Raw genomic sequence first — 57,671 nt, 5'->3', positions numbered from 1 at the left:
GAGGTTGTTGACGTAGTCGTGGAGCATGCGTTCAGCCGAAACGGCGGGGCCCAGGTTCGCGAGGGTGTGCTTGATCATGGATACCCAGTGCGTGGGCACGGTTTCGCGGCTGGACTCGGACGGTCCTGCAGCTCCGGCGCCTTGGGCCACCGTGGTGCCGTAGAAGCGCGGGGCAACCTGGTTTTCGAGCAACTCGTACAGTGCGGACGCTTCGATGTCATCGCGTTCGTCGGCTGAGGCGCCGTTGTTGGCCGTGGGGATTGCCCAGCCGTTTTCGCCGTCGAACATTTCATCCCACCAGCCGTCCAGGACGGAGAGGTTGAGCGAGCCGTTGATGGCCGCTTTCATGCCGGAGGTGCCGCAGGCTTCCAGCGGACGGAGCGGGTTGTTGAGCCACACGTCGCAGCCCGGGAACAGGGTTCGTGCCATGGCGATGTCGTAGTTGGGCAGGAACACAATCCTGTGCCGGACTTCGGGATCGTCGGTGAAGCGGACCAGGTCCTGGATCATTTTCTTGCCGGCGTCGTCTGCGGGATGCGATTTGCCGGCGATGACCAGTTGGATGGGGTGCTTGGGATCCAGCAGCAGTGCCTTCAGGCGTGCGGGGTCGCGCAGCATGAGGGTGAGCCGCTTGTAGGTGGGTACGCGGCGTGCAAAGCCAATGGTGAGCACGTCCGGGTCCAGCACGGAGTCTGTCCAGCCGAGTTCGGCGTCGGCCGCGCCGCGCTTCTTCCAGGAAGCCCGGAGCCGGCGTCGGACGTCCTCGATGAGCTGGGCGCGCAGCTCCCGGCGCAATGCCCAGACGTCTTCGTCGCTGACGTTGTAGGCAAGGTCCCAGCGGCCCAACGCTTCGGCTTCCGCGCCGAACTGGGTGCGGGCCAGGGTGGAGATGCGGGGATCCACCCAGGTGGGGACGTGGACGCCGTTGGTGACGGACGTGATGGGGATTTCAGAGTGGTCAAATCCTGGCCACAGCCCGGCGAACATTTCGCGGGACACTACGCCGTGAAGTTTGGCCACGCCGTTGGCACGTTGCGCCAGGCGCAAACCCATCACCGCCATGTTGAAGACGGAGGGGTTGCCGCCGTCGAAGTTTTCCCGGCCCAGTTCCAGGATCCGGTCGGTGGGCACGGCGGGTGCCAGTCCGGCTTCGAAGAAATGCTTGATCTGGACGGTCTCGAAGCGGTCGATGCCTGCGGGGACGGGCGTGTGCGTCGTGAAGACGGTTGACGCGCGTCCGGCTGCGAGGGCCTCGTCCCAGCTGAGGGGCACGGCGGGATCGGACATCGCTTCCTGGATTCGTTCAATGCCCAGGAATCCTGCGTGGCCTTCATTGGTGTGGAAAACTTCCGGCGCGGGTGTGCCGGTGAGCTCCTGGTAGACGCGGAGGGCCTTGACGCCGCCCATGCCCAGAAGGAGTTCCTGCTGGAGCCGGTGGTCGCCTCCGCCGCCGTACAGGCGGTCCGTAATGCCGCGGGCGGCTTCGTCGTTGGAAGGAACGTTGGAGTCCAGCAGCAGCAGCGGAACGCGTCCGACGTCGGCACGCCAGACGTGCGCGTGGAGCTCGCGGCCGTTGGGCAGCGGGAGGGAGATGTGGACGGGCTTGCCGGGCATGCCGTCCTTGCCGGGGTGTCGAAGAAGCGTGAGCGGCAGGCCGTCGGGGTCAAGCACCGGGTAGGTTTCCTGCTGCCAGGCGTCGCGGGACAGGGACTGCTTGAAGTAGCCGGCCTGGTAGAGGAGCCCGACGCCGATCAGCGGGACGCCGAGGTCGGACGCGGCTTTGAGGTGGTCGCCGGCGAGGATGCCGAGGCCGCCGGAGTACTGGGGCAGAACCTCGGTGATGCCGAATTCGGGGGAGAAGTAGGCGATGCAGGCGGGAGCGTCTTCGCCGAGGCCTTGGTACCAGCGCGGTTCGCTGAGGTAGCGATCCAAATCCGAGGCGGCTTCCTGGACGCGGTTCACCAGTTCGCCGTCGTTTGCGAGGTCCTGCAGTTGTTCGCGGCTGATGGACCCCAGAAGGGCAATGGGGTCGTGCTGCGAGGCCTCCCAGAGAGCCGGGTTCAGGCTCGCGAAAAGTTCCCGTGTGGGCCGGTGCCAGGACCAGCGCAGATTGGTCGCCAATCGGGCCAAGGGCCGGATGGGCTCGGGGAGGACGGTACGGACTGTAAACCTTCGAATAGCCTTCACGAGCGCCACACTAACGGACTCACATGGCAGCCGGAACTGGATTGGGTTTCTTTTAGGTAAAAGTCATCTTGCGTCGAGGAGATAGGTCGTTTGCTTAGCATTCTGTGATTTTTGTCGCTAACGTCGTGGTTGTGACGAAAACTGCGCGAACCATCACCGCCCTGAAATCCAAGACGACTACGGACATCACCGAGGGACTCCGCTTCGGCAGGTTCCCCATCACGGCCGTGCAGCCGGTGGTTGAGGGTGGCCGTTTCCCGGCGAAGGCCTTGCCAGGGGAGGATCTGGCGGTCGGCGCCACGGTCTTCCGGGAAGGCCATGACCAGCTTGGCGTGTCCGCTGTGCTGCTCGATCCCAGGGGCAAAGAGCGTCAGCGTGTACGCCTGGCCCCGGCCCAAGGGGAGCAGTGGAAAGGCCTGGACCGCTGGGAGGGCATGATCACGCCTACCGGCACCGGCGCGTGGTCCTTCGTCATCGAGGCCTGGCATGATCGCTACGGCACCTGGCACCACAACGCGGAGGTCAAGGTAGGGGCCGGCATCGACGTCGAGTTGATGCTCGCCGAGGGCGCGGCCCTCCTGGCAGAAGCCGCCGACGACGCCGGGCGCAGCGCTGTGGAGAAGCGCACTTTGCGTGCCGCCTCAGTGGTGCTGGCCGATACCTCCAAGACTGCAGAGGAACGCCTTGGTGCCGGTTTCAGCCCGGAGGTCCTCGCCGCCGTCGGACGCGTTCCGATCCGCGAACTGGTGACCGTATCCGAACGTTTCCCGTTGCAGGTTGAGCGCGACCTCGCGGGCCGTGGCTCTTGGTATGAGTTCTTCCCCCGCTCGGAGGGTGCTGTGCTGGATCACTCCACCGGAGTGTGGACGTCCGGCAATTTCCGCACGGCGGCGAAAAGGCTCGACGCCGTGGCGGAGATGGGCTTCGACATCATCTACCTGCCACCCATCCACCCGATCGGTTTCCAGCACCGCAAGGGGCGCAACAACACGCTGACGCCGGGGCCGCAGGATCCGGGTTCGCCCTGGGCCATTGGTTCCAAGGACGGCGGCCATGACGCCATCCACCCGGAGCTGGGTACTTTTGAGGACTTCGACGCCTTCGTGGCACGCGCCAACGAGCTGGGTCTCGAAGTTGCCTTGGACCTTGCCCTGCAGGCAGCTCCGGACCACCCTTGGGTGACGACCAACCCGGAATGGTTCACCACGAGGGTGGACGGTTCCATCGCCTATGCCGAGAACCCGCCGAAGAAGTACCAGGATATTTATCCCCTGAACTTCGACAATGACCCGGCAGGCTTGTCCAAGGAGATCCTGCGGATCGTCCAGCTGTGGATCAGCCACGGGGTCAAGGTTTTCCGCGTGGACAATCCACACACCAAGCCCGTGTGGTTCTGGGAATGGCTGATCGGCAAGATCAACAAGAAGAACCCCGAGGTGGTCTTCCTGGCGGAAGCCTTCACACGCCCGCCAATGATGCATGCCTTGGGCCGCGCAGGGTTCCAGCAGTCCTACACCTACTTCACGTGGCGGAACACCAAGACCGAGCTGGAGCAGTACTTCCACGAGGTCAGCCACGAAATCGCAGCATTCTTCCGGCCGAACTTCTTTGTGAACACCCCGGATATCCTCACCGAGTACCTGCAGTATGGCGGTCCTGCGGCCTTCCGCATCCGGGCCGCACTGGCTGCAACGGCCAGCCCTCTCTGGGGTGTCTATGCAGGGTACGAGCTCTACGAGCACGTGGCCCGTCCGGGCGCCGAGGAGTACATCGACAACGAAAAGTACGAGTACAAGGCCAGGGACTGGGAAGGTGCAGCCGAATCGGGACGCACCCTGGCGCCCTACATCACCAGGCTGAACACCATCCGCAAGAAGCACGTGGCGCTGGGCGACCTGCAGAACCTGACGCTCCACAGCAGCACCGATGACGCCACGATCGTGTACTCCAAGCACAAAACGTTGCCGGATGGCACCAAGGACACCTTGATCATGGTGATCAACGTGGATCCGCACAGCACCCGTGAAAGCACGGTCTCCCTGAACCTCGCAGCCCTGCAACTGGATCCAAGTGACCTCAACGAGGACGGCCGGTTCCGGGTGGATGACCTGATCAGCGGCCAGAGCTGGGAGTGGGGCGAGCACAACTACGTCCGTTTGGATGCCCATGTTGAACCGGCGCACATCCTGAGCATCCGGAGGCAGCCTTAGTGAGTTTTTCTCCGCAGAACCCGAGCCAGTACTTCACTCCGAAGAACACCTTCGAGCTGAACGCTCCCGGTCTCCAGCATGATCCACACTGGTACCGGAAGGCAGTCTTCTACGAGGTACTGGTGCGGGCCTTTGCGGATGCCAACGGGGATGGTTCCGGCGATTTCCATGGACTGATCGAGAAGCTGGACTACCTCCAGTGGCTGGGCGTTGACTGCCTCTGGCTGCCCCCGTTCTTCCATTCCCCGTTGCGCGATGGCGGTTACGACATCGCGGACTACACGTCCGTGCTGGATGAGTTTGGCACCATCAGCGACTTCAAGCGCTTGGTAGCCGAGGCACATGCCCGCGGCGTGCGGGTCATTATCGACCTTCCGCTGAACCACACCTCGGACCAGCACCCGTGGTTCCAGGAGTCACGCAAGGACCCTACTGGTCCCTACGGAGATTTCTACGTGTGGAGCGATACGGACGAGAAATACCAGGATGCCCGCATCATTTTCGTTGACACGGAAGAATCCAACTGGACGTTCGATCCCATCCGACGCCAATTCTTCTGGCACCGCTTTTTCAGCCACCAGCCTGACCTGAACTTTGAGAACCCCAAGGTCATCGAAGCCCTCTATGACGTGATCCGGTTCTGGCTGGATCAGGGAATCGATGGCTTCCGGGCGGACGCCATTCCCTACCTGTTTGAGGAAGATGGCACCAACTGCGAGAATCTGCCGGCAACCCACACGTTCCTGCAGGACCTTCGCCGGATGGTGGATGCGAACTATCCCGGCAGGGTGATCATTGCCGAGGCCAACCAGCCCCCGCATGAAGTGGTGGAGTATTTCGGCACGGAGGAAGCGCCCGAATGCCATATGGCGTTCCATTTCCCCATCATGCCGCGGCTCTACTATGCCTTGCGGGACCAGAAGGCCGCTCCCATCATTGAGACCCTGCGGGAGACCCCGGAAATCCCCAAGGGTGCCCAATGGGGAACTTTCCTGCGCAACCATGACGAACTCACGCTGGAGATGGTGCCGGCCGAGGAGCGTGCCGCAATGCTGGGCTGGTATGCCCCGGATCCCCGGATGAGGGCGAACATCGGCATCCGGCGGAGGCTGGCACCGCTGCTGGATAACTCCCGTTCCGAGATCGAGCTCATCAATGCCCTGCTTCTTTCCCTGCCTGGCAGCCCCTTCCTGTACTACGGGGACGAGATCGGCATGGGAGACAACATCTGGCTCGACGACCGCGATGCCGTCCGCACGCCGATGCAGTGGAACCCGGACCGTAACGCAGGCTTCTCCGGGGCAGACCCGGGCAAGCTCTACCTGCCGGTCATCCAGTCGCTGGTTTACAACTACAGCATGGCCAACGTTGAGGCCGAGGCCGCGCACTCCGGTTCATTGCTGCGCTGGACCCGCCAGATCCTCAGTGTCCGGAAGAACCATCCGGTGTTTGGCCTGGGCGGTTTCCGGCACATCGAAGCCGACCACGAGGTGGTGCTGGCGTATGTGCGGGAATTGCCGGCGGGCAATCCCGAGGGCGAGGACGCCGAAACCATTCTGTGCGTCTTCAATCTCTCCCAGCACCCTGTGGCGGCAACGTTGGACATCCCTGAATTCGCGGGCCGTGGCCTGCGCGATATTTTCGGCGGCCAGCCCTTTCCGGCCGTCGGCGACAACGGTCACCTGACCGTGATGCTGGGCAGCCACAGCTTCTACTGGCTGCGGGTGCGCTCGGCTTTTTCCAATCCCTCGTCGCCTTTTACCCAGGCGATTCCCGTGGTGACCTCCAAAGGATGAGATGAGCAAGGACAACTTGAACCCCTCCATTGAAGGACTTCTCCGGACCTGGCTGCCAGGCAAGCGCTGGTTCCCGGTCAAGAGCCCCGACTTTGCGCTGGAGCAGGTGGGCGGCTTCAGCCTGCCCGGTGCCACTGGCGAGGCCGCCTTTGAGGTGGTGCTGCTGGCGGTGACCTACCGGACGGCCGACGGCGGTCCCCGGACTGATGTGGTGCAGGTTCCGTTGAGCTACCGGAGCCAGCCGTTGGTGGACGCTCCCACGGCGTTGCTGGGCGAGTTCACGGACCACTCCGGGCTCCGCCTGGTGTACGACGCCGCCTACGATTCAGACTTCGTCACTGCCTGGCTGGAGCTTATGCGGAGCGAAGGAACTGTTCCTGCCCAGGAAGCGGCGGGCGGAGCCCAGGGGCACCTCACCCGTGGCCGCGTGGCACTTCCGAAGACTCCCACTTCCGTAAAAGTCCTGTCCGGGGAGCAGTCCAACACTTCGGTCATTATCGACGACGGCCACTCTGCCGCCATCCTGAAGATCTTCCGGGTGCTGGCGGCCGGGAAGAACCCCGAAGTTGAACTTGGCGCAGCTCTGACCGCCGCGGGGACCAGCGAGGTTCCGGCCACGCTCGGCTGGATCACCGGTTCATGGAAGGGGCAAGGATCCGTGCCTGCCACGGGCGAACTCACGGTGGCCCATGAATTCCTGCTCGGTGGATTGGACGCTTGGCGCTTGGCGGTGGAAGCAGCCGCGGCCGGTAAGGATTTCACCGCCGAGGCACGGGGGCTCGGGGCCGCTACTGCGACTGTTCACGCCAGGCTGGCTGAAACGTTCGGTACCCATGACGGGCAGGAGCAGGGACCGGACATCATCGCCACTGTAGCCCGGCGTGTCCGTCAGTCGTGGGCAGAGGCCGCATCCGCCGTCGGGCCCTATGACGAGAACCTTGGCGCACTGCTGGCGGCGCTGGATCCCGCAGATGTGGGGCAGTTGCAGCGTGTCCACGGCGACCTCCACCTGGGGCAGATCCTGTTGGTTCCCGCTAGTGGATCCGGACACGGCGACGGCAGGCAGGCGGGGCGGTGGGCCATTCTGGACTTCGAAGGCGAGCCGCTGCGCACCATTGACGAGCGCAACAATCCGGACCTTCCCCTCCGTGACGTCACTGGCATGCTGCGTTCGTTCGACTACGCCGCCGGTGCCGCCACGCGCGAGAATGTCCACGCCGAAGTTCCCGAAACCTGGGTGGATGACTGCGCTGCCGCGTTCCTTGAGGGGTACAGCGACGTCACCCCCGGAACCATTGACCGCCGCTCGCCGCTCTTTGTGGCATTGTGGCTGGACAAGGCCTTATACGAGGTTGTTTACGAGTTACGGAACCGGCCCGACTGGCTGTCGATTCCGGTGAATGCATCGCGACGAATCCTCGACAACACAAGCCGCGGCAAGCATGCGGCAGCTATAGCGGAAGGTATTGACATGACTGGCTCAGCACGCACCGAACGGCCCCGAGTTCCCCTGCACGTGGACTCCGAGACCTTGGAACGCGTGGCCGCCGGCGCCTACCACGCGCCGCATTCGGTGCTCGGCGCGCACTTGGACGATCATGGCCACGTCACCATCCGCACGGTGAAACACCTCGCCAAATCCGTCGCGGTGGTGACCGAAGCCGGCCGCACGGAAATGGCCCATGAGGCCCATGGCGTTTGGACCGCAGTCCTGGAACCGGTGCAGGCCGGCCACGTGCCGGACTACCGTTTGGAAGTGGTGTACGACGTCGAACCCGTCACCATCGATGACCCCTACCACTACCTGCCTACCGTAGGTGAGGTGGACCTGCACCTGATCGGTGAAGGCCGGCACGAGCGGCTTTGGGATGTCCTCGGGGCGCACGTCCAGCATTACCGCTCTGCACTGAGCGAAGTGGATGGAGTTTCCTTTGCCGTGTGGGCTCCCAACGCCCAGGCCGTCCGCGTGAAGGGCGACTTCAATGGCTGGGATGGCCGTTCGCACGGTATGCGTTCCTTGGGTTCTTCCGGCGTCTGGGAACTGTTCATCCCCGGGGTTGTAGCAGGGGCGTGCTACAAATACGAGATTCTCACAAAATCCGGGCAGTGGATTGAAAAGGCTGACCCGTTGGCCTTTGGCACGGAGGTTCCGCCACTGACTGCCTCGCGTGTTGTGGACGCCAGTTACCGGTTCAAGGACGCGGACTGGATGAATGCACGCGCCGCTAAGGACCCTCACAACTCGCCCATGAGCGTCTACGAAGTCCACCTGGGCTCCTGGCGGCTGGGACTTGGCTACAAGGAACTGGCCAAGGAGCTCGTGGACTATGTGAAGTGGCTTGGGTTCTCCCACGTTGAGTTCATGCCGGTGGCAGAGCACCCCTTCGGTGGGTCGTGGGGCTACCAAGTAACGTCCTACTTTGCACCCACCTCGCGGTTCGGTCACCCGGACGAATTCCGGTACTTGGTGGATTCACTTCACCAGGCCGGAATCGGCGTCCTCCTGGACTGGGTCCCTGCACACTTCCCCAAGGACGCCTGGGCCCTGGCGCAGTTCGACGGCCAGCCGTTGTACGAGCACTCGGACCCGGCTTTGGGTGAACACCCGGACTGGGGAACCCTGATCTTCGACTTCGGGCGCAGCGAGGTCCGCAACTTCCTGGTGGCCAACGCGCTGTATTGGCTGGAAGAATTCCACATTGATGGCCTGCGGGTGGACGCAGTGGCTTCCATGATTTACCTGGACTACTCCCGCGAAGAAGGACAGTGGAGGCCCAACAAGTTTGGCGGCCGCGAAAACCTCGAGGCGATCTCCTTCATGCAGGAAGTCAACGCCACGGTCTACAAGTCCCACCCTGGAGCCATCATTATTGCCGAGGAATCAACGGCATTCCCCGGCGTTACCGCTCCCACCAACCACGGTGGCCTCGGCTTCGGACTGAAATGGAACATGGGGTGGATGCACGACTCCCTGAAGTACATTTCCGAAGACCCCATCAACCGGAAGTGGCACCACGGGACCATCACGTTCTCCATGGTCTACGCCTTCACGGAGAACTTCCTGCTGCCCATCAGCCATGATGAAGTAGTTCACGGCAAGGGCTCCATGCTCCGGAAGATGCCCGGAGACCGGTGGCAGCAATTGGCCAACCTCCGCGCCTTTTTCGCATACCAGTGGGCCCACCCCGGCAAGCAGCTCATCTTCATGGGCACCGAGTTCGGACAGGAAGCAGAATGGTCCGAGCAGTATGGACTGGATTGGTTCCTCGCGGACATTCCTGCGCACCGCGGCCTGCAGCTTCTGGTCAAGGACCTCAACGAGCTCTACACGTCCACGCCGGCCCTGTACCAGCGGGACAACGAAGCCGGTGGCTTCCAGTGGATCAACGGTGCTGACGCCGATCACAACGTCCTGACTTTCATCCGATGGGGTCACGACGGCAAGCCGCTGGTTTGTGCAGTGAACTTCTCGGGCGGTCCGCACAAGGACTACATCCTGGGAGTTCCCTCCGCGGGGGAGTGGACAGAAGTCCTGAACACCGACTCTGAAACGTATGGCGGTTCGGGAGTGGTCAACGCCGGAGCGCTGAAGGCCTCGACGCCCGGGACGGATGGACAGCCCGCAGCGTTGACGGTGACTCTTCCCCCACTGGGGGCTTCCTGGTTCACGCCGGCAGGCTAGTGCGCTAAATCCGATCCGCTTGGATACCAGGTGGGTCTCAGAGGGTCCGGAGCTTCGGCTTCCGGGCCCTCTTGGCCGTTCTTCCCCGTGTTTCCGGCGATTTTTCCCGGTAGAGGCAGCGTGTCGTTGAGGGGTTTTGCCATCCCGGGGAAGTAGGGGTATAGTTAGTACCCGCGCTGCTCCCCAGTGGAGGACGGTGAAACTGACAAAAAACCGCAAGGAAAATCAAGTCAAGATCGCCGATTTGACCCGGAGGCAGGCAGCGTGTAAGTTTGAAAAGTTGCTCCGGAGCGATCCAGCGAAGGCTGGTGGTACTGCTCCGGAATAGTGACCTGTTGTTTGAGAACTCAATAGTGTGCCAAGTTTGTTGATACCGATTGTTTTATTGATTGGTTGAAATTATGGCTGGATCGTTGCGCACCCCCGTGTGTGGTGGTCTGGTTTTCAGCTGGTTTCGAATTTTGTGCAGCCGTGTTCGCCGTTATTTCCGGTGGGTGTGGTTGTGTCTGTTTGATTTGTTTTACTTCAACGGAGAGTTTGATCCTGGCTCAGGATGAACGCTGGCGGCGTGCTTAACACATGCAAGTCGAACGATGATCCCAGCTTGCTGGGGGATTAGTGGCGAACGGGTGAGTAACACGTGAGTAACCTGCCCTTGACTCTGGGATAAGCCTGGGAAACTGGGTCTAATACCGGATATGACTGTCTGACGCATGTCAGGTGGTGGAAAGCTTTTGTGGTTTTGGATGGACTCGCGGCCTATCAGCTTGTTGGTGGGGTAATGGCCTACCAAGGCGACGACGGGTAGCCGGCCTGAGAGGGTGACCGGCCACACTGGGACTGAGACACGGCCCAGACTCCTACGGGAGGCAGCAGTGGGGAATATTGCACAATGGGCGCAAGCCTGATGCAGCGACGCCGCGTGAGGGATGACGGCCTTCGGGTTGTAAACCTCTTTCAGTAGGGAAGAAGCGAAAGTGACGGTACCTGCAGAAGAAGCGCCGGCTAACTACGTGCCAGCAGCCGCGGTAATACGTAGGGCGCAAGCGTTATCCGGAATTATTGGGCGTAAAGAGCTCGTAGGCGGTTTGTCGCGTCTGCTGTGAAAGACCGGGGCTCAACTCCGGTTCTGCAGTGGGTACGGGCAGACTAGAGTGCAGTAGGGGAGACTGGAATTCCTGGTGTAGCGGTGAAATGCGCAGATATCAGGAGGAACACCGATGGCGAAGGCAGGTCTCTGGGCTGTAACTGACGCTGAGGAGCGAAAGCATGGGGAGCGAACAGGATTAGATACCCTGGTAGTCCATGCCGTAAACGTTGGGCACTAGGTGTGGGGGACATTCCACGTTTTCCGCGCCGTAGCTAACGCATTAAGTGCCCCGCCTGGGGAGTACGGCCGCAAGGCTAAAACTCAAAGGAATTGACGGGGGCCCGCACAAGCGGCGGAGCATGCGGATTAATTCGATGCAACGCGAAGAACCTTACCAAGGCTTGACATGAACCGGTAATACCTGGAAACAGGTGCCCCGCTTGCGGTCGGTTTACAGGTGGTGCATGGTTGTCGTCAGCTCGTGTCGTGAGATGTTGGGTTAAGTCCCGCAACGAGCGCAACCCTCGTTCTATGTTGCCAGCGCGTTATGGCGGGGACTCATAGGAGACTGCCGGGGTCAACTCGGAGGAAGGTGGGGACGACGTCAAATCATCATGCCCCTTATGTCTTGGGCTTCACGCATGCTACAATGGCCGGTACAAAGGGTTGCGATACTGTGAGGTGGAGCTAATCCCAAAAAGCCGGTCTCAGTTCGGATTGGGGTCTGCAACTCGACCCCATGAAGTCGGAGTCGCTAGTAATCGCAGATCAGCAACGCTGCGGTGAATACGTTCCCGGGCCTTGTACACACCGCCCGTCAAGTCACGAAAGTTGGTAACACCCGAAGCCGGTGGCCTAACCCTTGTGGGGGGAGCCGTCGAAGGTGGGACCGGCGATTGGGACTAAGTCGTAACAAGGTAGCCGTACCGGAAGGTGCGGCTGGATCACCTCCTTTCTAAGGAGCTGCTAATAATTGCCGGTGTCCGTGCATGCGGATGGTTGGTGGTTGTCAGTGTTGCCCATTGCGCAGGCGTCTGTTCTGCGGTGGGTGCTCATGGGTGGAATATCAACGAATCAAAGTTTTTTGGCATGGCCTTTGTGGTTGTGTCCTGGTGCTAGTACGGCGGCCTGTGCTCTCCTTTTTTGGGGGGTGTGGTGTTGTTGGGAACGTGTCCGGGGCGTGGCTGGTGGGGGTTGTGTTTGGCGCACTGTTGGGTCCTGAGGCAACAGGACCTTTTTGCAGCAATGCAGGGGGGCACTTCTGGTGTTTCTTTTGTTCCTGCTTCCGGTACTTCGTCCGCTGTTGATGGCTTGCGCTTCCCTTTGTGGGGTGTGGGTTGTGGTGGGTGTGGTCTGGTTGACGGGGTTGTTGTTTGAGAACTACATAGTGGACGCGAGCATCTAGAACACACACACGCTTTGGTGTGGGTGTGTTCTTACAGCAATTTCTTATGAATGAACCTGGCCCTTGTGGTCATGGTTCTCTCGAGTAAGTTTTTGATCTTGTGTGGTCAAGTTTTTAAGGGCACACGGTGGATGCCTTGGCATTAGGAGCCGAAGAAGGACGTAGGAATCTGCGATAAGCCTGGGGGAGTTGATAACCGAGCGTTGATCCCAGGATGTCCGAATGGGGAAACCCCGCACAACGCTGCAAGGTGATTGTGTGACCCGCATCTGAACACATAGGGTGCGTGGGGGGAACGCGGGGAAGTGAAACATCTCAGTACCCGCAGGAAGAGAAAACAATAGTGATTCCGTTAGTAGTGGCGAGCGAACGCGGATCAGGCTAAACCGTTTCCATGTGTGATAGCCGGCGGGCGTTGCATGGGCGGGGTTGTGGGACTTTCCGTTCTGGTTCTGCCGGACCAGTGAGGTGATGTGCGTGCATAGGTGAACGGTCTTGAAAGGCCGGCCAGAGAGGGTGTGAGCCCCGTAACCGTAATGTTGTGTGCAGCCTGGAGAGTATCCCAAGTAGCACGGGGCCCGAGAAATCCCGTGCGAATCTGTCAGGACCACCTGATAAGCCTAAATACTTCCTAATGACCGATAGCGGACCAGTACCGTGAGGGAAAGGTGAAAAGTACCCCGGGAGGGGAGTGAAACAGTACCTGAAACCGTGTGCTTACAATCCGTCGGAGCCAGTCTGATTCTGGTGACGGCGTGCCTTTTGAAGAATGAGCCTGCGAGTTAGTGTTACGTCGCGAGGTTAACCCGTGTGGGGTAGCCGTAGCGAAAGCGAGTCTGAATAGGGCGAGTGTAGTGGCGTGATCTAGACCCGAAGCGGAGTGATCTACCCATGGCCAGGTTGAAGCGACGGTAAGACGTCGTGGAGGACCGAACCCACTTCAGTTGAAAATGGAGGGGATGAGCTGTGGGTAGGGGTGAAAGGCCAATCAAACTCCGTGATAGCTGGTTCTCCCCGAAATGCATTTAGGTGCAGCGTTGCGTGTTTCTTGCCGGAGGTAGAGCTACTGGATGGCCGATGGGCCCTACAAGGTTACTGACGTCAGCCAAACTCCGAATGCCGGTAAGTGAGAGCGCAGCAGTGAGACTGTGGGGGATAAGCTTCATAGTCGAGAGGGAAACAGCCCAGACCACCAACTAAGGCCCCTAAGCGTGTGCTAAGTGGGAAAGGATGTGGAGTTGCGAAGACAACCAGGAGGTTGGCTTAGAAGCAGCCATCCTTGAAAGAGTGCGTAATAGCTCACTGGTCAAGTGATTCCGCGCCGACAATGTAGCGGGGCTCAAGTACACCGCCGAAGTTGTGGATTTCACACATTGCCCTAGCCTTCGTGGTTCAGGGGTGTGGAGTGGTAGGGGAGCGTCGTGTGGGCAGTGAAGTCGCGGTGTAAACCAGCGGTGGAGCCTACACGAGTGAGAATGCAGGCATGAGTAGCGAAAGACGGGTGAGAAACCCGTCCGCCGAATGATCAAGGGTTCCAGGGTCAAGCTAATCTGCCCTGGGTAAGTCGGGACCTAAGGCGAGGCCGACAGGCGTAGTCGATGGACAACGGGTTGATATTCCCGTACCGGCGAAAAACCGCCCATGCCAAGCGGGGGATACTAACCGCCCGGAGCCTGCCCGCTCACCCTTGTGGTGTTGTGGGTTTTGGCCGAGCGCGGGACCTGATCCCGGGAGGTAAGCGTATTAACAGGTGTGACGCAGGAAGGTAGCCGGGCCGGGCGATGGTTGCCCCGGTCTAAGGATGTAGGGTCAGGGATAGGCAAATCCGTTCCTGTGTGCTTCGAGCACGTGCCTGAGATCTGATGGGACTCCCGTTTGGGGGGATCCGGTGATCCTATGCTGCCTAGAAAAGCATCGACGCGAGGTTTTAGCCGCCCGTACCCCAAACCGACACAGGTGATCAGGTAGAGAATACCAAGGCGATCGAGAGAATTATGGTTAAGGAACTCGGCAAAATGCCCCCGTAACTTCGGGAGAAGGGGGGCCTGCCCCGTGATGGAGACTTGCTCTCCGTGAGCGGGTGTGGGCCGCAGAGACCAGGGGGAAGCGACTGTTTACTAAAAACACAGGTCCGTGCGAAGTCGCAAGACGATGTATACGGACTGACTCCTGCCCGGTGCTGGAAGGTTAAGAGGACCGGTTAGCCCCTTGCGGGCGAAGCTGAGAATTTAAGCCCCAGTAAACGGCGGTGGTAACTATAACCATCCTAAGGTAGCGAAATTCCTTGTCGGGTAAGTTCCGACCTGCACGAATGGAGTAACGACTTCCCCGCTGTCTCAACCATAAACTCGGCGAAATTGCAGTACGAGTAAAGATGCTCGTTACGCGCAGCAGGACGGAAAGACCCCGAGACCTTTACTATAGTTTGGTATTGGTGTTCGGAGTGGCTTGTGTAGGATAGGTGGGAGACGTTGAAACCCGGACGCCAGTTCGGGTGGAGTCATCGTTGAAATACCACTCTGGTCACTTTGGACATCTAACTTCGGCCCGTGATCCGGGTCAGGGACAGTGCCTGATGGGTAGTTTAACTGGGGCGGTTGCCTCCTAAAAAGTAACGGAGGCGCCCAAAGGTTCCCTCAGCCTGGTTGGCAATCAGGTGTCGAGTGTAAGTGCACAAGGGAGCTTGACTGTGAGAGAGACATCTCAAGCAGGGACGAAAGTCGGGACTAGTGATCCGGCGGTACATTGTGGAATGGCCGTCGCTCAACGGATAAAAGGTACCTCGGGGATAACAGGCTGATCTTGCCCAAGAGTCCATATCGACGGCATGGTTTGGCACCTCGATGTCGGCTCGTCGCATCCTGGGGCTGGAGTAGGTCCCAAGGGTTGGGCTGTTCGCCCATTAAAGCGGTACGCGAGCTGGGTTTAGAACGTCGTGAGACAGTTCGGTCCCTATCCGCTGCGCGCGCAGGAAATTTGAGAAGGGCTGTCCTTAGTACGAGAGGACCGGGACGGACGAACCTCTGGTGTGTCAGTTGTACTGCCAAGTGCATCGCTGATTAGCTACGTTCGGATGGGATAACCGCTGAAAGCATCTAAGCGGGAAGCTCGCTTCAAGATGAGATTTCCATACACATTATGTGTGAGAGGCCCCCAGCCAGACCACTGGGTTGATAGGCCGGATGTGGAAGCGAGGACTAAAGACTCGTGAAGCTGACCGGTACTAATAGGCCAACAACTTACACCACACAACACACTGCACGCGTCCACTATGTGGTTCCCGAACAACAACCCGCCACGGGTTGCCGGAACCAAACAACTACATAACAACCAAGCACCACAGTTGTAACCACAGTCTTCCCACCCAGGAAAACCACACCCCCAACAGGGTTTGATGGACCGGGACGGGTAACAGAGTTACGGCGGTCATAGCGTGGGGGAAACGCCCGGTCCCATTCCGAACCCGGAAGCTAAGACCCACAGCGCCGATGGTACTGCACCCGGGAGGGTGTGGGAGAGTAGGACACCGCCGGACATAAATTAGACGAGGAGCCCCGACCACAGGTCGGGGCTTCTCGCATTTAAGCTGCCTCTTGATCCAAGCTGCGCTTCATCCGCCGGTAGAGTTGGTGGTCATGGAAAACCTCTTCAGCCACCCGGCCTCTGAACCCGAATCGTCCCGGCAGGATGGCGATGCCCTGGAGCCCCTCATCGTCACCGTTGTGGTGCCGACCACCGTTTCGCATGCTTTCCAAGGCTTCACTGATCACCCGCACCTGTGGTGGCCGCTGGAACGGGAGAGCGTCTTCGGTGCCGGTTCCCATGTTGAGTTCGAGGAGAACCTCATACTTGAGACGGCCGAGGATGGCCGCACAGCGGTGTGGGGGACTATCGACGATTGGCAGCCCCCGCTGTCCTTCCATGCCAGCTGGTACCCGGCCGGAACGCCGCTGTGGTCCACCGAGATCAGGGTGGTTTTCGGCGCAGTGGGTGAGGGTACTGAAGTTCGCCTGATCCACGATGGTTGGGAGGGTGCCGAGGATCCTGCGGCGTCCAGGGCTTCTTATGCCGAGGGCTGGCCCAAGGTGTTGGACTGCTATGTGAGGTTCATGGGCGGAGCCGTTGCCTAGGATCCGCAGGCTCCAGGCTAGTGACTGGCGTTTGTTGCGGGAGGTCCGATTGGAGATGCTCAAGGACACGCCCATGGCTTATGTTGAGAGCCTCGAGGCAGCCCGCCGGCAGACCGATACCCAGTGGCAGGAGCGCGCAGCTGCCATGTCCGGAGACAGCAGCTTTACCTTGGTAGCCGATTCAGGCCAGGACGGCAGCAAACTTTGCGCGTTGATGCGTGTAGTGCTCAAGCATCCACAGGACCCGGAGAAGCCGCTGCAGGCCATGCTGATCAGCGTTTACGTCGCTCCTGGGCATCGGGGCTTGGGCTTGGCTGACGAACTCCTCAAAGAGGCCTGCGAAGCCGCAGCCGAAGAGCTCTCGGCCGGGAGCATGGAGCTCGGAGTCCATGAAGAGAACTCAAGGGCGCTTGCCTTCTACCGTCGCCACGGCTTCGAGACGACGGGTGCCGGCAGGCCCTATCCCCAGGACACAACCAAACGCGAGTTGACCATGCAGCGCCGGCTGCCATAGCGCGTCAGTGCCGGGCACAGGGGGTCGCCCCTAGGGGGTCACTGCCCTGGGTACGGCGGTGCTTGAGCGGACCACCAGTTTGGTGGGATGTTCCGTATCTGCCGGTTCCAGGACCATGCCTTTGGTGATCGCACCCAGCAGTGTGCGGACGGCCAGTGCGCCTTGGCCTTTCGCGTCCTGGTCAATGGTGGTCAGGCCTAGGACGTTGCCCAGGTCATGGCCGTCGATCCCCATGACTGAAAGGTCATCAGGGATGCGGAGCCCAAAGTCCCGGGCAGCGAGGATGGTGCCGATGGCCATTTCGTCCGAAGCGGCGAAGACGGCAGTGGGCCTGTCAGGGGCGCTGGCGAGCAACTGTCTGGCAGCAGCGTAGGCGCCTTCAATGGTGAAGTCCGCGGAAACGATCCATTCGGGCCTGACGGGACAACCGGCGTCGTTCATTGCTTCTTCGAATCCGCTCCGACGGGTTCCGGGAAGATGGAAGTCTTGGTCGTACGCCTCGTTGCCGGTCATGTGCGCGATTTTGCTGTGCCCCAGGCCCAGCAGATGATTGGTGGCCTTCCGGGCGATCGAGGAGTCATCGATCCTGATGGTTGATGCTCCCGGCAGTGGACCGCCGATGCCCACAATTGGGCGGTGCATGGCGTGCAGCTGTTGGATTTCGGCTTCGCTCAGTTCCAGGGACACCGCAATCACCGCATCCACCCGTTTGCGCAGCAGGAAGTCATTGAAGACGCTGTGCCGGTGCTCGGTGTTTTCGCCGATGTTATAGAGGGTGAGGTCATAGCCGGCCTCGAGCAGCGCGGCCGAGGCGCCCTCGATCACCGCTGAGAAGAACCAGCGGTGGACCGAGGGCACCACCAGGCCGACGTTGTGCGTGCGCCCCGAGGCCAGGCTTGAAGCGTGATAGGAAAGCACGAAGCCCAGTTCGGCAGCAGCGGAGCGGGCACGCTCGCGGCTGGTGGGAGATACATTTCCCTTGCCGCTAAGCGCCCTTGAGACGGTGGCAACGGACAGCCCTGCGCGCTCGGCTACGTCCTTGATGCCCGTCATGCCGCTCCTTGGTGAAAAAATCAGCTGACTGTCAGCCAGATTGTCTCTCCTGAGCCTAGTTGATCCGAGGCTTGTTGATCTGAATCCGCTTGATCCGACCCCGATCCCGAGGCACTTCGGAGGATGGTTGTGCCGACCGGGATGGGCAGGGACTCGGAGCCGACGTTCATGATCACCAGCGTGTTTCCGTTGAGGTACGCCAATGAGGATCCGGTGCAGTAGTCCTCCACCCAGGCCAAGGAGCCTTCACCGAGCCGGAGCGCGGCGCGTTCAGCGAGCATGGCACGGTACAGATTAAGGTGCGACGCCGGATCGGACTCCTGCTGGTCCCTCGCCAGTGCGGGCCAGGACTCGGGCTGTGGCAGCCAGGGGTCCATGCCGCTACCGAACCCGGAGTGGGGTTCTGATGAACGCCACGGGAGCGGCACACGGCAACCGTCGCGGCCGATGCGGGCTCCGCCGGTGCGGGCAAAGGTGGGATCCTGGCGCATGTTGCCGGGAATGGTGGAGGAATCCGGCAGGCCCAGCTCTTCGCCTTGGTAAAGATAAGCGCCGCCCGGGAGTCCCAGCATGAACATGGTGGCCGCTGCAGCCCGGCGTCGTCCGAGTTCTTCATTGGGTTGGGCGTCGTCGGGGCCGATGCCGTCGCCGTCGCGGGGTCCTGGTCCGTCGTAGCCGAAGCGCGAGACATGGCGGACAACGTCGTGGTTGGACAGAACCCAGGTGCTGGGGGCTCCCACGGCGTCAAGGGACACCAGGGAGTCGGTGATGATGTGGCGGAGGCGGTTCACGTCCAGGCCGGCATGCAGGTAGGGGAAGTTGAAGGCCTGGTGCATCTCGTCGGGGCGGACCCACTGGGCCAGCCGGGGGAGCGGATCCACGTTGGCTTCGGCACAGAGGATGCGGTCCGGGCCGTACTCTTCCAGGATGGAACGCCAGCGGCGGTAGATGTCATGAAGGGCAGGCTGGCCGAACATTGGAGCGTCTTGGCCGGGGAAGCCGTCCGAGCTGTTACCGTCGGCGCGGCCGCCCCAGTTGGGAAGGCCGGCAGCCTTGACCAGGGCGTGGGCGACATCAACGCGGAAGCCCGAAATGCCGCGGTCCAGCCAGAAGCGGAGAACGCGTTCGAACTCGGCGTGAACCGCCGGGTTATCCCAATTGAAGTCAGGCTGTGAGGAATCAAAAAGGTGCAGGAACCACTGGCCCGGTTGGCCGTTCGGCTCGGTAATGCGGGTCCATGCCGGGCCGCCAAAATGGGACTGCCAGTTGTTGGGCGGTTCATTGCCGTCTGGCCCCTGGCCGTCCCGGAAGATGAACATGTCCCGCTCCGCGCTGTTCGCGCCCGCGGTGAGTGCGGCTTGGAAGGCCACGTGCTGGTCGGAGCAGTGGTTGGGAACGAGGTCTGCGATGACGCGCAGGTTGAGCCGGTTGGCCTCGGAGATCAGGGCATCAAAGTCGGCCAGGGTGCCGAACAAGGGATCGACGTCGCAGTAGTCGCTGACGTCATACCCGGCGTCCCGTTGGGGCGAGCGGTAGAAGGGCGACAGCCACACAGCGTCGACGCCTAATCCGGCCAGCTGGGGAAGCTCGGCAGTAATACCGGCCAGGTCACCGACGCCGTCGCCGTTGAGGTCGCGGAAAGAGCGCGGGTAGATCTGGTAGATCACAGCGGAACGCCACCATCCGTGCGCCATGGAGGCGTCGTGGACCGGGGTCAGATGCGTGAAGGCTGCAGTGGGCTCATGGGTCGCAACCGAGAGCATTGAATCAACGGACATGAACACATCGTAAGAGAGTTTCCTGGAAATTGTAAACGTTTCCAGTCCTAAGGGTGCTGTCTTTGGGGGTTTGGGATGATGCAGGCTTCCCAAATCAGCAATTGGACCTGTAGTCTGTGGAAGCGCTTGCAGTTGTGAGCCATATCACCGGCGTTTGAGCGGGCCTGGAGCCCTTCGCGTCGAAGCAGAAAAGAACGAAAGGGACACCAATGAAGGTGCACAATACCCTCGCGACTCAGACCACCCGGCGTATTTTCGCCACTGGGGCGATCTCCGTGGCCGCAGCCTTGGCGCTGAGCGCCTGCGGTGGAAGCGCCTCCACTGCACCCACCTCGGAAGCAGCCAAGCCGGACCTCAAAGCGGCAGGCGCAGGCGTCATCACCATGTGGGTGGACGCCGAGCGGTCGCCGGCGTTGAAGGACATTACCGAGAAATTCAAGTCGGACACCGGCATCGAAGTGAAGCTGGTAGTCAAGGACTTCGCCGCCGTACGTGACGACTTCATTACGCAGGTACCCACCGGGCAGGGCCCGGATTTGATCGTTGGACCCCACGACTGGATTGGAAAGTTCGTCCAGAACGGCGTCATCGCCCCCGTGGAACTGGGTGACAAGGCCGGACAGTTCCAGGACTCCTCCATCAAGGCGATGACCTACAACGGCGCCGTCTACGGCGTCCCGTATGCCATTGAGAACATTGCCTTGCTGCGCAACACCAGCATCGTGGACAGCAAAGCTTCCACGTTGGACGAGGTAGTGGCCAACGGCAAGAAGGCAGTGGCAGAAGGCAAAGCCACGTTCCCGTTCCTGGTGGGAATGGACCCGAAACAGGGCGATCCGTACCACCTTTACCCGCTGCAGTCCTCCATGGGATCGCAGGTCTTCGGTAAGAACGCCGACGGCGGATACGACGCCAAGCAGCTCCTCATCGGTGACGCTGCCGGCGTCGAATTCGCTAAGAAGTTGGCTGCATGGGGTGATGCAGGCGAGAAGATCATCAACTCCAACATCACCGGCGACATCGCCAAGGAGAAGTTCATTGCGGGCGAATCCCCCTACTTCCTGACAGGCCCGTGGAACGTTCCGGATGTCCAGAAGAAGGGCATCAAGTTCGCCGTAGATGAGCTGCCCACGGCCGGCGGTGAACCCGCGCAGCCTTTCATCGGCGTCAATGGCTTCTTCATCAGCGCCAAGAGCGCCAACGCCCTGGCCACCAACGAGTTCGTCACCAATTACCTCACCTCGGAATCGGCGCAGGACTCCATGTACACGGCAGGCGGACGCCCGCCTGCCCTCAAAGCATCGTTTGAAAAAGCCGCCAGCGATCCCGTGGTCGCGGCCTTCGGCAAGATCGGTTCCACCGGCGTTCCCATGCCCGCCATCCCGGAAATGAGTGCGGTTTGGGCTGACTGGGGAGCTACGGAGCTCGCCATCATCAAGGGCCAGGGCGATCCCGCTGAAGCCTGGACCAAGATGGCCGACAGCATCAAGTCCAAGATCGGCGGCTGAGACCGCAACCGGACCACTCCACCGGTCTGCCCAAGGCCGGGCGGCACCCCACCGCCCGGCCTTGCCTGCCTGCCGCCAACCGCTTCACCCAAGGACCCACCATGCCCAAACCAGATCTCCGCGAACTGCCCGCCCCTGGCGGCCAACCGACTCCGGTTGAGCCATCCGGCACCGGCGCTCGCTCCGGCGGCACCACCCGCACCAACGGCACACTGCGCCCCGCCAAGCCCATACGCCATCCCGATTCCCTGAAGGGCACCATCCTCAAGGTTGTCCTGCTGGGACTTGTGGATGCTTTCGCGGTCTATGTCCTGATGATGCTTTTCCTCAGCCAATCGTGGGCTGCGCTGGCGGTGTCTGCGCTGGTGGTGCTGGCCATCAACTGGATCTATCTCCGCAAGGGCGGGCTGCCGGCCAAGTACTTGGCGCCCGGGGTGCTGTTCCTGCTGGTGTTCCAGGTCCTGGTGGTGGTCTTCAGCGGCTACATTGCGTTCACCAACTATGGCGATGGGCACAACAGCACCAAGGAAGATGCCATTTCGGCCATCCAACTCACAGCCCAGAAACGCGTCCCGGACTCTCCTGCCTATAAGGCAGCCGTCCTGACCAAGGGCAACGACTTCTACATGCTGTTTACCGATCCTGCCGGAAAGGCCCAGGTTGGCAGCACGGAACAGCCGCTCACCGATGCCCCGGACGCCGGCAAGGACTCAACGGGCAAAGCGAACTCCCTGCCGGGCTACCAGACGCTGAAGTTCCAGGAGATCGTGGCCAACCAGCAGGAGATCCTGAAGATCACGGTCCCCGTCTCAGCTGATCCCGCCGATGGAACCTTGCGCACAGCCGACGGCAGCACCGCATATCAATTCAAGCCGGCATTGAACTACGACGCCGCCACTGACACGTTCACGGACACGGACACCGGGACCGAGTACCGGGACAACGGCAAGGGCGCGTTCGCCGACTCCAAGGGAGAGACCTTGGCAACAGGCTGGAAGATTGACGTGGGCATGGACAACTTCGTCCGGGCGTTCACGGATCCCAGCCTCCGTGGCCCGCTCCTGGGCGTCATCCTGTGGACGTTCACCTTCTCCATCGCCTCTGTTGCTTTGACCTTCGTGATGGGCCTGTTCCTGGCCACCACGTTCAACCGCGAGGACCTTCGCGGCAAGAAGGCCTACCGGATCCTGATGATCCTGCCGTACGCCTTCCCTGCATTCCTATCCGGCTTGGTGTGGTCCGGAATCCTGAACCCCGAGTTCGGCTGGCTGAACCAGACACTGTTGGGCGGCGCGAACATCGGCTGGCTGACAGACCCCGTCCTGGCCAAGATCAGTGTGCTGGTGGTCAACGTGTGGCTCGGCTTCCCTTACATGTTCCTGGTCTGTACCGGCGCCCTGCAATCACTTCCCTCTGAAATAGACGAGGCAGCGCGGATGGATGGTGCCTCTGCCTGGCGGGTATTCCGTTCCATCAAGTTGCCGCTGCTCCTGGTGTCGGTGGCGCCGCTGCTGATCTCGTCCTTCGCCTTCAACTTCAACAACTTCAACGTCATCTACATGTTGACCGGCGGTGGGCCGCGCTTCGCGGACACGGACCGGGACATTGGATCCACGGACATCCTGATCACGCTGGTGTACAAAGTGGCGTTCGGCCAAGGCACAGGGCGCGATTACGGCCTGGCCAGCGCGCTCGCCATCATCATCTTCATCATTGTGGCCACTATCTCGGCCGTCAGCTTCAAGCAGACCAAAGCACTCGAGGACGTGAACTGATGAGCGTACGCACATTCGCCGCAGGCAAGGAAACAACGTTCGACGACGACCCCTCGCCCTTGGTGCCCAAGCGGCGTCCGTTCGGGGTCTGGTTCAAGGACAAAGGCTGGCGGCACGTCGTGGGAATCGTCACCACGATCTTCGCGGTGTTCCCGCTCCTCTACGTCCTGTCCGCTGCCCTGGATTCCAACGGCACCCTGGTGGGTTCCAACGGGCTGTTCACCAGGTTCGACACCGGAAACTTCGTGGCACTCTTCAGCGACCCCACCCGGCCCTTCGGCCGGTGGTTCGTGAACACGCTGATAGTTGGCACGGTAACTTCGGCTGCCACCGTATTCCTCGGCGCCATGGCCGCCTATGCGTTCTCCCGCATGCGCTTCAAAGGCCGCCGGATGGGTCTTTTGACGCTCCTGCTGCTGCAGATGTTCCCGCAGCTGCTGGCCGTCGTCGCGATCTTCCTGCTCCTCAGTGGAATCTCCCAAGTGATTCCCGCGCTGGGGCTGGGCAGCCAGCTGGGCCTCATCATGGTCTACCTTGGCGGTGCGCTGGGCGTGAACACCTACCTCATGTACGGGTTCTTCAACACTGTTCCGCAGTCGCTGGATGAAGCGGCGAAGATTGACGGCGCCAGCCATGTGCAAATCTTCTTCGGCATCATCCTGCGCCTGGTAACGCCCATCCTGGCCGTGGTGGGGCTGCTTGCCTTCATTGGCATCTCCAGCGAATTCGTGATTGCCAGCGTGGTGCTGACCGACCCCGACAGCCAGACACTCGCCGTCGGCCTTTACTCCTATGTAGCCCAGCAGCGCTCCGAGAACTGGGGCGTCTTCGCCGCCGGCGCAGTGATCGCGGCAATCCCGGTCATGGCGCTGTTCCTCTTCCTGCAGAAGTACATCGTCAGCGGGCTGACCGCCGGCTCTGTGAAAGGCTGAGAATGCCCATCGTCCTTCCGCACCATGACGGCTCGACGCTCTTCGTATCCACCCCTGAACCCGGACCCGTGTCCCTTGGCGATACCGTCAGGCTCCGCATCCGTGTCCCGCAGGGGTGGGGACCGGCGTCGAAAGTGTGGGTCCGTTCCATCCAGGACGGCGAGCCCCGCTACGACGCCGCCATCCGGCTCGGCTCCGCCGACGGCTGGGACTGGTGGGAAGCGGCGATGCTGGTGGCCAACCCCGTGGCCAAGTACCGGTTCCTGCTGGAAGTTATTGAAACGCACGACGGCGCCGCTGCCGCCGGCCCGGTTGTTGGTGCCGCTTCCAGTACCGGGCGGCGCTACTGGAACCTCAATGCCCAAGGCTTGTTCGGCCGGGATGTCTCAGATGCGGCGGACTTCAGGCTGACCGCTTTTGTCCCGGCCCCGGAGTGGCTGCGGAAGGGCACCATGTACCAAGTGTTCCCGGACCGGTTCGCGCGGTCCGCCCAAGCCGACGGCCATCCCACTCCCGATTGGGCCATCGCATGCGCGTGGAACGAACCGGTGGTGGGGACGGGGGCAGGAGCATCCACCCAGTTCTATGGGGGAGACCTGCCAGGTGTCACTGGAAAACTGGACCACCTGCAGGCTTTGGGCGTCGATGTCCTTTACCTGACGCCCTTCTTTCCGGCGCGATCCAACCACCGCTATGACGCGTCCACCTTTGATTCGGTGGATCCGCTCCTGGGCGGGGACCAGGCTTTGGTGGACCTGGTGGAAGCCGCGCACTCCCGGGGCATCCGCGTGATGGGGGACCTCACCGCGAACCACTCGGGCGCGGCTCACGAGTGGTTCGTCAAAGCGCTCGCCGACCCTGGATCCGAGGAAGCCGGGTACTACTACTTCAGCCCGGATCACTCCAGCTACGAGTCCTGGTGGGGTGTGCCGTCCCTGCCGAAATTCAACTGGTCCTCGGCAGCCCTCCGCCGACGCTTCATTACGGACGAAGACTCCGTGGTGGCCCGCTGGCTGAAGCCGCCGTTCAACCTGGACGGCTGGAGGATCGACGTCGGCAACATGACCGGACGCCTTGGGGCTGTGGACCTGAACCATGAGGTTGCCGGACTCATCGCGGAGCGGGTGCGGGAGGTCAACCCCAACGCGGCCCTCCTGGCTGAGTCCACCTCCGATGCCGCGGCCGATGTCACCGGGGAACACTGGCAGGGTGCCATGACCTACTCCAACCTCACCCGTCCGCTCTGGTCCTGGCTGGCCAAGGACGCTCCCAACGTCAACTTCTTCGGCTCGCCGCAGAGCGGACCCAACAGGATCCCCGCTGAAGACTTCCTCGCGACACACCAGGACCTCACTGCGGGATTTAGCTGGGCTGTGCGACAAAACAATATGAACGCCCTGAACACGCACGACACTGCGCGGGCAGCCACTGTCATGGTCGACGGCGGCCCGGAAGTGGGTGCTGTTCTCACCTTTTGCCTGCCAGGAGTTCCGGTGATGTTTGCCGGTGACGAGTTTGGTTTTGAAGGGTACAACGGAGAGGACTCACGGACGCCCATGCCGTGGGTTGGCAATGACCTCGTGGTCAAGGACCTACGCTCCACCTACTCACGGCTTACCGGGCTCCGCAGGGACCTGCCGGCACTGACCGAGGGTGGGGTGCGATGGCTACACGCCGCGGGCGATGCCATGGTGTTCGTCCGGGAAACGTCAGAGTCGTCAGTGCTGGTGTTTGTCGCCAGGAATACTGCCGAGGTGGTCCTCGACCATGCCGCTCTGGGCGATGCCCAGCGTGCAGCACTGCTGGCCGCGCCACTGCACCGGAGCGGAAAGGTGACATCGGCCCCTGCCGGGCCATCCGGCGTCGACGGTGTGCTCCTGCGGGCTGAAGGCATCTCTGCGGGAGTCTGGGCAATGCCCGGGACCACAGTACCGGGCCTTTGAACCGGGCAACTTCAACCGGGCCACGCTGCTCTGGCTAGACTGTGAGCACTGAAAACGCTGCGAAGACTGCCGGTTTGGCGTGTCCGCGGCGCTCATGTGGAGGTAGTGCTTTGTCGGACGAAACGGCCGTGGCCGGTACATCAGAGGAACGCATCAAGGACCGCACGGTCGGGCATGCCGAAGAGGGCCGGCACACTGCCGGGCAGCGAGTGTTCCTGCAGGAGTTGTCGGACGGGCTCCGCTCCGGCCAAATAGCCGGTGACGAAGAAACCCGCACCGTCTACTCCATCGATCAAGGACCGACGCTGGAGAGGCATCTTCCCCTGGCCGTCGTCTGGGCCGAGTCCGTGGAAGATGTGCAACACATCGTCCGTACCTGCGCTGCCCATCAGGTACCGATTGTCGCCCGCGGCGCGGGCACCGGCGTTTCCGGCGGTGCGCACGCTACCCAGGGCTGCATCGTGCTGGGACTCGAAAGGATGAACCGCATCCTGGACCTCAACCCCGATGACGAGACCGCCGTCGTCGAACCCGGGGTCATCAACGCCGACCTCAACGCCGCAGCCGCCCGGCACGGCCTGATGTACGCGCCGGACCCGGCAAGCTACAAAATGTCCACCATCGGCGGCAACGTGGCCACCAATGCCGGGGGCCTGCGGTGCGCCAAATACGGTGTGACCCGTGATTCCGTGCTTGCCCTGGACGTGGTGATGGCTGACGGTTCGCTCATGCACACCGGCCACCAAACCTTCAAAGGGGTAGCAGGGTACGACCTCACCGCACTGCTGGTGGGCTCCGAAGGCACACTGGGAATCGTGGTGGGCGTGACCGTCCGGCTGAAATACCTGCCCCGCGAAGTCCACACCATCGCCGCGTTCTACCAGGACTTCCGCAGCGCCGCCGCCGGAGTGCTCGCCGTCGGCCGTGCCCGCGTCCAGCCTGCCATCATGGAACTGCTGGACAACGGCACCCTGGTCCAGCTCGACGAACTCCACGGCGGCGACCTCCAAAAGCGCGGCAAATCCCTGTTGCTCATCCAGACAGACGGCTTCGGCGCTGCTGCAGAGGCCGACGTCGTCCGGCAAGTACTCGCCGACGGCGGCGCCACCGTGACCACTGAGGCCAGCGCCGAAGCCGAAATGCTCGTGGAACTAAGGCGCAACAGCCGCGGCGTCGAGGTGGACGACGAATTCAGGGTGGGCGAAGACATTGCAGTCCCGCGCTCCCGGCTGGTCGATTTCGTGGCCGAACTCGAAGCCATGGCCGCACGGTTCCAGGTACGCCTCAAAGTGGTGGCCCACGCAGGCGACGGAAACCTGCACCCCACGTTCTGGATGGACCGCGTAGATCCAGCCACCGATGCCGACGCCCTGGTTCGCCTCAACGCTGCACTCGATGAGTCCATCCGGGTGGGCCTGGACATGGGCGGGACCATCACAGGTGAGCACGGTGTGGGCCAATACAAGCTGCGCTGGCTGGGGTTGGAGCAGCCGGAACCCGTGCGTGAGCTGCAGCGGCGGATCAAGGAGTTGTTCGATCCGCAGGGGATCCTCAACCCGGGGAAGGCCATCTAAGGATAGGCCCGTCCCGCAGGCCCGTCCCGCAGGGCCGTCCCGCAGGCCCGTCCCGCAGGCCCGTCCCGCAGGCCCGTCCCGCGGGGCCATCACGCAGGCCCGTCCCGCATGGCCGGAACGCTCGGCGCGCTCGGTCGTTCCTCCCTTAGACGCGCGCTGCCGCGTTCCGGCCCTGCGGGACGCTCTCTCACATCCCGGGTTGGTTTGGGGGACGCTCTATCACTTCCCGGGGTGGTTTGGTCGGACGCTCTCTCATGTTTGCGGGCTATTGGGGGCTACCCCCGGGCTTCCTTGGTATTCCAAAGTTATCGAGCGTGGATCACTGTTGTGTATCGCTGCCTTATTTGGCCGCATTTACTTTCTCCTGTTCTCCTCATAGGCTTACTTGGTATACCAAAGCTGCTATGAGGGGAATGACGTGCGCGAGAAGCGGCAGGATGGCGCTGAACTGGGTCCGAGGTTGACAACGGGGTTGGTTTTGCTTGCGCTGGTGATGGTGTCGGTCAATCTTCGACCCGCCATCACCACTATTGCAGGAGTCATGAACCAGGTGCCGGTGGTCTTCGGGCTCGATGCCGCTCTGCTGCCCCTGCTGGGAACGTTGCCGGTGCTGGCCTTTGGGGTTTCAGGCCCCATTGGGCCATGGCTGGCCAGGCGCCTGGGTACCGGACGGGCCGTTGCCCTTGCATTGGTGGTCCTGGCCTTGGCGCTGATTGTCCGTGTGCTGGTCCCGGCCCTTCTCCTCCCGGGAACCTTCCTTGCCGGCATGGCCATCATGAGTGCCAGCGTATTGGTACCGCAGATAGTCAAAGCAAACCGGGGCACGGGATGGTGGACAGGACTGTGCACCATGGGATTCGGGTTGGGTGCAGCCCTTGGTGCCGGACTGGTCCAGCCACTGCAGCACCTCCTCGGTGGCAGCCTGCCCTGGGCTTTGGCAGTATGGGCGCTGCCCGCCCTCCTGGGTGCCCTCCTCATCCAACGTTCAGGAAGCGCTACGGCGGCAGGTTCCACGGCGGCAGGTTCCTCGACGCCAGGTGCCAATGTGGCAGGTACCCCAGCGGAAGGTGCCAACCGCGCGGCGGCCGGGGACACGGCGTCGTCGGCTGTCACCACGAAGCCGGGCCACACCGAGCCTGTCCTCACTGAGCCGGCGCTGCCCCTGGCGCCGGAGTTGCCCCTCAGGAAGCAGCGCACCGCTTGGGCGGTGACGGCGTTTTTTGGCCTTCAAGCAATGCTGTACTTCGCCATCACTTCCTGGCTGGCGGTGTATCTAGTGTCCCGGGGAATTCCGGCTGCAGAGTCGGCCGCCCTGCTCGCGTGGTTCAGCCTCGCAGGGCTGCCGGCCAGTTTGCTGGCTCCTGTCCTCGCAGGCAGGCCCGGCATTTTGAGGATCATGGCGCCGGGGCTCGGGCTGTCGGTGGCGCTTGCCTTGATGGGCGTATTGGCAGCGCCGGCTGAAGTGCAATTCCTCATGGTCGGGATCCTCGGGGTAGTCCAGAGCGCAGGCTTCGGACTCGCCATGGCCCTGGTGGTGATCCGCTCGGCCGGACCCCAATCGGCAGGACGGCTCTCCGCCATGAGCCAGGGGATCGGATTCGCCGTGGCATCGCTCGGCCCGCTGGGAGCGGGATTGCTGCACACCATGACCGGTGGTTGGGAAGTGACGTTCCTGGCGCTCGCCGCTGAAGCCGTGGTGCTGGCCATCGCCGGGTTCCTCGCCATCCGTGGGCCCCTGGTCAGTGTTGGGCGGGCACCGGCACCAGCTGACCTTGCGTCCAAACACAGCTTGGTTCGGTAGCCCTACCCATCCAGCATGTCCTGCCCTGTCCGGGCGCACCTACCCATCCGGGATGCCCTGCCCTGTCCGGGCGCACCTGCGCGGCGTATCCTCGGCGGTATGACGAACTCACCATCGGGGACCGATCAGCCAGGCACGCCCGCCACCGAAATTTTGGAAACCAACGAATGCTGGGAGCTCCTCAGGGGTGTCTCCGTAGGCAGGCTTGCAGTTGTAGTGGATGACCACCCGGACATCTTCCCCGTAAATTACAAGGTGGACCACGGGACCATGGTGTTCCGGACGGGAGAAGGCACCAAGCTCCATGCTGCCCTCAGCGATGCTCCCGTAGCCATTGAGGCTGATGGCGTTAATCCGGAGACCGGTGTGGCATGGAGTGTGGTGGTCAAAGGCCAGGCTTCCGCTGTGAAGCTGACCCAGGACGTACTGGACACCGTGGGGCTGCTCCTTTTCCCCTGGGAGGCCGGACAAAAGGACCAGTTCATCCGCATCACACCCAGTGCGGTGACGGGCCGCCGTTTCACAGTGACGCCGCCAGTCACGTGGTGGACGCCGCTGGATGATGCGCCCACGGCGCGGAGTGAGTAACTCTTAACGCCGAAACCCGCCCTTGTCCGATCATCCCCGCGTTCAACTGCGGGAGGACGGGACAAAGGCGGGTATGCGGGAGCGGCTAGACCAACTCCAACTGGTCAGCCACGATCTTGCCTTGGTGGATCACAGTCCGGTCCTTGCCGCGGTCCATGACAGTGGACGCCACCGTTTCGCCGTCCACCAGCAGCAGGTCGGCAGGATCGCCAAGCTCGACGCCGGGCCGATGGGACGTGTCTTTGAGCCTGGTTGCGTTTGGGTCAAGGATGCTGGCGCCACCGATCGTGGCGATGGCCAGGCAGTGCTCGATCAGCTCGTCCTTGCGGAACCCGTGGGTGAAAGCGAGCTGCCAGGTGCGGTCCAGCATGTCAGTGTTGCCGTAGGGGGACCAGTAGTCGCGCTGGCCGTCCTCACCCAGGCCCAGCCGTACCCCGGCTTCGGTCAGTAGGGGGATGGGCAACTGCCCGGCGGCTGAAGGAGCTACAGAGGCCAAGGAAACGTCCAGCTCTGCGAAGGCATCAATCAGCCTGCGCGTGGTGGCCTCGTTGACGCTGCCCAGTTGGTAGGCGTGGGACATGGTCACCTTGCCCTGCATGCCCAATGCGCGGGTTCGCTCAAGCACCAGATCGGTGCTGAAGACTCCCAGCTCGCCGGGTTCATGCAAGTGGATGTCGATGGGCACCTGGTACTTCTCCGCCAAGCCAAAGACGATGTCCAGGTGCTTCGCCGGATCCCGGTCCAAAGTACAGGGATCAATGCCACCCATCACGTCGGCCCCGGCCTTGAGCGCCTCCTCCATCAGTTCAACAGTGCCCTCCTCCAGCAAGAGCCCGGCTTGGGGGAAGGCAATGATGTCCACCGAGGCCTGGCCTGCAAACTTTTCCTTCGCGGCAGCAACGGCGTCGAAGCGTTCCAGGCGACAGTCCACATCAACCTGCGCGTAGGAGCGGACCCGTGTGGTGCCGCGTGCGATCATCCGTCCCAAGGTGTCGTTTACACGATCCTGCAGCGGGACCTCGGCGTTGCGCCAGTTTTGGCGGTCGTTCATCATCATGGTCCAGACACCCGGTCCGCCGGTGTGTTCCCGGAACGGCAAGCCGATGCGCGTGGAATCAAGGTGGACGTGGACGTCGGAGAAGGACGGCACCAGAATCCGGCCCCGGCCATAGATGAGCGTGACACCGTCCGGAACGCTGCGGGCCGGGTCATGGGGTTCGACGGCGGTGATCTTGCCGTCAGCGATGCTCACATCGCTGAGCCCTTGTCCCCAAGGACGGGCGGCGAGAATCAGGGTGTTCAATGGGTACTCCTTCGGTAGTGAATCTATTGCACGCCTGCCAGCACCGATGCCGCCATACCTGTGTGGTGGCAGGCGTGGGCAGCAGGCGTGGCTGGTGTGGGGATCTGGTCGATGCAGCGTTGGCGCTGATCCTCAGGCAGGGTGCCGATCAGCGGGCACCGGGTCCGGAAGACACAGCCGCTGGGTGGGTTGGCGGGTGAGGGCAGGTCACCACGAAGCCGGATCTTCACTTGTTCCCGCGCGGCGCGGGGATCCGGCAGCGGTACCGCGGAGAGCAACGCCTTGGTGTAGGGGTGTCCCGGGTCGCTGAACAACGCCTCGCGCGGCCCCTGTTCAACAATCTTGCCCAGGTACATCACGGCGACCTCGTGGGAAATGTGCCGCACCACCGAGAGATCGTGGGCGATGAAAATGTAGGAAACACCGGTGTCGCGTTGGATCTGCTGCAGCAGGTTGACCACCTGCGCCTGCACGGAGACATCCAGCGCGGACACTGGCTCGTCGCACACGATCACCGCCGGATTCAGTGAAATGGCCCGGGCAATGCCCACGCGTTGTCGTTGCCCACCGGAGAATTCATGCGGGAACCGGTTGTAGTGCTCCGGTTTGAGTCCCACCTGGTCCAGCAGCTCCTTGACCCGGTTCTTGAGGCCACCCGGCGGGTTGATTTTCTGCGCCACCATGGGAGCTGCGATCGCGGTTCCCACGGTCTGCCGGGGATTGAGGGAGGCAAAGGGATCCTGGAAGATCATCTGGACCTTGCGCCGGAAGTTGTACAGGTCCTTGCCCCGCAACCCGCTGATGTCCACACCGTCGATCACGATCCGCCCCCCGGTTGGATCCAGGAGGCGTGCCACCATGCGGCCAGTGGTGGACTTACCACATCCGGACTCGCCTACGAGCCCCAAAGTCTGCCCGCGGGCGAGACTGAACGATACGCCGTCGACCGCTTTGACCGAGCGTTTGGCAGCCCCTGGAAGGAGGCCGCCCTTCAGGGGGAAGTGTTTCTGCAGGTTCTCCACCTGGAGGATGGGCTGATGTTCCATGACGGGTCCTAACGCGAATTCCGGATGGTGATGATCTGCGGGCCGCTCAAGTGGCACCGGGTGCCGTGCCCGTCCTTGACCCGCAGTTCAGGGCGTTGATTGACGCAGACGCCGTCGCCGGCGAGTTCGGTGTATTGGCACCGCGCGCTGAAGATGCAGCCTTTGGGCAGGTCAAGGAGCGACGGCGGTTGGCCGGGTATGGGATTGAGCCTGCCGGAGGAACTGGTCAGCGTGGGCATCGAGTTGAGCAGGCCCAGGGTGTAGGGGTGCCGGGTGTCGTAGAAAATGTCATCAACCGGGCCGGACTCCACGCATTGGCCGCCGTACATGACCAGGACGTCGTCGCATACCTCGGCCACCACCCCGAGGTCATGCGTGATGAGGATCAGCGCGGAGTTGGTTTCCTCCTGGAGCTCGGACATCAAGTCCAGGATCTGGGCTTGGACCGTCACGTCCAAGGCAGTGGTGGGCTCATCGGCAATCAACAGCTCCGGCTCGCAGATCAAAGCCATGGCGATCATGGCGCGCTGCCGCATGCCGCCCGAAAAGTGGTGGGGATACTCGTCATAACGCTGATCGGGACTGGGGATACCCACCCGTCCCAGCATGTCGACGGCGGCCGCCCGGGCCTGCTTTTTGCTCGCCTTGTTATGGACCAGGTATGCCTCGGCGATCTGGTGTCCCACGGTGTAGAAGGGGTGCAGTGCTGAGAGCGGGTCCTGGAAGATCATGCCGATGTTGCGGCCACGCAGCCGGCGCATGGCCGATTCCGGCAGGGCAACCAGGTCCCTGCCTTGGAACATCGCAGTGCCGGTGACCTGGGCCGAGGTGCCCTTGAGCAAGCCCATGAGCGCTTGGCTGGTGACGGATTTTCCAGATCCTGACTCACCCACAATCCCAAGGGTCTGGCCGCGTTCCAGGGTAAAGTCCATGCCGTTCACTGCGGAGACCACGCCGTCGTCCGTAGGGAATTTCACGGTGAGGTTGCGGACCTCCAGGAAGGGTGCGGTGCTGGTGCCGCCCGGCGCGCCCGCCGGCTGGGTCATGGTGTGCGCTGGGGTCATTGGAGCCTCACTCGGGGATCGATGGCGGCGTAGGCAAGGTCCACCACAACGTTGGCGACGATCACGAAGAACGCGGCCAGCATGGTGATGGCCATGGTGACAGGGAGGTCGCCGGAAATCGCGGCATGGACTGCCGTGAAGCCCAATCCGGGGACGGAGAAGATCTGCTCGGTCAGGACCGCGCCGCCCAGCAGCAAGCCGATGTCCATACCGAGCATGGTGACCACAGGGGTGATGCCGGCCCGCACACCGTGTTTGAACGTGACCGTGCGAGGTGCCAGGCCCTTGGCGCGGGCTGTCCGGATGAAGTCTTCACCGAACGTCTCGATCATGTTGGTGCGGGTGACCCGGATGTACGAAGCGCTGAACAGGACAGCCAACGCAATCCACGGCAACAGGTAGTTGGCTACCCACGCTCCGGGGCCGTGAGGGCCGAAGGGGCTGTTGATCTCGTTGGTGGTGAACGGCAGCAGGTGGAGCTGGTTGACGAACAGGAGCAGCAGGAACAGTCCCGTCACGGGGATGGGCAGCGAGACACCCACGGAAGCAGCGCCAACAATGAACTTGTCCATCGGCGAGCCCTTGCGCAGGGCAGCCAAAAGACCAAGGCCCACGCCGGTGATGGTCCACAGCACCAACGCGCCGATGGCCATGGAGAAGGTGTAGGGGAGTGAGCGGGCAATGATGTCCGCTACATTCTCATTGGTTTGGAAGGACTTGCCCAAGCAGGGCCACTCGCACAGGGTCTGGGCGCCAGGGGCGCCGATCATCCGCGAGGAGAACAGTCCGCGAATGTAGTCGGCGTATTGGACCAGGAAAGGCTGGTCCATGCCCAAGGCAACACGAGCCTCGGCGACGCGTTCCGGAGTGCATTCCTGCCCACAGGCTGCAGCTGCAGGATCCGAGGGGCCCAACTGGAAGAGGGTGAAGGTGATGAAGCTGACTGCGGCGAGAAGCAGGACCAGGGATCCGGTCCGGCGAAGAATGAAAGTCATCATGGTGGTGGTTGCGGGCCGCCCGCTGGTGCAGGCGGCCCGCTTCTCCTTCTGGACTATGCCCGAATAGATTTCGCGGCCCTGTTACTGCTCGACGCCGACGATCGAGAGGTCGATGCCGCCGAAGAAGTAGCCCACCTGGGCATTGCGGACGTTCGAACCCACCACGCTGTTGGTGTGGCTGCGGATGAGCGGGACGATCGGGTAAGTCTTCAATGCAGATCCGAACGCCTCGGACCACTTCTTGCCCAGTTCCTCGGACGTGCCGTCTGTATTGCGGAGATCGAACATGGCCTTGGAAACTACGGGATCGAAGTAGCGGGACGTGTTGGAGAAGCCATAGCTGGTGCCTTCGTTGTTCGGGCCCAGCAGGGGATCCGCGGAGGTGCGGATGGAAGCAGGGTCAGCACCGCCGCACCAACCGGAACGGCCCATGTCCGGGAGTTGCTCACTGGCCAGGATGGAGTAGTAGTTCGGTGCCGGAATTGCCACCAGTTCAACCTCGATGCCCAAGGCCTTCAGGTTCTGCTGCACAACCGTGCCCGTGTTCTTGAAAGCATCCCGATTATTGGCGTAGCCGTAGGTGAGGCTCTTGGGGTAGTCCTTGCCTTCCAGGAGCTTCTTGGCTTCCTCCAGCTTGGGCTTGCCGCTGGGATCGAGCTCAAGCTCGGTCTCCACATAGCCGCGCATCTTGGAGTTCAACGGGCTCTGGGTAATCTCGCCAAAGCGCCGTCCGCCGTACTGGACCAAAATGGACTGACGGTCCAGCGCCAACGCTATGGCCTTCCGGACATCCGGGTCCTTGATCTTCTCGGTATTCAGGCTCAGGACATCGTTGCATCCCAGGAGACCCGAGGCTACCCGGTCCTTGACCTTGGCATCGGCCAACTTGGCAGAATCCGAGGTCTGCAGGGCGCCGTTGGAATCCAAGGTGATGGCATTGGGGTCCGAGTCGGCCAGGAGCTGCTGGCTGATGGTGGCCTGGGACGTTGACAGCGAGAAGCTGAAGGTGTCAGGAAGTGCAGAACGGTTGGGGTCGGTGGCGGGGTCCCAGTGAGGGTTGCGGACCAGCTTCAGGGACTTGCCCCGGTTGTAGGACTCCACCATGTAGGGCCCTGAGGAGACGGGATGGTTGGTGTAGTCCAGCTTGGTGTCCTTGGCCTTGGGCACCGGGGCCGTGTTGGAGCGCGAAGCCAAAGCCGGGAACTCAGCGAACGGCTTCTTCAGGTGGAAGACCACTGTGCGGTCATCGGGTGTGTCCACCGCCTTGAGCACAGCGGCCGGATCCTTGTACGGCCCCTTGTACCCGCCGGCGTCGAGCGCTGCATTCAATTCCTGGGGCGCCTGGGTGAAGACGTCCTGTGCGAAGGTGCGCTCCACGCCGTACTTGATGTCGGCGGACGTGATGGGCGTGCCGTCCTCGAACTTCACGCCTTCCTTCAGCGTGAAGGTCCAGCTGAGGCCGTCATCGGAGACCTTGCCGGTATCCGTAGCGAGGTCCGGGACCACAGTTGGTGGCTGACCGGCTGTTTCCTTGGCCATGGTCAAGGTGCGGTAGTAGAGCTGGCCCACGTTGGCCGTCTGTACGTAGTTGCTGTTGCCCGGGTCCAGGGTCTGGAAGTCCGATGACATGAGGACGTTGATGTTGCCGCCCTTGCCGTTGAAGCCGGACTTGACCACGTTGGGCGCCAATTCAGTGACTGATCCGGCCGTCTGTGAACTGCCGGGTTGGCTTTGGCCGGCTCCGCAGCCGGTGGCGGCCATGGCGATCAACACCGAAAGTGCCAGAGCTCTTGCAGGGGTTTTCATGGTGCTCCTTGTGAGGGTGTAAGGCGATGCGGGGGATGAGGGTCAGTGCGAAATTTGCTAGCGGGAGGACTTGGGGTCAAGGGCGTCGCGGACTGCGTCGCCCAGGAGGTTGAAGGCCAGGACGGTGACGATGAGCATGATGCCGGGGACGGCAAGGAACCACGGATCGCTGAGGTACCAGTTGCCGGACTGGGCGGCGTTGAGCATCTGTCCCCACGACGGTGTGGGGTCCTTGACGCCGACGCCCAGGAAGGAGAGGGCGGCTTCTGCCGAAATGTTGGTGGGGATCAGCATGGTGGCATAAACCAGGACGACGCCCATGACGTTGGGAATGATCTGCCGGAACAGGACACTGAGGTGGGAAGCGCCAAAGGATCGGGCGGCTTCCACAAATTCGCGCTCGCGGAGGCTCAGCACCTGCCCGCGGACGATTCGAGCCAGGTAGGCCCAGCCAAAGAAACCCAGGATGATCACCAACGAGGCCATGGGCAGGAAGCTGCCTTCGCCCAGCGGGGTATCGCGGAGCCTGGACTGCAGGATGGGAGTCAGTGACAGCACCAGGAGCAGGTGCGGGAATGCCAGAAACAAGTCCATGATGCGGCTGATGATGGCATCGGTCTTGCCGCCGAAGTAGCCCGCCGCCGCGCCGAGGACTGTTCCGAGGACAACGGAGACGGCCGTGGACAGCAGGGCGATGGTCAGGGAGACCTGTCCGCCGTAGGCAAGCCTGGCGAAGAGGTCCCGGCCCAGGCCGGGTTCGACGCCCAGCCAGTGCTGGGCTGACGGATACATGTAGCCGGGAAGGGGAAGCCCGGGTGTCTGGAAGTCATCCAGGACCTCCGGGCTGGTGTTGGAGGCGTAGGGATCGTTGCCGGACATGGCGCTCAAGACGGGAGCCAGGATGGCGAACAACATGATTGCCACAACAACGCACAGGCTCAGGAGGGCGATTTTGCTCCGCCGGATCCGCATCCATGCGGTGGCGAGCAGCGAGCGGGCCTCGGCAGGTGCGGCTGCTTTGCCCTCCGGCGACGTTGCCGGAGGAAGCGGCGGGCTGCCGATGCTTGGTTCGGATTGTAACTGGGTCAACGGTTCTGCTCGATTCATGATCCAAGGAGCTGGCTCCGGAGTTCTTGTATACCAAAATAGACTAGATCAGGATTGATGCGATGTAAATCACAAATAATGTACTGTTTGGAATACCAGAGAGTATCTTTTGGGATCTCCGCCGTCAGAAAGAGGAGTAGCCGTGCCCACCAAGGTCACTGCCCGCTATGTGCTGGGCCATCACAACGGACACCACGTGCTGCTGGAGGATGCGTGCGTTGTCTACAGCGGAGACGTCATTGACTACGTTGGCCATGACTACACCGGCCCGGTAAGCGAAGAAATCCGCGCAGGCGATGCCCTGCTCATGCCCGGACTGATCGACCTCGATGCGCTGACGGACATCGACCACCTCATCCTGGACAGTTGGGCCGGCCCTGAACAGGCCAAGGGGCACCAGTGGTCAGAGGACTACTTCCGCAACCGCCGGGCGGACGTCTTCACGGCCGAAGAACGCGGGCAGGTCCGGGAATATGCGTTGATCCAGCTGGTCCTGCACGGCATCACGACGTACATGCCCATAGCTTCCGAGGTTCACTCGCAATGGGCCGAGCCCTTCGAGGAACTGACGGGCATGGCAGAAACAAGCCGGCGCCTGGGCCTCCGCGGCTACTTGGGCCCCGCGTACCGCTCAGGCGTGAATGTTGTGCTGGAGAACGGCGAACGGTCTGTGATGTTCGACGACGACCGCGGCCGTGAGGGGCTGGCGGATGCCCTGCGCTTCCTGGACCATGCAACGGAGCTCAACCACCCTTTGGTCAGCGGAGTCCTCCTCCCATGCCGGATAGAGACCTTGGACATCGAGTTGCTGAAGGAAACGGCGGCGGCTTCCGAGGAACGGGATGTCCTGGTCCGTCTGCACTCGCTGCAGGGCTTGGTTGAACGCGGGCTGATCCAGGAATGGCACGGCGTGACGCCTTTGGAGCTCCTGGACCAAGTGGGTTTACTCAACGAACGCCTTTTGATCCCGCATGCAACCTACACTGACCGGAATCCCGCCGTGTTCGGTGAGGACCGGGGCGACCTCAAGCGCTTGGCGGACAGCGGTGCCAGCATCATCCACTGTCCCCTGACGTCCATGCGTTACGGCAGCGCGCTGGATTCCTTCCAGGCTTACAAGGAGGCGGGCGTCAACATCTCGCTGGGAACCGACTCGTTCCCGCCGGACCTCATCCGGGGAATGGACGCGGGCGTGCAACTGGCCAAAGTCCTGGCAGGGAGGAACGACGCCGGTGATGTCGCCGGATACTTCGACGCCGCCACGCTGGGTGGGGCACAAGCGTTGCGTCGTCCTGATTTGGGACGCCTCGAGCCCGGTGCCCAAGCGGATATGGTGGCCTTCTCGCTGGCAGACATCCGCGACGGCGTCCACGATGATCCGCTCCGGACTCTCCTTCTGAACGGCACGGCCCGCCAAGCGGTGCTCTCCGTGGTAGCCGGCAGGACCATCATGAAGGGCGGCACGATCGATGGAGTGGACCTGGGCTACTGGCGTGCGAAGGGCCAGGAGCTCTTCGACAAGATGCGCCGCGCCTACACTGCCCGCGATGTCCGGAACCGACCGGCCAGTGAGCTGTTTCCGCCCGTGTATGCTCGGTTGGAACGCTGACCGGCGCCGTCCGGCCCACGGAGCGGACGCCGGCATGAAGGGAAGTTTGACAGTGGCTGAGGCGATGCCGGAGAACGGAAACGGCCGTGATGACGAGGCCCGTGCGGAGAACGTCTACCAACTGGTGTTGGAGGGCATTGTCACGGGTACCTATGCGCAGGGTATGCGCTTGCGCGAACGTGAACTCTCCGAGCTCTACAACGTCTCCCGCATACCGGTCCGGGAAGCCATTCAACGCCTTGAGCAGGACGGTTTCGTGGCGACGTTCCCACGCCGGGGTGCTGTGGTCCGGCAGTTGACCCTGACGGATGTCAACGAGCTGTTCGATGTTCGCCTGTGCTTGGAAACCTTCGCCGCGAGGATGGCCGCCACCCGGGTTGCCGAGGGCAGCGACGGTGGACGGCTCGTGGAACTCATGGAAGCGTCCAGGGCCGCGATCGACGACGACAGGGCAGACGACGTCGCCCTCATCAGTGCCGAGCTGCACGCCGAAATTGTGCGGTTGTCCGGGAACCGGCTCCTGATTGAATCGGTGAAGCCCCTGTTTGGACGGATGCGCTGGATTTTCGGACTGGCACACAACCGCAGCAACGAGCTCCAGCGTGACGAGCATACGGAACTGTGCAACGCAATCCTGAAGGGTAAGCCGGATTTGGCGTACTCCCTGGCGTACTCGCACATTGAGCTGGGCCGCGAGCCGGTCCTGGCCGGCTTGGCGGAAACCCTGGAACCGTGAGTTTTTGTACAGATAACGCCCTTTAGAGGCCCTCTTCCGGGCGTTATCTGTACAAAAACTCCGCTAGTCGTCGGCGTCCGGGTACTCTTCCTCGTCTTCGTCGTCGTAGCGCCCGGATTCCTCTACTTCGACCTCAAGGATCTTCAGCAGCTCCGTATCCGGGTTCAGCATGATGGCTGCCTCGTCCCTGCGGTGCTGCAGCACCGTGTCCAAGTAGGACTGGACGGTCTCCGCCAGGGGGACATACCTGTCCTGCTTCTGGCTCATGTACCACCGGTGCTCCAAGACCTCGTGCACCACTTCGGCGGGCTCCAGCTTCCCCGCCAAGTGCCGGGGGATGGAACGGACAATGGGCTCGAAAATCTGGCTGACCCAAATGTGGGCGCTGATTTCCTCGTCCAGGTCCGGGTTGTTGTCCGCCCGGAACTGGTCCATGTCATTCAGGAGCCGGCGGGCCTGGTTCTCCTGGGCGTCCAATCCGGTCAGGCGCAGCAAGCGACGCTGGTGGTGGCCGGCGTCGACGACTTTTGGTTGGAGCTGGATGGTGGAGCCGTCCGCCGTGGTCTTGATGGCGTACTCCTCCACATCAAAGCCGAGCTCGTTGAGGCGGCGGATGCGGGCGGCCACACGCCAGCGTTCACCGAGTTCAAAGGACTCTTTCTCCGTCAGCTCGGTCCAGAGCCTGCGGTAGCTGTCCATGATCAGTTCACTGGTGGCCACGGGGTCCACCTTTTCCTCGATGAGCCCGCCGTCCAGCAGGTCCATCAGTTCGCCGGCAATGTTCACGCGGGCGATCTCGAGATCGTACTCGCGCTGTCCCATGGACAGGTCCGGGTAGAGCTCACCGGTCTCGGCATCCACCAGGTAGGCGGCAAACGCGCCGGCGTCGCGGCGGAACAAGGTGTTGGACAGCGAGACATCGCCCCAGTAGAAGCCCACAAGGTGCAAGCGCACCAGCAACAGCGCCTGGGCGTCAATAAGGCGCGTCAAGGTGTCCTTGCGGAGCATCTGGGAGAACAGCGCACGGTACGGCATGGAGAACTTAAGGTGCCGGGTCACCAGAACAGGGTTCAGGGGCCGGCCATCCGCGGTGGTGCGTCCGGTGATCACAGCTACCGGCTCCACGCAGGGAACATCCAACCGGGCCAGCTTCCGCAGCATGTGGTACTCGTGGCGGGCCACGTGCTCGGAGGTTTCCTTGATGGCGATCACCGAACCACCCAGGTGCGCGAAACGTACGATGTGCCGGGAAATACCGCGGGGGAGTGCCGCAAGATTCTCGGCAGGCCAATCCTCCAACGCGATGTGCCACGGAAGATCCAACAGCTCCGGGTCCGCAGACGCCGCCGTGATGTTCAGGGAACCGATGACGCTGGCCGGCGGTGCGGTGTCCTGCGCACTCGCCGCTTCAGTGCGGGGGAGCTTGCCGATCTGCCCGTAGTCGGTAGGTTCGTCGTGCCACTGGGCTCCGTTTTGCTCGCTCATGCCTCAATTGTTCCGTACTCAGGGGCGGAGGACGTTCCGGTGTCCGGGAACGGCCACGCCGATGTTGCCGACCACTCGACGTCGGGCGCTGCCTGGAAGGCGACGCCCTGGTTGGCGAGCCGCTCGCCCAAGGCGCCCAGCCGACGTCGGAAGTCACCTGCGTTGCGGAGCTCCTGGCCGGACCAGGCGACTTCCGCCAACGAAACAGCCCTGGGGTAGAGGAGCCATTGGGCTTGGGCGTTGTTCCGCACCGTTTCCGTCCACAGGGGGCCTTCGACGCCAAGAATGTGCTGGTCCCTCAGACCGCCCTGGGCGGGATCCCAGTTGTAGTACTCGGACCAGGTGAAGGGCCCGCCTTCCACCCATTCGAGCCCAATTGGACTCTCCGGGGAGTATTTCTGGTCCAGGTAGGTGTTGGCAGCAGGCGACATGATCACAGGCGAACCGGCGGCCTCAGCCTGCTTGACCACCGGGGCGAGATCGCCGAACCAATACTGGATGACTGAACCCTGGGGGAGTTCACCGGCGGCGTACTCGTTCCAACCCGCTACCGTTTTGCCGGTGTTGGCGGCGATCTTTGCGAATTCCTGAACCATGGCAACGTAGTCGTCATGATCGGTGACCTTCGCTTCGTCTCCGCCGATATGGATGTAAGGGCCCACCGTCATGGCCGCGAGCTGACCAAGGACCTCGCGGACGAACTCGTAGGTGGCAGGGAGCGACCCGTCCAAGGTTGACCAGCCAACAGCCGACGTGGTGCTCATGGGTTTGGCCAGGCCATCGGCGTTAAGCTGCGGAACCGCTGCGAGGGCGGCGTTGACGTGCCCGGGCAGGTCAATCTCCGGTATCACCAGGACGTTCTTGGTGGCGGCGTAGGCCTGGATGTCGAGGAAGTCCTGTTGGGTGTAGAACCCTTCGCGGCCCCGCACCGGCATGGCCGTGGAAACCTCAACGGCGCCCTGTCCTCCCACGGCGGTCAGGTTCGCGTACGGCAGCCCGGAAGGGTTGCCCTCAGTGCCGGGATCGTGAATTTCGATACGCCAGGCTTGGTCGTCGGTGAGGTGCAGGTGGAGGGCGTTCAACTTGAACTGGGTCATGAGGTCAATCTGTTCTTTGACCTCCTCCACTGTGAAGAAGCTGCGGGCAACGTCCAGCATGAGGCCCCGGTAGGCGAACCGCGGTGCGTCGGCAATTTCGACGGCGGGAATCACCCATTCGCCGTGGCTTGCCTCGGTGTTCTCAACGGCGGCCGGGAAAAGCTGCCGAAGCGTCTGCACACCGTTGAAAAGCCCGGCCGGAGTGGCGGCCGTGAGCCTGGCGCCCTTCTCGGTGACGCTGAGTGTGTACGCTTCCGGGCCGCCGTCGAACGCTTCCGCGAACTCGAGGGAGATGTCACCGGGGCGGGTGTCCTCGACGAGGGGCAGTTCAAATCCGGTACCTCCGCGCAGCAACAATGCCAACTGTTCGGCGACCGGCACGGCCGGGGCAGGTGCGCTGATCCGAGCTGTGGGGGCGAGCGTGAAGGCAGGGGTGTCCTGGAGTGCGACGTGGGAGGGGCGGGGGATCAGGGTGTCCGTCGTATTCATGCCATTCTTTCGCAGGAGAAAGGTTAACGTGAGAGCGGCCCGACCTGGAGGGGTCGGGCCGCTGTCATGCGGAGTTATAGGACTGCCGGTGGGGACTAGTCGCCCAGGCGGAGGCCGGTCTTGGTGTCGAACAGGTGCACGTGGCCGGACTGCGGACGAACGAAGATGGACTCGCCCTTCATCGGGGGGCGACGACCGTCGACGCGTGCAACGATGTCGTGGCTCTTGCCATCGAGGATGGTGTGGCCGTAGACGTAAGCGTCGGCACCGAGTTCTTCGACCACGTCAACCTCAACCTGGAGGCCTTCGCCGTTGCCGACGGTCTCGAGGTCTTCCGGACGGGAACCGACGGTGACGGTCTGGCCGTGAGCCTCTTCGAGGACGTCGCGCGGCACGGGGTAAACCGTTCCGCCGAACTGGACGCCGCCGTCGACGACCGGCAGTTCCAGCAGGTTCATGGCCGGGGAGCCGATGAAGCCTGCAACGAAGACGTTCTGCGGGCGGTCGTAGAGGTTGCGCGGGGTGTCGACCTGCTGGAGCAGACCGTCCTTCAGCACTGCGACGCGGTCACCCATGGTCATTGCTTCGACCTGGTCGTGGGTCACGTAAACCGTGGTGACGCCGAGGCGGCGGGTCAGGGATGCGATCTGCGTACGGGTCTGGACGCGGAGCTTGGCGTCAAGGTTGGAAAGCGGCTCATCCATGAGGAAGACCTGCGGGTTACGGACGATTGCACGGCCCATGGCAACACGCTGGCGCTGACCACCGGAGAGTGCCTTCGGCTTGCGGTCCAGGTACTGCTCAAGGTCAAGAAGCTTGGCGGCTTCGCGAACACGCTCGGCGCGCTCTTCCTTGGAGACGCCGGCGATCTTCAGTGCGAAGCCCATGTTGTCCGCAACAGTCATGTGCGGGTAAAGGGCGTAGTTCTGGAAGACCATTGCGATATCGCGGTCCTTCGGCGGAACGTCAGTGACGTCGCGGTCGCCGATCAGGATGCGGCCTGCGTTGACGTCCTCAAGGCCTGCGAGCATGCGCAGGGAGGTGGACTTACCGCAACCGGAGGGTCCAACGAGGACCAGGAATTCGCCATCGGCGATGTCGATGTTGAGTTTATCGACGGCGGGCTTATCTGTGCCCGGGTACAGACGCGTAGCGTTATCAAAAGTAACTGTAGCCACAGTTATCAATCCCTTCACCGGCAGGTACGTGCCGGACGATCCGTTGTGAATGGTTCATTTTCTTCAGTTGAACTCCCCGGCCAATGGCCGGGGAGGATCATGTGACGTCGCACGGTACTGTGCGTCACATCACATCACAGAGTATGTCAGACTTTTGGACTTACTACCTAAATGTTACAAACGTCACATGTTGCGCTGGTCACCCTCTACGCCTCGGCGGTGACCCGCCGACGCTCCCTCAACAGGGCTTCCAGCAACTCCGCCACGTGCACCGGAGCCTCCACCCTGTACTGGGCCTGGGTGAAGTCCAAGCCCACCTTGATGCCCACGTCATCACCCAAAAGGCGGCCCAAGGCGTCCTCGTCCGTGACGTCGTCACCCGCGAACAGGATGGCCGTGGCTCCTGTTGCCTGCCGGAGGAACTCAATCGCTTCACCCTTGGATGCGTGGACCACGGAGGTCTCCAGGACGCGTTTGCCGGTTTTGAGGTAGACCCCTGGATGCTCGCGGAGCACCCGCAGGGCGGCCTCGACGGCGTCTTCCGCGACGTCGTCGTCGGCCATCCTTGTGTGGAGGACGACGCCGGCAGGCTTGTCTTCGAGCAACGTTCCCGGAGCGATGTTCACAATTTCCTGGAGGACTTCACGCACTGCGGCCAGCTTGCTGCGCTGCTCATGGTCCAGTTCCAAGCCCAGGGATCCTTCGCCGAGCCAGACCTCGGCCCCGTGGCTGCCGATCAGCAGCGTATCGGCCGGAGGTGTGGCGACCAGCCGCAAACTGTCCAGTGCCCTACCCGAGATCAGTGCCGTCGTCGTGCGTGGAAGTTCGGCGAGAGCAGCCAAGGCCGCTGCCGAACGCGGGAGGGGGCGCGCGTCATCCGCGTGGTCCACGATCGGGGCGAGGGTGCCGTCGAAATCGAGTGCCACCAGCAGATGCTCCGTGCCGGAAATGCGCCCGACGGCTTCAAGCAGCTCCGGCGATAGCGAAAGCTTCTCAGCTGTCATCACGGACCACCTTCTCCTCCAAAGCAGCCAGGAACTCAGCTGACCAATGGTCGACATCGTGATCCAGGATCTGCTTGCGCATCAGCTTCATACGGCGGCGGGCTTCCTTCGGGGGGAGGTTCACGGCACGCAGGATGGTTGATTTGAGGCCATCGATGTCGTGCGGGTTGATCAGGAAGGCCTGCTTGAGCTGGTCTGCAGCACCGGCGAACTCACTCAAGACCAACGCGCCGTCATCCTCGGAACGCGCCGTGACGTATTCCTTGGCCACGAGGTTCATGCCGTCGCGCAGCGCGGTGACCAGCATGACGTCCGCTGCGAGGTACAGCGCCACCATTTCCTCCACCGGATAGCTGTGGTGCAGGTAGCGGACGGCAGTGTTCTGGATGGTGTCATAGGTGCCGTTGATGTGGCCTACAGTGCCTTCGATCTCCTCGCGGAGCAACCTGTACTGCTCCACGCGTTCCCGGCTGGGGCTCGCCACTTGGATCAGCGTGGCGTCCTCCACCTTGATGTGGCCGTCCGCGAGGAGTTCCTCGAAGGCCTTAAGCCGGTGCCGGATGCCCTTCGTGTAGTCCAGCCGGTCCACACCCAGGAGGATGGTCTTCGGGTTGCCGAGGTCCTTGCGGATCTGCTGCGCGCGCTCAATGATCTCCGGCTTCGTGGCGAGCTCGCGGATCTGGGCGACGTCGATGGAGATGGGGAAGGCCTGCGCCCTGGCGATGTGCGTGACCTCGCCGTCGGGACCCTTGACGTGGACCTGCTGCTGCTTGACGCTGGCACCCAGGAACCGGCGGGCGGACCGCATGAAGTTGCCGGCGTCGCTGGGCCGTTGGAAGCCCAGGAGGTCCGCGCCGAGGAGGCCATCAATAATTTCGCGACGCCACGGCAGCTGGGCGAAGATCTCCGGCGGAGGGAAGGGAATGTGGTTGAAGAAGCCGATTTTGAGGTCCGGCCTGGTTTCGCGCAGCAGGCGCGGAACCAATTGGAGTTGGTAATCCTGCACCCACACGGTGGCGCCATCGGCGGCATGGCGGGCGACGGCGTCGGCAAACTTCCGGTTGACCTTGCGGTAGGAGTCCCACCAGGTGCGGTGGAATTCAGGTGGCGCAATGACGTCGTGGTACAGCGGCCAAATGGTCGCGTTGGAGAAGCCCTCGTAGAACAGCTCCACATCATCGCTGCTCAACTGGACCGGGATGAGGTCCATGCCCTCGTGGCTGAACGGGCGCACCGTCTCGTCCGGGGCGCCATGCCAACCCACCCACGCGCCGTCGGACTTTGTCATCATCGGCGCGAGCGCCGTCACCAGTCCACCGGGCGATCGTCGCCAGCCGTCGGCGCCGTGACCGTTGTCGTCGCTGATGCGGTCAACGGGCAGCCTGTTGGAGACCACCATGAAGTCGAACTTGGTTGCCGTGGGCTTCTTGACTGGAGAAGCCCGAACTACTTCTTCGGTCTTGAGTTTTTCGCTTGCCAAATCCTGCATTAATGCTCCCTGGGGTTGCTGTGACTCAACTCCCAGCCTACTAGCGGAATCTTCCATGGCAGTTGATCGTTCAACAACCGGGCAAGAGGGTCTGCGGCGGATCTTCAAGTTTGCTCCCGTAAACTGACCCCGTTGCCCTAGCTATGCCCTATGACGTCGAATACCCCGAGGAACTGATGAGCCCCGCAAACGAACAACGCCTGTCCAAGGCTGAACGCACCGCCCAGGCACGGGAAAAGGCGCGCGCAATCCGCGAAGAGCAGTTGAAGAAGGAAAAGCGCAACAAGCTTCTGGTCGGCTGGGGCATCGTGGTTGCCGTTGTGGTCATCATCGCCTTGGTGGCGTTCGTGGTGATCGGCCAGGCGCAGAACAACGCACCTATCGCCGATCAAGGACCGACGCCGGCGAACGGCAACGTCCACGGTGGAGTGACGCTGCTGGCCAACAGCGAAGTAGTCAAGTCCGAGCCGGCCACCGTCAACGTTGCCGACGTTCCCTCGCCTGCAGCCACCCCGCCTGCCACCGTGACGGTCCCGGGCGGCGAAGCTGAAGCCGGCAAGCCCGTCAAGGTCATTGCCTACATCGACTTCATCTGCCCCGTCTGCAAGCGGTTTGAAACCACTTATGGTGAGTCGCTGACCAACCTCCGTAACGAAGGCAAGATCTCCCTCGAGTACCGTCCCCTCGGATTCCTGGACCGGCAGTCCACCACCAACTACTCATCCCGCGCGGCCAACGCTGCTGCGTGCGTTGTGAACTCTTCCCCGGAAAAGTACGCGGACTTCTTCAACCTGCTCTTCGAACGTCAGCCGGCTGAGGGCGGCGCGGGCATCTCCGACAACGACCTCAAGAAGATGGCCACCGAAGTCGGCGCAGCCAACATCGACTCCTGCATCGACAGCAAGCAGTTCCGCCCGTGGGTGAAGGTTGCCACCCAGGAAGCTGCTGCAGTCGGCATCACCGGCACGCCCACCGTGTTCATCGACGGTAAGCAGTGGGACGGCAGCACGGACCTGAACGCTGAAATCCAGACGGCAGTTGACGCCAAGGGCTAACATCTGCCGAACGCACGACGGCGGCCGGTCACCCTTTTTTCACGGGTGGCCGGCCGCTGTTGTTCGGTTTGTCCCGACTGGTCCGGGTTGGCTTGGCTGGTCCCGGGTGGTCCCGGTGAATTTCGTTGACGGGGATGGTCTGGGCTAACCTTATCTAGCGCTCTTTCGCGCAGTGCTTCGGGTGACCGGAGCGTGCCTCCTTAGCTCAGTTGGCCAGAGCACCGCTCTTGTAAAGCGGGGGTCGTCGGTTCGAATCCGACAGGGGGCTCCACGAACCCCTCCAGCCCGGTGATTTTTGCCCGGAACGGAGGGGTTTTTTGTGTCTGACATGCAGGGCGGGACGCGCTTTCTGCAGGGCGGTCGGAAGGTTTCAACCGATTCCGATGGATACCCGGAACAACATCTGTGCCGGCTGTGACTCCGACGCCTCGAAGCATCAGGAATGCAGAGGCAGTGTGCGAAGGGCCGCCAAGTGCCGGACTGTTCTGAGCCAGTGAATGGGACCGCCTGATGGGAAGGTCCAGCCTCCGATTGGCACTGGGCACATTACGCGTTTCCGCATAGCTGGTGCGAGGCCACGCGAGAGACCAGACCTGAAGCTGTCAGCGGTCTATGACCTCAAACGGGGTAGCGGTACGACGTAGTACTCCTTGGCTTTGCTGTTGGTGAGGAACGTGTTGCACCGGGTTTGAGCTTCCCCCTCTGATGTGAACCGCAATGCTTGGTTCTCCCTGGGGCTCCATTCGTCTCCTGGACGGTTGGGGTGCAGGTAGTAGTAAAACTGCAATCCGTTATCGAGACGGACGACAATTCCCCACGCCGCTGGCTTCCGCTTTCCCAATTCTTTCCTTTCTACTGCGCGCAGAGCGCTACAGCGTGGCTCTCAGTGTTTGGGGTGCTGCAGCCGAAGTCCATAAGCGGGTGTGTCGCGGAGGAATTCGCGGAATGTCGGGACGGCGAAATCGACGTATCCCCGGCTTGTTGTTTCGATGACCCCAGCAGCCAATAGCCGAAGCCGGTATTGGCCGCCGTATACGGCGTTGACGCCCAAACGCTCCGCAATTGTTGTGGTGCTGGACGGGCCATCGTCTTCAGCCATGGCCAGCAGGTACGACTGATCGACATCGGAAAGAGCCGAGTAGGCAGACTGCAGGACGGTGGCACCCATGCGACGGCGGGCTTTCTGTACTCCGGCAGCCAGCGCCTCGTCGGTGACTACCGCCCCTGATTTTCTGGCTTGACTCCACACGTGGTAGCCGACGAGCTGGATCAGGAATGGGTAGCCGCCCGTCGCTTCGGCCAGCTGCCGGAGATGTTCGTCGCTGATATTCACGCCGCTTTCCGAGAAAGTATCCCGGAAGGCTTCGGCGACCTCGTCTATCGAGGTCCTGTGCAGGTCGTACTTTTCGGCGCGGCGAAGGAAGGTGGAGACGCCTTCGTTGAGCAGGTCTTCGACAGACTTCGGCAGACCAGCAAGGACCAGGCCAATGGGAAGACTTTCGCGGATCAGATGTTGGACGACCGCTGCGATTTCGGAGAGCTCGGTCCGGTCCACGGCATGAATCTCGTCGATGCTGATCAGCAACCCGGTGTCCTGCTCGCTCAACTTCTCCAGCAGTTCGGTAATCTGCCGCCGCCAGTGAACCTCACGCGCAGCCGGAAGCTGTGTATCCACGCGCAGGATTCCGAGCGTCACCCCGGTAACCCGGCGGCCGCCAGGGCCGTCCCCGAGCTCTTCAGCCGCGGCGCGGACGGCGCTGCCGATGCGGTCGACGAGTCCGGCCGTGGCGGTTTCCGAGATGACAATCCAGCCGTGCTCGATGGCTTCGTCTTCAATTTCCCCCAGCATGACGGTCTTGCCGATGCCGCGGGGGCCGGTGAAGATAGAGAGCAATCCGGGGGCGCCGGGACCATTCTCGATGCTCTCTGCGAAATCTTGGCGCATGTCATCCCGGTCGATAAGAAGCGGTGGGCGGGCACCAGCTGTCGGTTTGAACGGGTTTTTCGCTGCCACTTTTACACTCCTATAAATTTTTTAAAGTCTTTATATTTCTTATAGTAGTGCGTAGTAGGAGACGGGTCGAGAGGTCGCTGCAATGGCACGTTCACACCCGATCAACGGGATAACCCCGTGAGGCTCATGACTGACGGTAGGGTGAGCCGCATGCGCAGTTACCTGACTCGAATCGTCAGCGATACCTACGAGGGTTCTGGCACGTTCACGTCCGTTGCCTATGATCCCGCGACGGGACTCCTTTACACTGCTCGTCAACTTGTCCGGGGTCGCGCTCTAACAACCAGTGGTAGGCGATCATTTCGCCCGCCAAACCGAGTGCGTTGCGCTCCTGACCGGCGGCATCTAGCCTGTCGATCGTCGCTATGAGGTTGGGCCACAGAATTGTTTGATCCAATGGCTTTGGCGGCTGCTGAGGAATCTCGGTGGCGACTCTTTGGATGGACATTGCTTGACCAACCCAATCGCTGTTCGGCGCTACTGCCCCGTTGCAGTTTTCGCGCGAAGGTTCATGAGCCCGGCGATGGTCAGGCCGGCTGAAATCGCCAGTGCTGCTACCCAGAGGGTGAGGCCGGCGAGGTCGTGGACGGCCATTTGGGGGAGCCGTCGATCCGGGACCGCTACGACGCCGACGAACGCCCCGAGGAGCCCGAAGTAGCTGCCGGTCATGAAACGCTGATGGGCACGGATGTTGCCGCGGCGGACTGTGACCAGACCCATCGTGAGGGTGCAGAACGTCAGCACGGACAGGGCATGAAGCCAGTTGAACCCGCCGTCGATGGTCCGGATCCCGAAGGAGGTCAGGACCACAACGTACATGGCCGCCGCCCAGATGCGGCCCAGGGTCTTGTGCGCTGAGCTGCCCTTGTTGCGGCGAAGCAGGTTCACGGCACCGAAGATCAGGGCGTAGCCCGCTGCGATGGCATGCAGGGCGATGAGTAAAGTCCACGGCGAGGGCATAGGGGCAGCCTAGCGAAGTCGGAACGGACTATCGGCACTGTGTCGGCGTGGATGGTCTTAGCTCCCGGGACAAGCTGCGTGGCTCTTCGGAGACCACATCGCCGGCGGCCAGCAGTTGAAGTGCTTCCGCGGCCGGCGTCCCCGGGTCTGCGGCGTACATGAGGATTCTGTGGCCGGATTCATCGGGAGGTGTGAGGACCTCGAAGTTCAACTCCAGATCGCCCACCTCCGGGTGGTGCATGTGCTTCAACCCGGACATGCAGTTCTGCACGGGGTGCCGAGCCCACAATTTCGCGAACTCCTCACTCTTCAAGGTGAGCTTACCTACCAAAGATGCGAGTTCAGGGTCATCCGAGGCCCGGCCGGCGACGAGCCGCAGTGATGACACTGCACGCGTGGCTTCCTCCAGCCACCGTGAGTAAAGTTCGCGGGTGTGCTGGTCAAGGAACAACAAACGAGTCATGTTTGGCCTTGTTGCAGCCGACTTCGGTGCGTCGAAGTCCAAGTGCCCGGCAACCAGGCGATGGCCAAGCCGGTTCCAGGCAAGCACCTCGCTGCGGCGTCCCAGCACGATGGCGGGGGTGCTGGCCATTGACTGAATAAGGCGGAGCGTCCCTGTCCTGGCCTTGTCCGGCTTCGTCACGGTGCGGCGTTTGGCGGGGCGGGCGCGGGCAAGATTGAACAGGTGGGCCCGCTCGTCAGTGTTGAGATTCAGGGCCCGGGCAATCGCATCAATGATGGCATCAGAAGCGTTGTTACTGAGGCCCTGCTCCAGGCGGGTGTAGTAGGTATTGCTGACTCCGGCGAGCATTGCCAGTTCCTCCCGCCGGAGACCTGGTACGCGGCGGATGCCGTAATTCAAGAGGCCGACGTCTTCCGGCTGCAGCGACGCCCTTCGGACTCGAAGGAACTCCCCAAGTTCACTCACCATAGTCATGTTCACCATTCTGCCGGTCCCCGCCGGCAGTGTCCTGTCCCTGTCAGGGGTAGGCAGGCGGGGGTGTGGTTGATCCGGGCAAATGCGTAGACCGTTGGAGCTGTGAAGAAAGCCGCCAACGAGGCGGATACAGCTCCAGCAAAGGATCACCTAAATGAGGACCCAACCGGATGTCACCAAAGGCACCAGCCTTCCATCTGCCACCGACCCTGAACCCCAATCGGACTCGAAAAGGCAGATGACCGGCCGGCAGCGCCTAGCGCTCATTGTCCTGCTCGCGGCGAGCTTCACCCTCGCTGTCGACTTCTCAATCCTCAACGTAGCCCTTCCAGCCATCGGCGCCGACGTCGGCTTCAGCTTCGAGAACCTCCAGTGGATCGCGACGGCGTTCGCGCTCTGCGCAGCGGGGCTGACTCTGCTGTTTGGCCGTGTGGCAGACATCGCCGGGCGGCGAAAGATGTTCATTATCGGCATGGCCTTGCTTGGCGCGGCGTCGCTGGCCGGCGGATTGGCTGCCGACCCGGCCTTGTTGCTCATTGCACGCGTGGGACAAGGCGTCGCGACGGCCATAGTCGTTCCCGCTGCCCTGTCCCTGTTGCTGGCATCCTTCCCGGAAGGCCCGCTGCGCGATAAGGCACTGGGACTTAACGGATCACTCATGGCCGCAGGCTTTACGACGGGCGCTATCCTCGGCGGACTGCTGACGGACCTGCTGAGCTGGCGGTGGGCGTTCTTCATTAACGTGCCTGTTGCCATCGCAGTACTGGTTATCGCTCCCATCGTCCTTGCCGAGAGCAAGCCCACCACGAAGTTGAAGCTGGACGTTCCGGGTGCTGTCACCGTTACCCTCGGCCTTCTGGCCCTTGTCTTCGGTTTGACGAACGCCGCCGAGCACTCCTGGACCAATCCATTGACTTTGGGCTCCCTCGCGGCAGCCGTTGTGCTCTTTGTCGCCTTTGTGGCGGTCGAACGCCGGGCAAGCTCGCCGCTGGTACCGCTGGAGATCTTGAAGCGCTCCACTGTCGCCTGGGGAAACATCGCCGGCATCCTGGCCTTCGTCACTGAAACGTCCCTGGTGTTCTTGCTGACGCTGTACCTGCAGCAGGTTCTCGGCTACACCCCGCTCGGTGCAGGATTGGCCTTTGCGGTCCTCGGTCTCGGCACGGTGCTCGGTGGCGTGGTCGGACCAAAGGTGATTGGAAAAATCGGCAACAAGAAAGCCATTGTCTACGGATTCATAGTCCAAGCCATTGCGACCGGCGCCCTCGTCCTGCTCAGCGCAGACCCCGCATCCATCGGTCTGCTGCTGGTCGCCACCTTCATTGGTGGTGTAGCCAACCTCGTAGTCATCGTCGGATTCATGGTCACCGCTACCTCGGGGCTGCCCGATGAAGAACAAGGTTTGGCCACCGGACTGGCAACCATGAGCCAGCAGATCGGCATCACCATGGGCATCCCGATCATGAGCGCCATCTTCACAGCTCAAATCCTCAGCATCGGGAACAACGAGGCCCCAGCCGTCCTCAGCGGTGTCACAACCGCCATCTGGATCAACGCTGGCCTTTGCCTTCTCACCGCACTGGTTGTGGGGCTGTTTCTACGCAAGCCGGCGCTGTCCACCAACTAGCCCTACAGGCAGAAGCTCTGCACGACGACTGCGGGGAGGGGGTCTTCCAGGGACCTCCCCCGGTCGTGGAGCAAGAGCAGATGAAAGACGGAGCAGAACAACGAAAAGTTCTTGGGTAAGACGGCTGAAGATGGGAATGAACGTACCGGTGACGACGAAAGGAGCCATCCAGAGAACTGCCGGCTAAAAGTTGTCCACGGTGGAAAGTTCTATATCTCAGTGCCGGTCAAAGCCGGGATTAGCATCGCGCCACCCCTCAAGACGAATCCGGCGCCCACCATCGCCGTCATCCGCGGGGCCCTTCCGGATCCGTGCCCTTTTTCTCTTTCCGGGTCCGCCACAAGACTGAGATCACTGCCAGGGCCATGGCCAGTGCTGTGAACCAAAGGCTGCCGGATCCTTGCATGGCCATGACAACCGAGACGATCAGAATTGCTGTTGCTATCGCGAGGTAAAGCCATCGCCCCGCCGTCACTGGACCAGCCCCAGGTTTACCGGCACAAAACCGTCAGTCGGTGGTCCCGCCGAATTGCACCCGAATGTCGACCAAAAGCCAGTGCGAAAGTCCTTGAACTGAACCAGCGGCTCTGCGGCCGCACCCCCTGCAGTCATGTTTTTCACTCTATACGCGTTGGTCGCGGGGAGCTGTGTCGTCTCCGAAATCGAGGAACGCCGAGCCGACTATTCGGCTTTGAACGAGGACAGCCGGCTCATTTTCCGGCGGGCCACAACCACTAGGGGACGCAGTGCCACGGCCCCTGCATTCAAGAAACCAGCAATCACACTGATGCTGCCGCTGAATCGGCCACTGCTCCGCCAGTTCTGCGTTAGTTCCCACGCCATGCGGATGAAGTGCACTCCGAGGACGACGATGAACAGTGAGATCACCAGGCCGGCAATGGAGGCGGCCACGATCATCACACCAGTGATGTGCACCAGGAGGACGGCAGAGATCACAACTGTATGTGCGTCAAGAAGTTCCATATTCATTTCTCGTTATGCGGGGCGATGGTTCTGGTTTCGCGTAAGCGTCCTTTTATGGACAGCACTTTTGCCGGTTGTTCCCCCAACTCCAAGCCCTTTCTGACCTTCAGGTTCATCTAATCCTAGGAGGCCCGGCTGTAATACGCTCATTTGAGTCGAAGGCAATTTGTCCGCGTTGTGCTTTACTTCTCGCGCTGACGCCGAGCTGGTGACAAGGATGAGTCATGGCAGGACCACACATCACGTTCTTCGTCCATTGGGAAAGAGGATGGTGACATGGTTGAAGTTCACCTGACTCACCGGCGGAATTAAGCAGGAAGGTGCATTGCGAGGACCTGCTAGAACTCGATGAGGTCCTCGATCGCCGAGTGCAACCATGCGTCAAAGTGCTCGAATTCGCCTTGGTTCTCCCACCCGGGCGATGCGAAATCGTGAACAATGGCCACTGTGCCGGTGCCGACGTCCCAGCAGGCCACGGCGTCGTTGTCCTGACGCCTGGCGAACGGGATCAGGTTCCTGTCCGGGTACCTCTCGGCCAGGCCATGATTGCGGCTCCGGAGCTGATGACCCGTAAGGATCAACCACGGCTCCAAATCGCACAAGTCCAGTTCAACAAGCCGCAACAACCCTCTCGGGTAAACAAAGCCCTCTGGCAACTCATCAGCTACTAATAGCGGCGGCGGGTTCGCGTCGTTCCCGGCGTCCCCTTCGCCCTGAGTCTGGATGGCCGGCGCAAAGCCTTGGACCTTCTTCGCAAACAATCCCATGGTCCTAGGGAAACACGCGAATTAGCAGCTCATGGGCAGTTCAGCGTCGCTGTGGGCGGTGAGCCACCTCGGCGGTGGTGGAGTTGGTAGGCCCGGCTCTCTGAGAGATTGCTCGTGCTCGGCGCCCCGGACCCTGAGGGGCCGCTCAAGAACGGAAGAATCCTCTGTGCCGGGTCAGCGAGGAACGTGCGGCCCTGATGAGGTCGGACCGTGAAGCCAGGCATCGATCTGCGGTCTGCCGTAACGCTGGTAGCGCATGGGCGGCGTCGTCGAAGTGGTCCGCCCTGATCATTGATTCGATGGCACGGCACTGGTGCTCCGTCTCCATGGCACCCACCATCGAAGAGCTGATCTTCAGGCTGAGTACGGCGGTGGTGGTCTCCGTGGCGTCATGCTCGTCCACGGCGTGGACGATCCGTTCGATCCGCTGTGGCAGCATCGCGAGGTATTTGGCGAGAAATCGCAGGGCCGGTTCAGGGCTTCCAAGTTCCTCGGCGAGAGATTGGAGCCGGCCGAGGTCCAGTTCACTGCCTGGATTACGCGCGTGCTTCATCGCGGCCACCGGCCGTTTCCTCTGATGCCGACTCGCTGGGGTCTTTGGTCCAGATGGAGGCGAGCATTCCGATGACCAGGATGGTGGGTGCGCCGTACACCAGGATGTTCATGACGATGGGTTCGCGCAGGGCGCGGATGGCGTTGCCGACGCCGGGGATGGTGCCTACGTGCTTGTCCACGGTGGCCCCTTGCAGGGTGGCGATCCAGGGGTCGATGCCGTTGTTGGCGTCGCCTTTGGTTTGGACTGCTACGCCGCCGTCGGCGGTGGCGGTGATGTCGGTGATGCGGTGGGTTTCCACCCGTTGGTCTTCGACCGGGATGTGGTAGGTGATGACGTCGCCGACCTTGACCTCGGCGATGGGGGTGGGGACGGTGACGACGACGTCGCCGGGGTTGATCATCGGCGCCATGGATCCGGTGAGCATGGTGGAGGTTTGGTAGCCCAGGACGCGCGGGCCGATGGCGAGGAAGAGGAATACGAGCGCTGCGAGGACCAGCATGCCCACACCGATTGCCTTGAATACCTTGGTGGCGACTGTGACGACGACGGCGGTCGGCCGGGTCCCGGTTTTGGCCGGGGCGGAACGCCGGCCATGCACTGGGGGAGTAGTGATGGTGCTCAGTGCGCTCATGTCTGGCGTTCCTTTCGTGGTGTTCGACGTGACTTCAGTCTTTCCTGCCCGGCTCAAGAGAGTGTGCGGAGCGGCCTCAAGACTTGATCAGGAAATGGCCAGGAACCGGCCGGAAGGGCATACCGGCCGGCCCCTGGTGTCTATCGGGCGAACCCTATGGGGGTTCGCTGCGCTGCTACTTGGTGGTTTCGGTGCGTTGGGTGCCGGTGAAGGCGAAGGCGATGGTGGAGGTGGCGCCTTGGAAGTCGTTGTTCGCGGTGGTGGGGAACGCGGTGGTGACTTTGAGGTTGTCGGTCTTGGTCGAGGTCAGGGAGGCCAGGTTGTTCAGGACCTTGTTCGCGGCGATCACCGGGCCGTTGGCCAGCACGGTGGTTTTGGTGCCGGTGCAGGTGTAGGGGGCGGCGGTGCCGGTCCAGGCCACGGAGCAGTTTTCGATGGTCAGCTGCAGGCCGTTGGTGGTGTCGGTGGTGAGCAGTGATCCGGTGGCCCCGGCGGAGGTGGTGAGGGTGATGTTGTTCAGGTCCGAGTTGCCGGTGTTGGCCAGGGTGACGAGTTTTTCGATCTTGTCTCCGGGCAGCAGTCCTGCGACGGGGAGGTTCAGGGTGTTGGCCGGTCCGGGTGCACCCAGGGCGATGGTGACGGTGCCTGCGGTCACTGCCTGGGAGGCGGAGGTGGAGGAGGTGAACGCGCCGTAGGTTCCCATGCCGGCGACGGCCGCTGCGGTGCCGACCAGTGCGACGGAGGCGAGGATTTTGCCGGAGGTGGTCTTGAGGCTGATGGCCATGGGAATCAGTGTCCTTTCGGTGGGCCACCGCGGTTCCGGCCGGCCTGTTCTTCGATGTCTGCCTCTCTGGCTGACAAGAACTACTGTGCCGGGGCTGGATCAAGAACAAATCCTGCAAACCCGCAACACTTCCTCAGGAAAAACTCAAGACTCCCGCACGCCCCCAGAGCCATACAACCGCTCTACTCAATAGGGCCCGTCCGAGGTTGTTGTCAGATTGACGATAAGTCTGTTACGTTGTTCTTGTCAGATTGATAATAAAGAACGGAAGACGACGATGATGGCCCTGCTCGATTGGATGAACTCCGCAGCAATCCCCGACCTCTTCGGCAGCCCTGTGAGTTGGATCGAAGTGATCGGCTTCGTCACAGGTGCTGCCTGCGTCTACGGCGTAGCCCGGCAGAAGCTGTGGAACTGGCCTGTTGGCATCCTGAACAATCTCGCGTTCATCGTGTTGTTTCTCGGGGCCGGACTTTACGGTGAAACAGTCCTCCAAGTGATCTTCGCGGTCGTTTCCGCCTACGGCTGGTACAACTGGTTGCGCGGCAACGCAGACACCCGGAACAAGAACGACTTGCCGATCCGTGATGCCGCCGTCAAGGAGATCCTCGTCGGAGCCGGCATCGCTGTGGCCGGCACTGTGGCTGTGGCCTTGGTTCTTACTCACGGAACCGATTCCGAGGTTCCCTGGCCGGACGCCTTCGTGCTGACCGCATCACTCGTAGCAACTTATGGGCAGGCCAAGAAGATTTTCCAGCACTGGTACGTATGGATTCTCATCGATGTGGTCTCCATTCCGCTCTACTTCAGCCGCGGCCTGACACTGACAGCCATCCTCTACTTTGGATTCCTGGCCCTGTGCATCTACGGTCTCATCGACTGGAAACGCGCCCGCAGGACTGAAACGCCGGTTATCCCCGATTCCATCAAGACAGGAGCGTGAGATGTACAAGCAGGCCATGGTCATCGGCAAGTTCTA

40 protein-coding genes, 1 tRNA gene and 3 rRNA genes (2 of these 44 cut by a window edge) are annotated in these 57,671 nt (G+C 62.0%); 22 read left to right on the top strand and 22 right to left on the bottom strand.

Annotated features, from left to right (window positions below; translation table 11 throughout):
* Window positions 1-2,187, bottom strand: partial view of an alpha-glucan family phosphorylase gene (gene glgP, locus M1D51_RS17485; RefSeq protein ID WP_458107394.1) — the 5' portion only. The gene continues 438 nt to the left of window position 1, outside the view; the window shows 2,187 of its 2,625 coding nt (coding positions 1-2,187); it begins with the start codon at window positions 2,185-2,187; its stop codon lies off the left edge, out of view.
* A 125-nt stretch (window positions 2,188-2,312) separates the two neighbouring features.
* Between glgP and M1D51_RS17480 the strand changes: the two genes are divergently transcribed.
* The 8 genes from M1D51_RS17480 (at window position 2,313) to M1D51_RS17445 (ending at window position 17,014) form a co-directional block, all read left to right on the top strand.
* Complete coding sequence (locus tag M1D51_RS17480) at window positions 2,313-4,397, top strand: alpha-1,4-glucan--maltose-1-phosphate maltosyltransferase (RefSeq protein ID WP_458109611.1); 2,085 nt, start codon at window positions 2,313-2,315, stop codon at window positions 4,395-4,397.
* On the top strand, window positions 4,397-6,193 hold the full coding sequence (gene treS / locus M1D51_RS17475) for a maltose alpha-D-glucosyltransferase (RefSeq protein WP_458107393.1): 1,797 nt from the start codon (window positions 4,397-4,399) through the stop codon (window positions 6,191-6,193). Before M1D51_RS17480 ends, treS begins: the two co-directional genes overlap by 1 nt.
* Window position 6,194: 1 nt before the next feature.
* Window positions 6,195-9,875, top strand: coding sequence for a 1,4-alpha-glucan branching enzyme (locus M1D51_RS17470; protein WP_458107392.1), 3,681 nt, complete (start codon window positions 6,195-6,197; stop codon window positions 9,873-9,875).
* Between the two features lie 525 nt (window positions 9,876-10,400).
* Window positions 10,401-11,920, top strand: a 16S ribosomal RNA gene (locus M1D51_RS17465).
* A gap of 554 nt (window positions 11,921-12,474) precedes the next feature.
* Window positions 12,475-15,618: ribosomal RNA gene (locus tag M1D51_RS17460) — 23S ribosomal RNA — on the top strand.
* Window positions 15,619-15,788: 170 nt separating this feature from the next.
* Window positions 15,789-15,905, top strand: a 5S ribosomal RNA gene (gene rrf / locus M1D51_RS17455).
* The 16S, 23S and 5S rRNA genes sit together here, the layout of an rRNA operon.
* A 100-nt stretch (window positions 15,906-16,005) precedes the next feature.
* On the top strand, window positions 16,006-16,500 hold the full coding sequence (locus tag M1D51_RS17450) for an SRPBCC domain-containing protein (protein ID WP_458107391.1): 495 nt from the start codon (window positions 16,006-16,008) through the stop codon (window positions 16,498-16,500).
* Between the two features lie 55 nt (window positions 16,501-16,555).
* Window positions 16,556-17,014: a GNAT family N-acetyltransferase gene (locus M1D51_RS17445; protein WP_458109610.1), complete on the top strand. Its 459-nt coding sequence runs from the start codon at window positions 16,556-16,558 to the stop codon at window positions 17,012-17,014.
* A 30-nt stretch (window positions 17,015-17,044) separates the two neighbouring features.
* On the opposite strand, the gene M1D51_RS17440 is transcribed toward M1D51_RS17445, so the two are convergent.
* Together M1D51_RS17440 and M1D51_RS17435 are read right to left on the bottom strand one after the other, a co-directional pair.
* Complete coding sequence (locus tag M1D51_RS17440) at window positions 17,045-18,067, bottom strand: LacI family DNA-binding transcriptional regulator (RefSeq protein WP_172322963.1); 1,023 nt, start codon at window positions 18,065-18,067, stop codon at window positions 17,045-17,047.
* 20 nt (window positions 18,068-18,087) lie between these two features.
* Complete coding sequence (locus M1D51_RS17435; RefSeq protein ID WP_458107390.1) at window positions 18,088-19,845, bottom strand: glycoside hydrolase family 13 protein; 1,758 nt, start codon at window positions 19,843-19,845, stop codon at window positions 18,088-18,090.
* A 209-nt stretch (window positions 19,846-20,054) separates the two neighbouring features.
* Between M1D51_RS17435 and M1D51_RS17430 the strand changes: the two genes are divergently transcribed.
* The 7 genes from M1D51_RS17430 to M1D51_RS17400 all read left to right on the top strand — a co-directional run bounded on the left by M1D51_RS17430 (window position 20,055) and on the right by M1D51_RS17400 (window position 29,966).
* Window positions 20,055-21,353 (top strand): sugar ABC transporter substrate-binding protein, encoded by a 1,299-nt coding sequence (locus M1D51_RS17430; RefSeq protein WP_172322965.1) that lies wholly within the window; start codon window positions 20,055-20,057, stop codon window positions 21,351-21,353.
* A gap of 101 nt (window positions 21,354-21,454) precedes the next feature.
* Window positions 21,455-23,128, top strand: a complete 1,674-nt coding sequence (locus M1D51_RS17425) for an ABC transporter permease subunit (protein WP_458107389.1) — start codon at window positions 21,455-21,457, stop codon at window positions 23,126-23,128.
* Entirely contained in the window at window positions 23,128-24,060 is a 933-nt protein-coding gene (locus tag M1D51_RS17420) for a sugar ABC transporter permease (protein ID WP_458107388.1), read from the top strand. The genes M1D51_RS17425 and M1D51_RS17420 overlap by 1 nt, the downstream gene beginning before the upstream one ends.
* A 2-nt stretch (window positions 24,061-24,062) precedes the next feature.
* On the top strand, window positions 24,063-26,003 hold the full coding sequence (locus M1D51_RS17415) for a glycoside hydrolase family 13 protein (protein WP_458107387.1): 1,941 nt from the start codon (window positions 24,063-24,065) through the stop codon (window positions 26,001-26,003).
* Window positions 26,004-26,113: 110 nt separating this feature from the next.
* A complete protein-coding gene (locus M1D51_RS17410) occupies window positions 26,114-27,577 on the top strand; it encodes an FAD-binding oxidoreductase (protein ID WP_458107386.1) in 1,464 nt (487 codons plus the stop codon).
* A 418-nt stretch (window positions 27,578-27,995) separates the two neighbouring features.
* The gene (locus M1D51_RS17405) at window positions 27,996-29,378 is read left to right on the top strand and encodes an MFS transporter (RefSeq protein WP_458107385.1); all 1,383 of its coding nucleotides are present in this window, start codon (window positions 27,996-27,998) and stop codon (window positions 29,376-29,378) included.
* A gap of 99 nt (window positions 29,379-29,477) precedes the next feature.
* Window positions 29,478-29,966 carry a pyridoxamine 5'-phosphate oxidase family protein gene (locus tag M1D51_RS17400; RefSeq protein WP_458107384.1) on the top strand — a complete coding sequence of 163 codons (489 nt, stop codon included), beginning with the start codon at window positions 29,478-29,480 and terminating at the stop codon, window positions 29,964-29,966.
* Between the two features lie 85 nt (window positions 29,967-30,051).
* Here M1D51_RS17400 and M1D51_RS17395 read toward each other — a convergent pair whose 3' ends face one another.
* From M1D51_RS17395 to M1D51_RS17370, 6 genes are all read right to left on the bottom strand, one after another.
* The gene (locus M1D51_RS17395; RefSeq protein ID WP_458107383.1) at window positions 30,052-31,269 is read right to left on the bottom strand and encodes an amidohydrolase family protein; all 1,218 of its coding nucleotides are present in this window, start codon (window positions 31,267-31,269) and stop codon (window positions 30,052-30,054) included.
* A gap of 23 nt (window positions 31,270-31,292) precedes the next feature.
* Window positions 31,293-32,315 carry an ABC transporter ATP-binding protein gene (locus tag M1D51_RS17390; protein ID WP_458107382.1) on the bottom strand — a complete coding sequence of 341 codons (1,023 nt, stop codon included), beginning with the start codon at window positions 32,313-32,315 and terminating at the stop codon, window positions 31,293-31,295.
* An 8-nt stretch (window positions 32,316-32,323) separates the two neighbouring features.
* Window positions 32,324-33,379 carry an ABC transporter ATP-binding protein gene (locus tag M1D51_RS17385; protein WP_458107381.1) on the bottom strand — a complete coding sequence of 352 codons (1,056 nt, stop codon included), beginning with the start codon at window positions 33,377-33,379 and terminating at the stop codon, window positions 32,324-32,326.
* Entirely contained in the window at window positions 33,376-34,377 is a 1,002-nt protein-coding gene (locus tag M1D51_RS17380) for an ABC transporter permease (protein ID WP_458107380.1), read from the bottom strand. The genes M1D51_RS17385 and M1D51_RS17380 overlap by 4 nt, the downstream gene beginning before the upstream one ends.
* Window positions 34,378-34,458: 81 nt before the next feature.
* Window positions 34,459-36,183 carry an ABC transporter substrate-binding protein gene (locus tag M1D51_RS17375; protein ID WP_458107379.1) on the bottom strand — a complete coding sequence of 575 codons (1,725 nt, stop codon included), beginning with the start codon at window positions 36,181-36,183 and terminating at the stop codon, window positions 34,459-34,461.
* A gap of 57 nt (window positions 36,184-36,240) precedes the next feature.
* Window positions 36,241-37,272, bottom strand: a complete 1,032-nt coding sequence (locus M1D51_RS17370; protein ID WP_458107378.1) for an ABC transporter permease — start codon at window positions 37,270-37,272, stop codon at window positions 36,241-36,243.
* A gap of 160 nt (window positions 37,273-37,432) precedes the next feature.
* Between M1D51_RS17370 and M1D51_RS17365 the strand changes: the two genes are divergently transcribed.
* Window positions 37,433-38,899 carry a chlorohydrolase family protein gene (locus tag M1D51_RS17365; protein WP_458107377.1) on the top strand — a complete coding sequence of 489 codons (1,467 nt, stop codon included), beginning with the start codon at window positions 37,433-37,435 and terminating at the stop codon, window positions 38,897-38,899.
* A gap of 34 nt (window positions 38,900-38,933) precedes the next feature.
* Window positions 38,934-39,635, top strand: a complete 702-nt coding sequence (locus M1D51_RS17360; RefSeq protein ID WP_458107376.1) for a GntR family transcriptional regulator — start codon at window positions 38,934-38,936, stop codon at window positions 39,633-39,635.
* A gap of 63 nt (window positions 39,636-39,698) precedes the next feature.
* Here the strand turns inward: M1D51_RS17360 and M1D51_RS17355 are convergent, their stop codons facing one another.
* The 5 genes from M1D51_RS17355 to M1D51_RS17335 all read right to left on the bottom strand — a co-directional run bounded on the left by M1D51_RS17355 (window position 39,699) and on the right by M1D51_RS17335 (window position 46,377).
* Window positions 39,699-41,120 carry a DUF4032 domain-containing protein gene (locus M1D51_RS17355; RefSeq protein WP_026542642.1) on the bottom strand — a complete coding sequence of 474 codons (1,422 nt, stop codon included), beginning with the start codon at window positions 41,118-41,120 and terminating at the stop codon, window positions 39,699-39,701.
* On the bottom strand, window positions 41,117-42,706 hold the full coding sequence (locus tag M1D51_RS17350) for a beta-N-acetylhexosaminidase (protein ID WP_458107375.1): 1,590 nt from the start codon (window positions 42,704-42,706) through the stop codon (window positions 41,117-41,119). Before M1D51_RS17350 ends, M1D51_RS17355 begins: the two co-directional genes overlap by 4 nt.
* Window positions 42,707-42,801: 95 nt before the next feature.
* Window positions 42,802-43,884, bottom strand: a complete 1,083-nt coding sequence (locus M1D51_RS17345; RefSeq protein ID WP_017199921.1) for an ABC transporter ATP-binding protein — start codon at window positions 43,882-43,884, stop codon at window positions 42,802-42,804.
* Window positions 43,885-44,090: 206 nt separating this feature from the next.
* Window positions 44,091-44,888, bottom strand: a complete 798-nt coding sequence (gene otsB / locus M1D51_RS17340) for a trehalose-phosphatase (protein WP_458107374.1) — start codon at window positions 44,886-44,888, stop codon at window positions 44,091-44,093.
* Window positions 44,878-46,377, bottom strand: coding sequence for an alpha,alpha-trehalose-phosphate synthase (UDP-forming) (locus M1D51_RS17335; RefSeq protein ID WP_172325159.1), 1,500 nt, complete (start codon window positions 46,375-46,377; stop codon window positions 44,878-44,880). Before M1D51_RS17335 ends, otsB begins: the two co-directional genes overlap by 11 nt.
* Window positions 46,378-46,553: 176 nt before the next feature.
* Between M1D51_RS17335 and M1D51_RS17330 the strand changes: the two genes are divergently transcribed.
* Window positions 46,554-47,432 (top strand): DsbA family protein, encoded by an 879-nt coding sequence (locus M1D51_RS17330; protein WP_172325160.1) that lies wholly within the window; start codon window positions 46,554-46,556, stop codon window positions 47,430-47,432.
* 194 nt (window positions 47,433-47,626) lie between these two features.
* Window positions 47,627-47,703, top strand: a tRNA-Thr gene (locus M1D51_RS17325).
* Window positions 47,704-48,315: 612 nt separating this feature from the next.
* Here the strand turns inward: M1D51_RS17325 and M1D51_RS17320 are convergent.
* The 3 genes from M1D51_RS17320 to M1D51_RS17310 form a co-directional block, all read right to left on the bottom strand.
* A complete protein-coding gene (locus M1D51_RS17320; protein ID WP_172325161.1) occupies window positions 48,316-49,446 on the bottom strand; it encodes an ATP-binding protein in 1,131 nt (376 codons plus the stop codon).
* A gap of 477 nt (window positions 49,447-49,923) precedes the next feature.
* Window positions 49,924-50,406: a DUF2306 domain-containing protein gene (locus M1D51_RS17315; protein ID WP_172325162.1), complete on the bottom strand. Its 483-nt coding sequence runs from the start codon at window positions 50,404-50,406 to the stop codon at window positions 49,924-49,926.
* A gap of 28 nt (window positions 50,407-50,434) precedes the next feature.
* Window positions 50,435-51,343, bottom strand: coding sequence for a helix-turn-helix domain-containing protein (locus M1D51_RS17310; protein ID WP_458107373.1), 909 nt, complete (start codon window positions 51,341-51,343; stop codon window positions 50,435-50,437).
* 238 nt (window positions 51,344-51,581) lie between these two features.
* Between M1D51_RS17310 and M1D51_RS17305 the strand changes: the two genes are divergently transcribed.
* Window positions 51,582-52,970 carry an MFS transporter gene (locus tag M1D51_RS17305; RefSeq protein ID WP_458109609.1) on the top strand — a complete coding sequence of 463 codons (1,389 nt, stop codon included), beginning with the start codon at window positions 51,582-51,584 and terminating at the stop codon, window positions 52,968-52,970.
* Between the two features lie 681 nt (window positions 52,971-53,651).
* Here the strand turns inward: M1D51_RS17305 and M1D51_RS17300 are convergent.
* The 5 genes from M1D51_RS17300 to M1D51_RS17280 form a co-directional block, all read right to left on the bottom strand.
* A complete protein-coding gene (locus M1D51_RS17300; protein ID WP_458107372.1) occupies window positions 53,652-53,954 on the bottom strand; it encodes a hypothetical protein in 303 nt (100 codons plus the stop codon).
* A gap of 338 nt (window positions 53,955-54,292) precedes the next feature.
* Complete coding sequence (locus M1D51_RS17295; RefSeq protein ID WP_253951761.1) at window positions 54,293-54,721, bottom strand: hypothetical protein; 429 nt, start codon at window positions 54,719-54,721, stop codon at window positions 54,293-54,295.
* 145 nt (window positions 54,722-54,866) lie between these two features.
* Entirely contained in the window at window positions 54,867-55,274 is a 408-nt protein-coding gene (locus tag M1D51_RS17290) for an Hpt domain-containing protein (protein ID WP_458107371.1), read from the bottom strand.
* The gene (locus M1D51_RS17285; protein ID WP_458107370.1) at window positions 55,258-55,908 is read right to left on the bottom strand and encodes a signal peptidase I; all 651 of its coding nucleotides are present in this window, start codon (window positions 55,906-55,908) and stop codon (window positions 55,258-55,260) included. Before M1D51_RS17285 ends, M1D51_RS17290 begins: the two co-directional genes overlap by 17 nt.
* A gap of 175 nt (window positions 55,909-56,083) precedes the next feature.
* On the bottom strand, window positions 56,084-56,692 hold the full coding sequence (locus tag M1D51_RS17280; RefSeq protein WP_458107369.1) for a TasA family protein: 609 nt from the start codon (window positions 56,690-56,692) through the stop codon (window positions 56,084-56,086).
* A 277-nt stretch (window positions 56,693-56,969) separates the two neighbouring features.
* On the opposite strand from M1D51_RS17280, the gene pnuC reads away from it, so the two are divergent.
* Together pnuC and M1D51_RS17270 are read left to right on the top strand one after the other, a co-directional pair.
* On the top strand, window positions 56,970-57,635 hold the full coding sequence (gene pnuC / locus M1D51_RS17275) for a nicotinamide riboside transporter PnuC (RefSeq protein WP_458107368.1): 666 nt from the start codon (window positions 56,970-56,972) through the stop codon (window positions 57,633-57,635).
* Between the two features lies 1 nt (window position 57,636).
* On the top strand, window positions 57,637-57,671 hold the beginning of the coding sequence (locus tag M1D51_RS17270) for an AAA family ATPase (RefSeq protein ID WP_458107367.1). Its footprint extends 1,075 nt past the window's final position; 35 of the gene's 1,110 nt are visible here — the first part of the coding sequence; its start codon is at window positions 57,637-57,639; the stop codon falls past the right edge of the window.

Source organism: Arthrobacter sp. R3-55 (assembly GCF_054161505.1).
Note: the sequence above shows the minus strand (reverse complement) of the source record. Positions and strands in the feature narration are given on the sequence as shown.

Bases quoted from the DNA above. Each gene is read 5' to 3' on its own strand.
- M1D51_RS17470 (WP_458107392.1), top strand. From the start codon at position 6,195: ATGAGCAAGGACAACTTGAACCCCTCCATTGAAGGACTTCTCCGGACC.
- M1D51_RS17450 (WP_458107391.1), top strand. From the start codon at position 16,006: ATGGAAAACCTCTTCAGCCACCCGGCCTCTGAACCCGAATCGTCCCGG.
- M1D51_RS17445 (WP_458109610.1), top strand. From the start codon at position 16,556: ATGCTCAAGGACACGCCCATGGCTTATGTTGAGAGCCTCGAGGCAGCC.
- M1D51_RS17440 (WP_172322963.1), bottom strand. From the start codon at position 18,067: ATGACGGGCATCAAGGACGTAGCCGAGCGCGCAGGGCTGTCCGTTGCC.
- M1D51_RS17435 (WP_458107390.1), bottom strand. From the start codon at position 19,845: ATGTCCGTTGATTCAATGCTCTCGGTTGCGACCCATGAGCCCACTGCA.
- M1D51_RS17430 (WP_172322965.1), top strand. From the start codon at position 20,055: ATGAAGGTGCACAATACCCTCGCGACTCAGACCACCCGGCGTATTTTC.
- M1D51_RS17425 (WP_458107389.1), top strand. From the start codon at position 21,455: ATGCCCAAACCAGATCTCCGCGAACTGCCCGCCCCTGGCGGCCAACCG.
- M1D51_RS17420 (WP_458107388.1), top strand. From the start codon at position 23,128: ATGAGCGTACGCACATTCGCCGCAGGCAAGGAAACAACGTTCGACGAC.
- M1D51_RS17415 (WP_458107387.1), top strand. From the start codon at position 24,063: ATGCCCATCGTCCTTCCGCACCATGACGGCTCGACGCTCTTCGTATCC.
- M1D51_RS17400 (WP_458107384.1), top strand. From the start codon at position 29,478: ATGACGAACTCACCATCGGGGACCGATCAGCCAGGCACGCCCGCCACC.
- M1D51_RS17390 (WP_458107382.1), bottom strand. From the start codon at position 32,315: ATGGAACATCAGCCCATCCTCCAGGTGGAGAACCTGCAGAAACACTTC.
- M1D51_RS17385 (WP_458107381.1), bottom strand. From the start codon at position 33,379: ATGACCCCAGCGCACACCATGACCCAGCCGGCGGGCGCGCCGGGCGGC.
- M1D51_RS17380 (WP_458107380.1), bottom strand. From the start codon at position 34,377: ATGATGACTTTCATTCTTCGCCGGACCGGATCCCTGGTCCTGCTTCTC.
- M1D51_RS17375 (WP_458107379.1), bottom strand. From the start codon at position 36,183: ATGAAAACCCCTGCAAGAGCTCTGGCACTTTCGGTGTTGATCGCCATG.
- M1D51_RS17360 (WP_458107376.1), top strand. From the start codon at position 38,934: ATGAAGGGAAGTTTGACAGTGGCTGAGGCGATGCCGGAGAACGGAAAC.
- M1D51_RS17355 (WP_026542642.1), bottom strand. From the start codon at position 41,120: ATGAGCGAGCAAAACGGAGCCCAGTGGCACGACGAACCTACCGACTAC.
- M1D51_RS17350 (WP_458107375.1), bottom strand. From the start codon at position 42,706: ATGAATACGACGGACACCCTGATCCCCCGCCCCTCCCACGTCGCACTC.
- otsB (WP_458107374.1), bottom strand. From the start codon at position 44,888: ATGACAGCTGAGAAGCTTTCGCTATCGCCGGAGCTGCTTGAAGCCGTC.
- M1D51_RS17335 (WP_172325159.1), bottom strand. From the start codon at position 46,377: ATGCAGGATTTGGCAAGCGAAAAACTCAAGACCGAAGAAGTAGTTCGG.
- M1D51_RS17330 (WP_172325160.1), top strand. From the start codon at position 46,554: ATGAGCCCCGCAAACGAACAACGCCTGTCCAAGGCTGAACGCACCGCC.
- M1D51_RS17315 (WP_172325162.1), bottom strand. From the start codon at position 50,406: ATGCCCTCGCCGTGGACTTTACTCATCGCCCTGCATGCCATCGCAGCG.
- M1D51_RS17310 (WP_458107373.1), bottom strand. From the start codon at position 51,343: ATGACTATGGTGAGTGAACTTGGGGAGTTCCTTCGAGTCCGAAGGGCG.
- M1D51_RS17305 (WP_458109609.1), top strand. From the start codon at position 51,582: ATGACCGGCCGGCAGCGCCTAGCGCTCATTGTCCTGCTCGCGGCGAGC.
- M1D51_RS17300 (WP_458107372.1), bottom strand. From the start codon at position 53,954: ATGGAACTTCTTGACGCACATACAGTTGTGATCTCTGCCGTCCTCCTG.
- M1D51_RS17295 (WP_253951761.1), bottom strand. From the start codon at position 54,721: ATGGGATTGTTTGCGAAGAAGGTCCAAGGCTTTGCGCCGGCCATCCAG.
- M1D51_RS17290 (WP_458107371.1), bottom strand. From the start codon at position 55,274: ATGAAGCACGCGCGTAATCCAGGCAGTGAACTGGACCTCGGCCGGCTC.
- M1D51_RS17285 (WP_458107370.1), bottom strand. From the start codon at position 55,908: ATGAGCGCACTGAGCACCATCACTACTCCCCCAGTGCATGGCCGGCGT.
- M1D51_RS17280 (WP_458107369.1), bottom strand. From the start codon at position 56,692: ATGGCCATCAGCCTCAAGACCACCTCCGGCAAAATCCTCGCCTCCGTC.
- pnuC (WP_458107368.1), top strand. From the start codon at position 56,970: ATGATGGCCCTGCTCGATTGGATGAACTCCGCAGCAATCCCCGACCTC.